Raw genomic sequence first — 49894 nt, forward strand, 5'->3', positions numbered from 1 at the left:
ATGGGCGGGGGGATTACCCCCTCAGCGCCAGCGCGTGGGTAAAAGCCACCAGGCCGCCCTTGGCTGCGGCGTACGCTTCGCTATGCGGCTCCGATTGCCAGGCGCGGGTGGAGGCGATGTTGATGATCGCGCCGCCTTCTGGCGCCTGCCTGAGCGCGGGCAGCGCCTGCTTGCTGCACAGGAAGGCGCCGTGCAGGCTGGACAGCCGGCTGTTCCACGTGTCCCAGTCCAGTTGCGGCAGTGCTGCGATATGCGGATCGGGCACGCCGGCATTGTTGACCAGGCCATCGATGCGCCCGAAGCGCTTGAGCGCCGCCTCGATCAGGCGCGTGGCCTGCGCTTGGCGCGCGGCATCGCAGCGGACGAAAGCGCTGCGGCGGGGCAGCGCCCATTCCTGCAGGCAGGCCTTGCCGGCATCGGCATCCAGATCGCCAATCACCACGCTGCCGCCCGCGCCCAGCACCGCCTGCGCAATGCTGCGGCCGATGCCTTGCGCGCCACCGGTGATCACCACCACGCGGTCCTGCAGCGGCGACGGGTTCCATGCGGAAATTGCGGGGATCAAGGCCATGGTAGGCGGCACGTGGGTGAGAGTGGCGGCACTGTAGCGTGCGGGCTGTCGTCGTCGCAGCAAAAGGGCGCGCATGTGAGCACTCAGCGCATGTGCCGACGCACGCGCTCGACGTCATCCACCTTGAACCTGACGGATGCGGGTTGATCTGAGCAGGTGCACGGGCGATAGGCGTTGCGCAAGGTCCCGGTGCCGCCAGTGCTGCCGCGCGGGCCCTCGATCACACGATCACACGATCACATGATTGCCCGATGCCACGCGTGTGCAGGGCGGCCGGCGGCGTGCGTCACTCGACTAGGTCGACGCCGAGCACGTGATCCGCACGCAGCTGAAGAGCTTCTATGGCGTTTTGTGCCGACGCGCTAGGAGCGCAGATGAGCGAGAGCCGCGTTCGCCTTGCCGTCCCGCGCGCTTGGGGCAGCACTCAGTGCTTTGCACCGTTGAGCACGCGCGCGAAGCCATCGCTACCCAGGCGTTCGAGCGTCTGGATATTGCGTTCGACAATCACATCCGGATCCGGGAACGCCGCCACTGCACGCTCGACGCTGTCTTCGCGCAACAGATGCAAGGTGGGGAAGGGCGAGCGGTTGGTGAAGTTGGCCACATCGTCCAGCGCCGCGCCTGCGAACTGGTAATCCGGATGGAAGCTGGCCACCTGCAACACGCCTTGCAGGTCCAGCGCTTCCACCGCCGCATCGGCATTGTCGAGAAAGTCGTTGTAGTCCAGGAAGTCGGTGAGCACGTCCGGGTGCACGATCAGCGTGGTGTCGATCTGTTGGGCCGGTGTATCGCGTAGCAGCACCAGTTCCTCGGCCAGCTGTTCCAGCAGGGCTTCGGGCGTGCTGGCATCGCTGAGCACCAGCCGCACCTGCTCCTTGACGTACACCGCCTTGGCGAACGGGCACAGGTTCAATCCGATCACCGCGCGTTCGATCCATTTGCGGGTGTCGGCGATCGGATCGGAGGTTGCGGGCGTGGTGGTCATCGTGGCGGCAGCGGGATGGCGCGCCAGTGTATGCGATCGCTATGCGGCGGGCCGCGCTTGGTGCGTGCAGCAGCGGGCGCTAGCGGGCAACGTCACGACGCTGGCAGCGGTAGGTTCCTTCAAAACCGCACGCAGACCAGCTTGCGCTCACGCACCCCGGCCGTGCGGCGTAGCACACAGCTGCGCCTGCAAGAACGCGATGGATGCCTGCGCTACGGCGCCGGCCAGCGGCGTCTTGTGCGGCGACCCGATCGCATGCGCGCCGGTGTCGAAGGCCAGCGCCTGCCTGTGCGCCGGCGCAGTGCCCAGCGCTGCGAACATCTGCAGCATCGCCGGCACCGAGGCAATGCCGTCTTCGCGGCCATCGGCAGCGCGGTAATAGCCTACAAGCACCGGGCAGCGCACGCGTGGCCACGGCGGGTCGGCGGCCACGCGCTCAAACAGGTCACGCAAGGCGCGGAATCCATCTGGATGGATCGTTTCCGACCAGAACGCGCGCGCGGCAGGCGTGCGCGTGCGCGGGTCGATCAGCGGGGCCTGTGCGGCGCAGAGCTGTTCGAGCAATGCCGGATCGGCAGGCCGGATGCCGGGCGACCAAGCGACCACACCGGCCACCGCGTCCGGGCGCTGCGTCGCCAGCCACAAACCCAGTGTGGCGCCCATCGACGAGCCGACGATCGCAACCCGCTCGCCCATGCGTTGCGCCTGGGCCAGTGCTTCAAGCGCCGAGGCCTGCAACACCGCCGGGGTGAGCCCCTGCATCGCATCGGCGGCGGCGAGCCCGTGCCCGGGCCAGCGATGCACGTAGCCGTTGGCGGTCAGCGCATCGGCCATCTGTTCCGGTAGCGTGCCTGCTTCGCCCGGGCTGGCGCTGAAGCCGTGCAGGTACAGCACCACCAGTGGCGTGCTGGCGTGTGCGGCATGGTGCCAGTAGACGCGTGCGGCGTTGCCCGGCTTGAGCTCAGGGGCGTGCATGGCTGGCGTGCTGGGCGAGCAATGCCAGCAACTCGTGCGCATTGATCGGCTTGGGCAGATAGCCGGCCACGCCCGCCGCGCTGGCGTCGCGCATCGAATCGGTCCGCGTGTCGGCGGTCAGCACGATGATCGGCGGCAGCGCCGACATCGCATCGCGCGCTTCGCGCAGCGCATCCCAGCCGGAGGTACCGGGCATGTGCAGGTCCAGGAACACCAGGTCCGGCGCTGCCTCGCGGATGCGCTGCACCGCATCGGTACCATCCACCTGGAAGCTCACCCGATGCCCGGCGCGGGTCAGCAGATTGCCGATCACCAGACGATTGGTATCCATGTCTTCAAAGACCAGGCAATGCAGGGAGGGTACGTTCTGTGCGTGCTGGGCCAGCGCATCGCGCAGTGCGAGCGTAGTGCTGCCGGCCGCGGCGCCGGGCAGTTCGAAGATCCAGCGAAAGATGCTGCCACCGGCGGGGTTGTCGCTCACGGTGAGGCTGCCACCCATCGCATCGGAGACGGACAGCGCGATGTACAGGCCCAGGCCCACGCCGCCTTCGACGCGACTGAAGCCGGTACTGAGCTGAGTGAACGGGGTGAAGATGTAGGCCTTCTGATCGTCGGGTACGCCGATACCGGTGTCGGTGACGGTCACCGCGATGCTCCAGCGCTCCTGCACCTGGGTCGCGTCGATCAGCAGATCCACCGTGCCGCCGGCCGGGGTGAACTTGATCGCGTTGATCACCAGGTTGCTGATCACCTGTTCGATGCGGCCTTCGTCGCCCATTACGTGCGGTGCTTGCGGGCTATCGACACGCACATCGAGCGTGACGCCCTTGCTGGACGCCGCGGTGGCGCAGACCGCTTTCACCGTGGTGACCACGTCCAGCAGGTTCAACGGCTTGCGATGCAGCTGCAGGCGTCCGCCATTGATGCTGGCCACGTCCAGCACCTCGTTGACACGATGGCGCAGTGCGGTCGCATTGACGGTCACCGATTGCAGCAACTCGCGTTGCTGCGCCGGCATTTGCTCGGTCTCGATCAACTGGGCGCAGTTGATCACCGCATTCAGCGGGGTGCGCAATTCGTGGCTCATGGTGCTGATGAAACGGCTCTGCGCATCGCGCGAGGCCAGCGCCTGCAGTGCCACTTCCTGCATCGCAAGCACGATCCGCGCCACCAGCAACGGCAGCACGATGATCAGCGCCACGGCATAGACGAAATATGCCGGACGCGACAGCCAGTAGCCTGACGGTGCGGTCAACAGCATCAGCACGAAGGTGCTGAGCAACACCGGAAATATCGCGCGTTGCCCGTAACGCGCCACCGCAGCGATGGTGATGAACGGCAAAAATGCGTTCAACGACATCAGCAGGATGAAGGCCAGGTAGGTCTGGATGCCGATGAACAGCAGGTTCATCGCAAAGCCCATCGCATCGAGCCATTCGCTGGGCGGAATGATCCGGCGGCGCACCAGCAGCATCCACACCACCGACAGCACCCACAGGCTCAGCGCAGTGGGAAAGACATGGTGCGCGTCGGCCACCAGCACCGGTTGCGGCCCGTACAGCCAGCCCAGGCACCACGCGGTGACGATGCTCTGCACGATCACGCGGCCGACGCAGGCGCGATATTCCAGGAACGACTCGAACAGCCGCACCAGTCTGTCGTTACGCAATTGCCTGGCGGCCAGGATCAGGCCGGGCGCTGCGCGATTGGGAGTGCTACGCATGAGGGTCCGCATCGTCGGAAGGGAGGGTACGCCGGTACTGCTTGACCAGCAGGCCAGCCGCGTTCGCCACCGCGGTGAAACGCTGCGCAAGCGTCTCGCCCAGCGCACCGTGGCTTGCGGCATCGCGCAACTGGTCGCAGGCTTTCAGCAGTTGCTGCGAGCCGGTCAGCGAGATGGTGTTTTTCAACGAATGGATCTGCTGCAGCGCCTGCGCCTGCGGCGTGGCCGCATCGTCGAGCGTACAGGTGGCGATGGCCTGTTCGATCTCCACCAGGAAGGCATCGGCAAACGCCGCTGCCGCTACCGGGTCCAGGCCGGCCATGGTGTGCAGCGTCGAGCCGGCCTCGATGCGTGGTTGCGCATGGGCGGCGGCGTGCCGGGCATGTTCGCCCGCTGCGTTGGCCGGCCCGTGCATGCGCAGGCGGTGCAACAGGCTGGCGAACAGGCCGCGCATGCTCGCAGGCTAGGCCAGTGCGGCCAGGTGAGGGGCGCAACCGCCCCGCGTGCGGCGCGCAGGCCGCAGGCGCCACTTCGGCTCACACGGCTGCACTGCACGCACGGGCGGTGCCGTCCCGATCGGCGCGATCACCCCGCCGCACTCAATCGCGGAAGTTGTCGAACTGCAGCGGCAGTTCGAAGTCGGCCTTTTTGAGCAGCGCGATCGCGTCCTGCAGATCGTCGCGCTTCTTGCCGGTGACGCGCAGCTTGTCGCCATTGATCTGCGCTTCGACCTTGAGCTTGGCTTCCTTCAACTTGGCCACCAGCTGCTTGGCCTGCTTCTGCTCGATGCCTTGCTTGACGGTCACTTTCTGCCGCGCGCCGGCCAGGTTGGTTTCCATGTCGCCAAATTCCAGGCAGCGGATGTCGATGCCGCGCGCCAGCAGCCGCGCGCGCAGGATGTCGGTCATCTGCTTGATCTGGAAATCGCTGGGCGCGGACTGGTTGATCACCTTGCCGTCTTCCAGCTCGAACCTGGCTTGGACGCCCTTGAAGTCGAACCGTGTGTCCAGCTCGCGGTTGGCCTGATCCACCGCATTGGTCAGTTCGTGCTTGTCCACTTCGGACACAACGTCGAAGGAAGGCATGCAAAGCTCCTGCAATTGAAAACAGCCGCCATTCTAGGCCATCGTGCCGCGCCGGCCGTCATGCGGACATTGGCGGGCATGACAGCGCCGCGGCGATAATGCGCGCATGCCCACCACCCGCTCCCCGCTTCCCGCCATCGCCTGGATGGTGGCCGCCGTGGCCTGTTTCTCGCTGATGGATGCGGGAATGAAGCTGCTCTCGGCGCATTACCCGCCGCTGCAGGTCACCTTGTTGCGCGGCGCCGCCTCGTTGCCGTTCGTGCTGGTGTGGGTGTTCGCCACTGCCGGGCCGCGCGCGATCGTGCCGGTACGCTGGGGCCTGCATCTGCTGCGCGGGGTGCTGGGCATGGTGATGATCGGCTGCTTCGTCTTCGGCATCAAACGCATGCCGTTGTCCACCGCCTACACGCTGTATTTCGTGGCGCCGCTGCTGGTGGCCGCGCTGTCGGTGCCATTGCTGGGCGAGCATGTCGGCCCGCGCCGCTGGACCGCCATTGGCATTGGCTTGGTCGGGGTGATCGTGGTGCTGCGCCCGGGCGTGGACGGGCTGATCTCGTTGCCGGGGCTGATGGTGTTGCTGGCCGCCACCGCCTATGCCGTCGCGGCGATCACCGTGAGCCTTCTCACCCGCACCGACACCCCGCAGGCCATGGTGGTGTGGTTCTTGCTGTTCATGGCCATCGGCGCCGGGTTGCTGGCCATCCCCGGCTGGGTGCCGCTACAGGCCGGGCACGCCGGGCTGATTGCCGGCATGGGCCTGGCTGGTGCGCTGGGCCAGGTTGCGCTGACCCAGGCCTTCATGCGCGGCGAGGCCTCGATGATCGCCCCGCTGGAATACACCGGCCTGGTCTGGGTGATCGGCTGGGACTGGCTGCTGTGGCAGACCCTGCCCGACAACTGGACCTGGACCGGGGCCGGCATCATCGTCGCCAGCGGGCTGTATTTGTTGCGCCGGGAGCGGATACGCCAGGCTGACAGGCCGTTGCCGCTTGAGCGGCCGTGATTCGGGATTCGGCATTCGGGATTGGCAACAGCGGGGCCGCCGTGGCCCTTTCGAATCCCCAATCCCCAATCCCGACTCCCGGCAACAAACATTGACTGGTAGGCTTCACGACCACCCAACCGGCCACGCGCGGTGATCCAGTTTCAGCGCCTGCACAAGTCCTATTCCGTCGACGGTCGCCAGATCGTGGCGCTGCACCCGCTCGATCTGCGGATCGGCCCCGGTGAGGTGTTCGGCATCATCGGCCATTCCGGCGCCGGCAAATCCACGCTGATCCGGCTGATCAACCGGCTGGAAGAGCCCAGTGGCGGCCGTCTGCTGATCGGCGACGAGGACGTTACCGAGCTGGACAGCCAGGGCCTGCGTGGCTTGCGCCGCCGTATCGGCATGATCTTCCAGCACTTCAACCTGCTGTCCTCGCGCACTGTGGCCGGCAATGTCGCCTTCCCGCTGGAACTGGCCGGCACGCCGCGTGCCGAGATCGATGCGCGCGTGGCCGAGCTGCTGGCCCGGGTCGGGCTGCAGGAACACGCCAACAAGTATCCGGCGCAACTATCGGGCGGGCAGAAGCAGCGCGTGGGCATTGCGCGCGCGCTGGCCACCCGGCCGCAGATCCTGCTGTGCGACGAAGCCACCAGCGCGCTGGACCCGCAGACCACCGCCTCGGTGCTGCAGCTGCTGGCGCAGATCAACCGCGAGCTGGGCCTGACCATCGTGCTGATCACCCATGAGATGGATGTGATCCGCCGTGTCTGCGACCGCGTCGCGGTGCTGGACGCCGGCAAGCTGGTGGAAACCGGCCCGGTCACCGAGGTGTTCCTGCATCCCAAACACGTCACGACCCGGCGCTTCGTGTCCGAAGCCGAGCATGTGGACGAAGCGGAGCTGCATCGCGATTTCGCCGCAGTCGGCGGGCGCATCGTGCGGCTGACCTTCCTGGGCAATGGCACCTACGAACCTGTCCTGGGCCGTATCGCCCGCGAAACCGGGGTGGACTACAACATCCTGTCCGGGCGGGTGGATCGCATCAAGGACACGCCCTACGGCCAGCTCATCGTCGCCCTGACCGGCGGCGACCAAAACGCAGCACGCGCCGGTTTCGTCGCCGCCGGCGTGCAGGTGGAGGATCTGCGCGTATGACCCCGATCGTTGCCGCCGCCGGCGGTTTCTTCCGCAATCTTGATGCCGCCAAGTGGGGCGATATCGGCCAGGCCACCCTCGACACCTTGCTGATGCTGGCCGGCGCGTTGCCACTGACATTGCTGATCGGGCTGCCGCTGGGCGTTGCGCTGTTCCTGTGCGGGGCGCCGCAGTTGCGCCGCCGCCCGGTGCTGTACGGCGCGCTCGCGGCGCTGATCAACCTGTTGCGCTCGGTGCCCTTCATCATTTTGATGATCGCAATGATCCCGTTCACGCTGATGCTGATGGGCACCTCGCTCGGCGTGCGCGGCGCAATCCTGCCGCTGGTGGTTGGCGCCGCGCCGTTCTACGCACGCCTGGTGGAAACCGCGCTGCGCGAGGTCGACCGCGGCATCATCGAGGCCAGCCAGGCAATGGGCGCCACCACCCGACAGCTGGTGCTGCGGGTGCTGTTGCCCGAAGCGCGCCCCGGCCTGATCGCCGGCGCCACCGTGACCACCATCGCGCTGATCGGCTTCACCGCGATGGGCGGTGCGATCGGTTCCGGCGGCCTGGGCGATGTGGCCTACCGCGAGGGCTACCTGCGCTCGCACTCGGACGTGGCACTGATCACGGTCATCGCCTTGCTGGTGCTGGTGCAGGTGCTGCAGATGCTGGGCGACCGCCTGGTGGCGCATTACAGCCGGCGCTGAGTCGGTGCGCGGCCGTTGGGCGGGTCGGGCGGCCAACAGCCGCATCGCGCCGCCCGCATCGCGCCGCCCGCATCGCGCCGCGCCGCGCCGATGCATCGCCGTCGCACGCAGGCTCTGCTAGGTTGAGTGCCTGCGGCAGGTCCGCATTCCTCCTCCCACGGATTCCTCCATGAGCACATTCGCGTTTCGTTCCTTCCTGGCAGCCGCCACACTGGCGTTGGCCTCCTGTGGCGGCGGCACTGGCAGCAGCGGCGGCGACACCCTGACCGTGGCCGCCACGGCGGTGCCGCATGCCGAAATCCTGGAGGTGGTCGAACCGCTGCTGGCCAAGCAGGGCGTCAAGCTCGATGTGCGGGTGTTCAACGACTACGTGCAGCCCAACGACCAGGTCGTGCAGAAGCAGATCGACGTCAACTACTTCCAGACCGAGCCCTATCTGGATGCGTACAACCGCGACCGCAAGAGCCAGCTGGTCACCGTCGTCGGCGTGCATATCGAGCCGTTCGGTGCCTATTCGCGCCGCTTCAAGGCGCTGTCCGAACTGCCCACCGGTGCCGACGTGGTGATCCCCAACGACCCGAGCAACAACAGCCGCGCGTTGATCCTGCTCGACAAGGCCGGGGTGATCAAACTCAAGGACCCGAGCAACGCGCTGTCCAGCCAGCGCGACATCGTCGAGAACCCCAAGCACCTCAAATTCCGTGAACTCGATTCGGCCATGCTGCCGCGCGTACTGGACCAGGTCGATCTGGCGCTGATCAACACCAACTACGCGCTCGACGCCGGGCTCAATCCCACCCGCGATGCGCTGGCGATCGAAAGCAAGGATTCGCCGTACGTCAACTTCCTGGTGGCCCGCGCCGACAACAAGGACGATGCGCGCGTGCAGAAACTGGCCAAAGCACTGACCAGCCCGGAAGTGAAAGCCTTCATCGAGCAGAAGTACAAGGGCGCGGTGCTGCCGGCGTTTTGAGTGCAGGCGGCGCCTTGGCATCGAGGCGTCCTCACCACGACTTGTAGTTAGAAGATGCCATTGGCCGTCATGACCAGGTTGATGGCATTTTCCTCGCCATTGCGATCGCTCATACTGGGGTGAAGCTTGGCGCCCACAATATTGAAGGAGGGCTGCAGCGCCAGCAGATCTCTCTCGATTTCGAAGCTGCCCAGCTCGTCTTGGTTGGAGATCATGCCCCCTACCAGGAATATTTCGGGTTCTTGCACGCCTTCTTCCTGCATATCGTCCCGGATTTCGGAAAGCGCATCCTGTGCATCCTGTATTCCGGAATAATGCAGCAGGCCCAGGATGTCGTGGCCGCGAGGATTCTTCCCTTTCGCACAAATGCAGACGCATGAAGACAAGCCGTGCGTGCCGATCGAATCAAATCCATCGTGCGCGAGATTGATGACGGCACATTCGTCCATCTCCACATCCATTGTCCGGCTGGCTTGGATATCGCCTGCGGACCGGACTGCGCAGACATGGGGTGTTTGGAACAGCGTGGCGTATTGTCGTTCCAGATCGTGAAATGGCTGGATCTGCTCCCGCGTAAAGCCGTCCGGGATGGCGAATGCGTCGCTGCGACATGGGCGTGCATGGCTGCCGGCCCGTGCGCCATCGCAATCGCCCGCGGTGTCGGCAACACGCTTTCTGGGTCGTTGGCGTGACAACCCCTGGCAGTCGGGATGGGGCGCAGGCCATGCCGTAATCCCGTCGGCTGGATCGGCCGAAGGCGGCGGCTCCGCAGTGTAGGCGGTGCTGGTGGATGTGTCGGGTCTGATGGAAGCCGGCTTCATGGAATCAGGATCGTCGGCGATACACGTATCGATCCTCGCATCGTCCCTGCATGAAGGCGCGCCCGCTGCCGAACCGATGGGTCTGGAAAACGAAGTGTTCTGCATCGAAGAAAACCGATCCGCAGGACCTTTTTTCGAGCATGGGATTTTGATCGTTTGGAGGCGCGCGCCGGTACCGAGGTCAACAGTCCCACCCATCCAGTTTCAGCTCGCCAGGCGGGGGTTCCGTCCTTGCTAAACGGCGTGCAGATCGCCGCTCTGCGTTAACGTGGCAACGATGTCTGTATGGTCGTTGCAGATTTTCGGCAGGATGCGCTCGATCCTTTCAGCGCTTCTCAAGCTGCCACGCCCCCCAGTCGAGCGCGTGCGCTGCGCCGCGGATGGGAATCGATGGGCCGAACACGCGCCGCTGCACCTCCGCGTAGTAGCGTCATCGGCCATCTTTCTCTGGCACTCACTCAATGCCTTTGCTGCTCGCCATCCCGCTGGCCGTCATCATTGCCCTGGCGGTGTTCGTGGTGGTGTTCCCGTTGTCGCTGCTGCAGCGGTTTCGCATGGGGACTTCACGTCGTCAGGCGCGTGGCTGGCTGCTGATGATCAACCTGGTGTCGGCGGGTATCTCCAGCGTGCTGTTTGCGATCTTCAGCTTGATCGCCGCGGCGTTCTGGCCCGGCGCGATCAGCCACGCCGCATTCGGCTGGGCCTGCGGGTTGGCGCTCGGGGCGTTGGCGCTGCGCCTGACCCGCTTCGAACGCACCACGCAAGGGCTGTTTTACCGGCCCAACCTGTGGCTGGTGTTGGCCTTGACCGCGTTGGTCGTGGTGCGGGTGATCGCCGGGTTGGTGCAGGGCTGGCGTAGCGCCTGGCAGGGTGTCGCCTGGCCAACCGAAGGGTGGCTCAGTCATGCCAGCCTGCTCGGCGCTGCCGGCGTCTTGCTCGGTTACGCGCTCGCCTATGCCACCTTGCTGTGGTGGCGCTGGCGCAGCGCCCGTCTGCGCGGCAGCGTGTATTGGCGGTGAGTGCGTTTGAGAGTGCATCAGGTGATCGTGTTCGACGCATGCAGGTGCATGGAGTCACAGATGCATGAGACGCGCTGAAGCAAAGCCGGTACACCTAGGCACGTCACTATGCGCATGCGCACGTGGAGGGCTGGCACAGCACCTCAGAGCTCGGTCTTAACGGATCGCAATTTCCGCATCTGGCACTACGCACAAAAAACGGGCCTTTCGGCCCGTTTTTGTTCAACCAAAGCCCTGACGGGCAGCGGTGTGTTTAGAAGCGCGCACCGATGCCGAAGCCAACGGTCCACGGATCCAGTTCCAGCTCGCTGCCGGTGCCCTGGCCACCCACGCGCAGTTCCGGACGCGAACGCATGTAGCGGGCGTCGGCACGTGCGAACCAGGTGGAGTTGATGTTCATATCCACACCAACGGTGCCGATGACGCCCTTGGCGGTGCTCAGGCCCACGTGATCGCCGGTGGTCGACGCTGCGTCGATCTTCTCGTTGCTGAAGTTCGACTCGTAGTAGCCCACGCCCACGAACGGACGGAACACGTTGTCGGCTTCGCCGAAGTGGTACTGACCGCTGATGGCGATCGGCTGCTGCTCGACGGTACCGACCTTGCCCACGCCATCGGCGTTGACACGGTGATTGAACTTGTCGGCTGCACCCCACAGTTCGACGGCCCAGTTGTCGTTGATGTAGTAGCTGGCGCTCAGCGTCGGTGCCGGGCCGCCATCGACGTCAAGGCCGGGAGCCGGGTTGTTCTTGGGGTTCAGCAGCGCCACGCCACCGACCACGGCCCAATGCTTGCCGGAGGCGGTATCGCCGCCGGTGGACAGCGTGCTGGAAGAAGTCGAGGAGGTGTCGCCGGTATAGGTGGTGTCCTGCGCGAACGCGGACGGTGCAATCGCAAGTGCAGATACAGCAGCCAGGCTAAGGATGGAAATGGAACGCATGAGGGTCTCCTCGTATTGTTGTTAGGCCCGTGGAGTGGGCCGCGCCAAAACTATTCCTAAAAATCTGAATCCACGCCCACCTAGGGCCCGCTAAAATTTCGTTTGTTCATGAATTGCCCCAAGAAGGCCGCCGTTACGTCATGCAGTCTGAAAAAGACATTCACGCAGATGCGATTGCCGTGACGGAAAAACACGTCAGCCGAGGCTTGCCAGCGCACATTCACAGCGATTGCAGGGTGTTGCTGCTTGGTTCGATGCCCGGTGTCGCATCACTGGAAGCCGCGCGTTACTACGCACATCCACGCAATCGTTTCTGGCCGCTGATGCATGCCCTGTTGGGCATTGATACGGCCGCAAGCTATGCACTGCGCTTGCAAGCATTGCTCGACCATCGCGTGGGCCTGTGGGATGTCATCGGCCAATGCGAGCGGCGCGGCAGTCTGGATACGTCCATTGTGGCGGCGAGCATCGTGGTCAATCCGCTGCCCGCGTTGCTGGCTACGCTGCCGCAGCTGCGCATGGTGGCCTGCAATGGCACTGCGGCAGCACAGGCCTGGCGCCGGCATGTCCAGCCGCTGCTATCGGCGCAGCTGTGCGCGCTGCCAGTCGTCGCGTTGCCATCCACCAGCCCGGCCAATGCCGCCTGGTCGCTGCCGCGGCTGGCGGCAGCCTGGCAACCCCTGTGCGATGCGGTGCGCTAGCCGAGGTAAGACGACGCGGGGTCGGTATGGAATGCGAGCGTGGCAGCGAACCACGCCGCTGTCGCGGTGCCGCGCACTGATGGTTGATGCATGCTGCCCGCCTGCTGTCGACACCTGCGCTGCGCGCGTGGCGGCCAGTGGCCAGAAGTCATGCCAGCCTCCGGCACAGGCCTGTGTGCCAGAGGTACGGGCATGCTGCAGCCAGCCCACAACGGAGTGGCCAGATGGCAATCAAACACGCAATCACGATGGCAGCAACTGCGCTGTTCGGGCTGTTGAGCGGCGCAGGGGTGGCCGCCGCCAAGGACCAGGACCTGCACTGCGAGGTCAACAGCGATTACGACCTCACGCTCAACGCACGCAGCCTGATCCTGATCCGCGAATCAGGCACGCCGCAGCGGCTGGTGATGCGCCAGGGCGCTCTGTTCGTCGACGACCGCTGGGTGGCATTGAGCGCAGACGATCGCGCCCGCCTGATTGAGTTCGAGCGCCAGACCCGCGATGTGGTTCCACTGGCGCAGGCAGTCGGGCGCGAAGCGGCCGATATCGCAATCACCGCACTGGGTGAGGTGGCCGCCGGCTTCAGTCGCAGCCCGGACGCCACGCGCGCGCAGCTGGCAAACGTGCGCGAGAAGATCGATGTGCGCTTGAAGCAGAGCTTCAGCAAAAGCCAGCTGACCCCGATCGATATCGACGACGACATCGGCGCGCTGGTCGCCGAGCTGCTGCCGCAGCTGATCGGCGATGTGGTGGCCGGTGCGGTGCAGTCCGCAATCACCGGAAATGACGTGCAGCTGCGTTCGCTCGATGGCATGGAGGCGCGCGTCGAGCGCCTGGTCGAGCCACAGGCGCGTGCATTGCGGCCGCGCGCGCAGCAGTTGTGCCAGCGCCTGGAAGCGCTCGATGGGCTGGACAATGCGCTGGCGTATCGTTTGCCGTCGGGCGAGCCACTGCAACTGTTGCGGGTCGATCGACGCGCAGCAAAATGATCGGCGTGCACATGCATGCGGACGCTGCATCCTGCCTGGCGCGCGATTTTTTGCACGGCAATGGTTGGCGCTGCGGCCCGCAGCCGGCCACAATAGGGGTTTCCCCATTCTGTTGCCGGAGTTCCCCGTATGGCCGAAATCAAGGAAGCACTTGTCCCCGATATCGGTGACTACAGCGACGTCCCGGTAATCGAGGTGCTGGTGTCCGTCGGCGATACGGTCAGCAAGGACCAGAGCCTGGTCACGCTGGAATCGGACAAGGCCACCATGGAAGTGCCTTCGTCGGTGGCTGGCGTGGTCAAGGAGATCAAGGTCAGGGTCGGCGATTCGCTCTCGCAGGGCGCGCTGGTGGCGTTGATCGAAGTGGCTGATGCCGGCGCCGATGCCGCCAAGCCCGCCGCTGCCGCCGCGCCCGCCGCACCGGCCAAGGCTGCGCCCGCCGCCGCCCCGGCACCGGCTGCCAAGGCCGAATCTGCTGCGCCTGCGGCCTCCTCGGACGGCGGCGGCCTGATCGAAGCGCGTGTGCCCGATATCGGCGATTACACCGACATCCCGGTGATCGAAGTGCTGGTGGCCGTGGGCGATACCGTCGCCAAGGATCAGAGCCTGGTCACGCTGGAATCGGACAAGGCCACGATGGAAGTCCCGTCCTCGGCCGCCGGCGTGGTCAAGGAACTCAAGGTCAAGGTCGGCGACACGCTCTCGCAGGGCAATGTGGTGGCAATCATTGCAGCCGCCGACGGCGGCGCCGGTGCGGCGCAGTCGCCGGCCAAGCCCACCACCGACACCGCCGAAACCGCGGGCAAGGTCGAGCCGGTTGCCGTCCCGGCCGAGCCGGACAAGCTGGCCCAGCGCGAAATCGCGCAGGTGCAGGGTGCGCGTTCCGGTGCAGGTGCGCAGGCAGCGCAGGGTGGACAGCCCTCGGCCGGCAACCCGAGCAGCCCGCCGGTGACCTTCGACGCCGACAGCGTGCTGCCGTCCAAGGTGCCGTACGCCAGCCCGGTGGTGCGCGTGTTCGCACGCGAACTGGGCGTGGACCTGAACCAGCTCAAGGGCAGCGAAAAGGGCGGCCGCATCACGCGTGAAGACGTGCAGCGCTTTGTGAAGGCCGCACTCAGCGGTGGCGCACCTGCCGCAGCCGGTGCTGCGCCGGCCGGCGGTGGCAATGGCCTCAACCTGCTTGCCTGGCCGAAGGTGGACTTCAGCAAGTTCGGCGAAACCGAAACCCAGCCGCTGTCGCGCATCAAGAAGATTTCCGGTGCCAACCTGGCGCGCAACTGGGCCATGATTCCGCACGTCACCCAGTTCGAATCGGCCGACATCACCGACCTGGAAGCCCTGCGCGTGGCGCTCAACAAAGAGAACGAGAAGGCCGGCATCAAGCTGACCATGCTCGCGTTTCTGATCAAGGCCAGCGCCGCGGCGTTGAAGAAGTTCCCCGAGTTCAACGCCTCGCTGGATGCGGCCGGCGAGAACCTCACCCTGAAGAAGTATTTCCACATCGGGTTTGCGGCCGATACGCCCAATGGCCTGGTGGTGCCGGTGATCCGCGATGTCGACAAGAAGGGCGTGCTGCAGATTGCGCAGGAAAGCGGCGAGCTGGCCAAGAAGGCGCGCGACGGCAAGCTCGGCCCGGCCGACATGAGCGGCGGCTGCTTCTCGATCAGCTCGCTCGGCGGTATCGGCGGCACGGCGTTCACGCCGATCATCAATGCGCCGGAAGTGGCGATCCTGGGCGTGTCCAAGTCGGCGATGCAGCCGGTGTGGAACGGCAAGGAGTTCGCGCCGAAGCTGATGCTGCCGTTGTCGCTGAGCTACGACCACCGCGTCATCGACGGCGCCCTGGCAGCCCGTTTCACCACCTATCTCAGCCAGGTGCTGGCCGACATGCGTCGCGTCCTGCTGTGAGGGCCGCGCTGCTGACCATCGCCGCGCTCGGCGTGCTGCCGTGGACAACCGCGGCCGCACGCGAATGCGAGAGCACGCTCGGCCGCGGCTGGCCGCCGGCCGTGGGCAACTACGGCACTGCCGTCACCACGCTGCTGGATGGTGGCACCAAGCCGGCCTTGTCGTTGCTGACGCTGCCCACACGTGGCGTGGAGAGCGCCGTGTCGTTGGTGCCGGGCAAGGAGGGCGCCGACTGGACCCTGCGGCATAGCCGCGCCGACGAGCGCGTCTACAGCTGGGTCAGCCAGACCGACCGCGGCAGCGTGCAGTTCCGCACCGAGCAGACCCCGGAAACGGTCGAGATCCCGATTCCGGCGGCCCTGGCCAAGCGCCTGGTCAGCAACTGGACCAACACGCTGGCCCAGCTCGCACCGAACGGACGCACCGCGCCGGTGAGCGAGGGCGAAGTGCTCTCGTTCCAGGTCGATGGCGTGCGCTACAGCGGCGCTCGCCCCAGCTGCGGCGCCGGCGAGCTGCTGCTGAAGCAGGCCGCGCTGCTGATCGAAGCCAGCGAAGGCAAGGAAAAGAAAAGAAGCGCGACAAGCGCTGGACCCAAATCGAATCGTCGCTGGATGAACTCCAGCAGACGCTTGCCGGCACGGCCGGTTGAGCTACAGGAGAAGCAAATGGCGGTCATTGAAATCAAGGTTCCCGACATCGGCGATTACAGCGATGTCCCCGTCATCGAAGTGCTGGTCGCCGTTGGCGACAGCGTGGCCAAGGACCAGGGCCTGGTCACGCTGGAATCGGACAAGGCCACGCTGGAAGTGCCGTCCTCGGCCGCCGGTGTGGTCAAGGAACTCAAGGTCAAGGTCGGCGACACCCTCTCCGAAGGCGCGCTCGTACTGCTGCTCGAAACCGAAGGCGAGGCCGCTGCGCCAGCCAAGGCCGAGACCAAAGCCGCCCCGGCCGCTGCAGCGCCTACCGCCGCCCCGGGCAGCAAGTCGCCGGTAACGCCGTCGCACCGCGCCCCGGCCGAACCGGCGCCGTCCAAGCCGGCACTGGCCAGCGGCAAGCCGGCCGACATCGAATGCAAGATGGTGGTGCTCGGCGCCGGCCCCGGTGGCTACACGGCAGCGTTCCGCGCGGCCGATCTGGGCCTGGACACGGTGCTGATCGAGCGCTACGCCAGCCTGGGCGGTGTCTGCCTCAACGTCGGCTGCATCCCGTCCAAGGCGCTGCTGCATGCCGCCGCGGTGATCGATGAAGTGGCCCATGCCGGCGACTTCGGCGTGGACTTCGGTCAGCCCAGGATCACCCTGGACAAGCTGCGCGAGTACAAGGAAAAAGTGGTCGGCAAGCTCACCGGCGGCCTGGCCAGCATGGCCAAGCAGCGCAAGGTGCGCACCGTGACCGGCGTGGCCAGCTTCGTCTCGCCCAACGAGCTGGAAATCGTCGGCGACGACGGCAAGACCCAGCTGCTGCGCTTCGAGCACTGCATCATCGCCGCCGGCTCGCAGGCGGTGAAGCTGCCCAACTTCCCGTGGGACGACAAGCGCGTGATGGACTCCACCGACGCGCTGGAGCTGCACGACATTCCCAAGACCCTGCTGGTGGTCGGAGGCGGCATCATCGGCCTGGAAATGGCCACCGTGTACAGCGCGCTCGGCAGCAAGGTCACCGTGGTCGAGTTCATGGACCAGCTGATGCCGGGCGCCGACAAGGACCTGGTCAAGCCGCTGGCCGACCGCCTGAAAAAGCAGGGCGTCGAGGTTCATCTCAAGACCAAGGCCACCGACGTCAAGGCCGACAAGAGCGGCATCACGGTGTCCTTCGAGGCGGCTGTCGAAGGCGAAAAGCCCGGTCTGCAGGCCACCGCGTACGACCGCGTGCTGGTCGCCGTGGGCCGTAGCCCGAACGGCAAGAAGATCGGCGCGGAAAAGGCCGGCGTCACCATCACCGAGCGCGGCTTCATTCCGGTCGATCGGCAGATGCGCACCAACGTGCCGCACATCTTCGCCATCGGCGACATCGTCGGCAACCCGATGCTGGCGCACAAGGCCACTCACGAAGGCAAGCTGGCCGCCGAAGTGGCTGCCGGCGAGAAAAAGGAATGGGTGGCGCGGGTGATCCCGTCGGTGGCTTACACCAACCCGGAAATCGCCTGGGTCGGCGTCACCGAAACCGAAGCCAAGGCCAAGGGCCTGAAGGTCGGCGTGGCCAAGTTCCCGTGGGCCGCCAGCGGCCGCGCGATCGGCATCGGCCGTACGGAAGGCTTCACCAAGCTGATCTTCGATGAACAGACCCATCGCGTGATCGGCGGCGCCATCGTCGGCGTGCATGCCGGCGACCTGCTGGCCGAAATCGGCCTGGCGATCGAGATGGGAGCCGAAGCCGAAGACATCGGCCACACCATCCACGCGCATCCGACCCTGAGCGAGTCGGTCGGCATGGCCGCCGAGGTCTACGATGGCACCATCACCGATCTGTACATCCCCAAGAAGAAGTGACCTCGCTCCGCACGACCGTGCCGCCACGGGTGTTACGGTCGCCGCGGTAATGACGCGACGCAGGGAGGTCGCCGTGGGGCAGGGCAATCTGTGTCCCGAACTGCAGGCGCTGCTGCAGCGCGAACTGGCCAGCGGCAACCGTGTCGCCGAGCCGCCACGGCGGACCGACTGGCCACACCCTGGCTCGGTGTTCGTCTCGCTCAAGCGCGACTTGCGCAGCGACGTGGCGTCGCTGCCGGCGACGGTGCAGCACGCGATCTGTACCGATCCGCACTACGGTTGGCACGACGAGTGCTACTGCAGCACGCACCAGCATCTGTTGGTAGCGGGTGCGACCAAGCCGCCCTGAGCGTGTGTCTGCTGCTGCCATCTGGCTGCCGCCGCGTCGGTGCCACGCACCCGTTAAACGACAGAACCCCGCATCGCTGCGGGGTTCTGCATGAAGCTGCTTTTCGGGTCCCGGATTCCGGGTCCCGAAGAATCAGAACGCGAACGTCACGCCCGCCACCGGGCCCTTGAATTCCTGCTTCAGGCCGACCAGGCCGTCGCTGCCCTCGCGGTCCACGTCCAGCTTGAACCAGTCGTAGCCGGCGAAGATGCCGAAGTTCTTGGTGAAGCGGTATTCGGCAATTGCGTTGGCGCGGCTCAGGTCGCCGTCGTAGTCGCCGAAATCGCCCCAGCTGGTGTTGAGGTACTGGCCCTGCACATTGAACAGCCAATGTTCGCTCGGACGTGCGGTGAAGCGGATACCCACCACCGGCGCGGCGCCATCTTCACTTTCGTCCAGCACGTCACCGGAGAATACGCTACCCAGGTCGGCATACGCGTTTGCCTCGACCTTGGCGTACTCGGCACCGATCTGCAGGCCCAGGCTGAATTCCGGAGAATCGATCACCGAGTAGTCGTACACCAGGGTGGCGACCTGGTACTTCAGCTCGCCCTTGATGAAGCTACCGGACGGCACGGTGACACCACCGGCGCTCAGATCCTGGCTCAGGGTCTCGCGGCGATCCTTGTCGTACTTGAAGTAATCGAAGATCAGGCGCTGACGGGTGCTGATACGGAACACGCCATCCACGCGCGGCTCCCATTCCTTGCCGCCCAGCTTGAAGTCTTCGTTGACCGAGACGTTGTTGCCAGCCAGCAGCGTGTTGCCGCGCAGGGTGTTGTCGTTGTCGACATTCATCGCGCCAAGGCGGAGCTGGAAGCGGTCATCTGTGTCTTCGGCGTGTGCGGGCGCGACATAGGCGACGGCCAGCACGCACGGGATCGCCAGTGCGAGGAGGTGTTTCATGGGAGCTCCGAATTCTTAGAATGGTCAGGCGGTTCGGCCTGTGCAGCGCATGGTCGATAAGTGCGCGTCTTTCAAAAGTGAAGAAGCTGTCCAATCAGTGTGAAGGCAGCCATAGCAATCGGACAAAACGGTCCGCGTTGCGCTAACGCTTTGGTCGGGTCACGGATGGGTGTCGCGTCGCTGCCAAGGCCGTCTGCAGGCCATGCGAGCCAAGGACTCGATTGGACCGTCGATGGGAAGGTCGCAGGGTGCGACAAGTGCGTACCAAAGCAGGAGCCCCGGTTTCCCAGGGCTCCTAGACGCGGCCTGCGGCGGTACCTTTCGACGAGGATGTGCAGGCCTCGCAAGTTCTGACCGCCGGTTTGTGGCAAAGTTCCCACCCGCCGCGGCGGCCGCCATGTGGTGCATCGCAGCAAGCGATGACCTCTGCCGGTTGTCTCGCAATTTGTCCCATTGCTATACTTTCGCGGCTCGACGAGGCGCAACTGCGCTTCCCACTCATTCACACGTAAGGTAACCGTAGTGCTGAACTCCGTTGACGCGGGTCGGCGGTTGATGCTGCGCGCTGCGGTATATCCGCTTGCTGCCGTAGCTATAACCAGTCTGGGGTTGCTGTTGGTCGGTCCCCGTTACGCTGCAGGTCTGGCATTGACCGGGTTTGCGACGGTGCTGGGCGGTTGGGTTGCGGCACGTACCGCGCTAGGTGGCGGTATCCAGGCAGCGGGCATCGCCATGGTGCGGCTGATTCTGGCGATGGTGCTGAAGTGGGTGTTGGTTTTCGTGGCGCTGGCGCTCGGCTTCGGCCTGTGGCTGCTGCCTCCTCTGGCTTTGTTGGCGGGTATCGCCATCGGGCTGATTTTTCAGGTTCTGGCTCTGGCCAGGCGTTGATTCGAACTTAAAGGGCTCCGGACACATGGCGGGCGAGGCAGCAACACCTACCTCCTATATCCAGCATCACTTGCAGAACCTGATCTTTCCGGTTCGCGATGGTGGCGGCACGTTTTGGACCATCCACCTCGACACCCTGATCATGGCGGTGTTGATGGGTCTGGTCATGGTCCTGGCGTTCTGGACGGCGACCCGCAATGCCACGGCCGGCGTGCCGGGCAAGTGGCAGGCATTTGTGGAAATCTGTCTGGAGTTCGTCGATCGCCAGGCCAAGGACACCTACCACGGCAGCAGCAAGCTGGTGACGCCGATCGCGATCACCATCTTCTTCTGGATCCTGTTGATGAACCTCATCAAGATGATCCCGGCCGATTTCATCGCCATCCCGCTGGGCTGGGCCGGCGTGCACGCCTGGAAGCCGGTGCCGACCGCCGACGTCAACGCCACCTTGGGCATGTCGATCAGCGTGTTCTTCCTGATGATCGTGTTCTCGCTGCGCTCCAAGGGCGTGGGCGGCATGACCAAGGAATTCCTGACGGCGCCGTTCGGCAAGTGGATGATGCCGTTCAACCTGCTCTTGAACATCGTCGAATGGCTGAGCAAGCCGATTTCGCTGGCGATGCGACTGTTCGGCAACATGTTCGGCGGCGAGATCGTCTTCCTGCTGATCTGGGTGCTGGGCGGTGCGGGCATTGCCGGCATGGTCGCTGGCGGCGCATTCGGCCTGGGCTGGATGCTGTTCCACCTGCTGGTGATTCCGCTGCAGGCCTTCATTTTCATGATGCTGTCGATCGTGTATCTGAGCCTGGCCGAAGACAGTCACTGAGTTTGCGTCACCCTTCATCTGCTTCATTCCGCTTCATCCATCACCCTTAGAAACTTTCGTTCGGAGATCACCATGTACCTCGCCGTCCTGACCAACCTCGCTCAAGTCCAGAGCTCCACCGTCCTCGCCGTCGGCATCATGATCGGCCTGGCCGCGCTGGGTGCCGGCCTCGGTCTGGCCATCATGGCTGGCAAGTTCCTGGAATCGGCTGCGCGCCAGCCGGAGCTGATCCCGGTGCTGCAGGTTCGTATGTTCATCACCGCCGGCCTGATCGACGCCGCGTTCATCATCAGCGTCGCTGTCGGCCTGCTGTTCGCCTTCGCCAACCCGCTGGCCCAGGTGTTCATCGAGCGTCTGTCGCAGGCTGCCGGCTGATCCAGCGGTAGCAGGATGTGGATGCCGCCCTCGGCGGTTGCATCCGCGGATGAAGGTCAGAAAGCGCCGCCGCGCGGTGGCGCTTTCACCCCTAAACAGCGATTGAGCGACCCATGGATATCACCCTTACCATCTTTGCCCAGGCGCTGGCCTTCGCCGGTCTGATCTGGATCGTCGCGACCAAAATCTGGCCGCGGCTGCTGCAGGCGATCGAAGAGCGTCAGCAAAAGATTGCTGAAGGTCTGGCTGCGGCCGACCGTAGTCAGAAGGATCTGGCGCAGGCGCAGGAAAAGGTCAATGAAGCACTGAAGGACGCACGCACCAAGGCCAACGAGATCATCGATCAGGCCCATGCGCGCGCCAACCAGATCATCGAAGCGGCCAAGCTGGAGGCAATTGCCGAAGCCAACCGTCAGAAGGATCTGGCGCAGACCGAAATCGACGCTTCCGCCACGCGTGCCCGCGAGGAGCTGCGCAAGCAGGTCTCGGTGCTGGCCGTCAGCGGTGCAGAAAAGCTGCTCAAGCGCGAAATCGATGCCAACGCCCACAAGGCGCTGCTCGACGAGCTGGCGGCGGAGATTTAAGCGATGAGTCAGGCCCTCACCCTTGCCCGTCCCTACGGCCGTGCCGCGTTTGCGATCGCGCGTGAGGGCGGCAACTTCGCGCCCTGGTCCGACGCGCTGGCGTTTTCGGCGCAGGTGGCCGGCGACCCGCGCGTGGCCGCATTGCTGCTCAACCCGGCTTTGCGCCAGGAACAGGCAGTGACGCTGCTGGCCCCGCCGCAGGCGGGCGAGGACTATCTGCGTTTCCTCGGCGTGCTGGCCGATGCGCAGCGGCTGTCGCTGCTGCCGGAAGTGGCAGGCTTGTACGAACACCTGCGTGCCGAGGCCGAGCATGTCGTCAAGGCGACGGTGACCTCGGCTGCTGCAATGAGCCAGACCGAACTCGACACGATCGCTGCTGCGCTGAAGAAGCGCTTCGGCCGCGACGTGGACATCACCACCGCAGTCGATGCGTCGCTGATCGGCGGCGCGGTGATCGACACCGGCGACGTGGTCATCGACGGCTCGCTGAAGGGCAAGCTTGCGCGTCTGCAAAGCTCGCTCGCCCACTGAATTCACATAAACGCACGGCCCTCGCGGCCGGCACCTAGGACTGAACGATGGCAACCACGCTCAACCCCTCCGAAATCAGCGACCTCATCAAGACCCGCATCGAGGCGGTCAAGCTGTCCGCAGAGTCGCGCAACGAAGGCTCCGTGACCAGCGTGTCCGACGGCATCGTGCGCATCTTCGGCCTGGCCGACGTGATGCAGGGCGAAATGATCGAACTGCCGAACAACACCTTCGCGCTGGCACTGAACCTGGAGCGCGATTCGGTCGGCGCCGTGGTGCTGGGCGACTACGAAAGCCTGCGCGAAGGCGACGTGGCCAAGACCACCGGCCGCATCCTGGAAGTGCCGGTGGGCCCGGAGCTGCTGGGTCGCGTGGTCAACGCACTGGGCGAGCCGATCGACGGCAAGGGCCCGCTGGGCGCCACCCAGACCGCCCCGGTGGAGCGCGTTGCGCCCGGCGTGATCTGGCGTAAGTCGGTCGACCAGCCGGTGCAGACCGGTTACAAGTCGGTCGATGCGATGATTCCGATCGGCCGTGGCCAGCGCGAGCTGGTCATCGGCGACCGTCAGACCGGCAAGACCGCGCTGGCGATCGATGCGGTGATCAACCAGAAGGGCACCGGCATCAAGTGCGTGTACGTGGCGATCGGCCAGAAGGCCTCGACCGTGGCCAACATCGTGCGCAAGCTGGAAGAAAACGGCGCGCTGGCGCACACCGTGGTGGTGGCTGCGACCGCGTCCGAATCGGCCGCGATGCAGTACATCAGCCCCTACGCCGGCTGCACCATGGGTGAGTACTTCATGGACCGCGGCGAAGACGCGTTGATCGTGTACGACGATCTGTCCAAGCAGGCCGTGGCCTATCGTCAGATCTCGCTGCTGCTCAAGCGCCCGCCGGGCCGCGAAGCCTACCCGGGCGACGTGTTCTATCTGCACTCCCGTTTGCTGGAGCGCGCTGCGCGCGTGTCCGAGGAATACGTGGAGAAGTTCACCAACGGTGCGGTGACCGGCAAGACTGGTTCGCTGACCGCGCTGCCGATCATCGAAACGCAGGCCGGCGACGTGTCCGCGTTCGTGCCGACCAACGTGATTTCGATCACCGACGGCCAGATCTTCCTGGAAACCGACCTGTTCAATGCCGGTATCCGTCCGGCCGTCAACGCCGGTATCTCGGTGTCGCGCGTCGGTGGTGCAGCGCAGACCAAGATCATCAAGAAGCTGTCCGGCGGCATCCGTATCTCGCTGGCGCAGTACCGCGAGCTGGCGGCGTTCGCGCAGTTCGCCTCGGACCTGGACGAAGCCACCCGCAAGCAGCTCGAGCGCGGTCAGCGCGTCACCGAGCTGATGAAGCAGAAGCAGTACGCGCCGATGTCCATCGCCAACCAGGCGCTGTCGATCTATGCCGTCAACGAGGGTTACCTCGATGACGTGCCGGTCAACAAGCTGCTGGCGTTCGAAGAAGGCCTGCACGCGCACTTCGCCAACACCCAGGGCGAGCTGGTCTCCAAGATCAACAGCACCGGCGGTTGGGACAACGACATCGAAGCCAGCTTCAAGAAGGGCATCGAAGAGTTCAAGACCACGGGCAGCTGGTAAGGGCGCCGGGATTCGAGATTGGGCATTCGGGATTCGTAAAGGCGGTGATCTGAGGGCTTGACCGCTCTTGATCACCACGTTGGATCTCCAGATTCAGTATTTCGGGATTTGCAGGTGAGGTGACGTCGGGGGCTTTGGCCAATCCCGAATCACCAATCCCGAATCCCACGAGCGAAGCGAGCGAGCAATGGCAGGCGGACGCGAAATCAAAACCAAGATCAAGAGCGTGCAGAACACCCGCAAGGTGACGCGCGCGCTCGAAATGGTCTCGGCCTCCAAGATCCGCAAGGCGCAAGAGCGCATGAAGACCTCGCGTCCGTATGCGCAGGCAATGAAGCAGGTGATCGGGCATCTGGCGCAGGCCAGCACCGATTTCCAGCATCCGTTCCTGATCGAGCGCGAGCAGGTCAAGCGGGTCGGTTACATCGTGATCTCGTCCGACCGCGGCCTGGCCGGCGGTCTGAACAACAACCTGTTCCGCAAGATGCTGGGCGAAGTACGCCCGTGGCAGGAGCAGGGTGCCGAGATCGACGTGGTGACCATCGGCCAGAAGGCCTCGGCGTTCTTCCGTCGCATCAAGGTCAACATGGTCGGCAGCGTGACCCATCTGGGCGACAGCCCGCAGGTGGAGCAGCTGATCGGCGTGATCAAGGTGATGATCGATGCCTTCATCGAAGGCAAGGTGGACCGCGTGTATCTGGTCTACAACCGCTTCGTGAACACCATGACGCAGAAGGCCAGCTTCGATCAGCTGCTGCCGCTGCCGGCCGCCGAGCACAAGGTGGCGCATCACGATTGGGATTACCTGTACGAACCCGATGCCGCCAGCGTGCTGGAGCACGTGATGACGCGTTACATCGAGTCGCTGGTGTACCAGGCCGTGCTGGAAAACGTGGCCTCCGAACATGCCGCGCGCATGGTGGCGATGAAGGCCGCCAGCGACAACGCCAACAAGATGATCGGCACCTTGCAACTGGTCTACAACAAGGCACGTCAGGCGGCGATCACCCAGGAAATTTCGGAAATCGTCAGCGGCGCAGCGGCCGTATAAGTACCGCCGGGATTGGGGTTCGGGATTGGTTGGAGCGCAGCGAATTGCACTCTTGCGTATCCCCAATCACGAATCCCAAATCACAAAATTCCACGAGATGGCATCGGCCACTCGGACAGAACAAAGCTAACCGGAGCAGCAAAATGAGTCAGGGCAAGATCGTTCAGATCATCGGCGCGGTCGTCGACGTCGAATTCCCGCGCAATGAAGTGCCGAAGGTGTATCACGCGCTGAAGGTCGACGGCACCGAAATCACCCTGGAAGTGCAGCAGCAGCTCGGCGACGGCGTCGTGCGCACGATTGCGCTCGGCTCCACCGACGGCCTGAAGCGCAACCTGGTCGCCACCAACACCGAACGCGCCATCTCGGTGCCGGTCGGCGCCGGTACGCTGGGCCGCATCATGGACGTGCTGGGTCGCCCGATCGACGAAGCCGGCGACGTGCAGGCCTCGGACTATTGGGAAATCCATCGCGGCGCACCGTCGTATGAAGACCAGTCGTCCAGCACCGAACTGCTGGAAACCGGCATCAAGGTCATCGACCTGATGTGCCCGTTCGCCAAGGGCGGCAAGGTCGGCCTGTTCGGCGGCGCCGGCGTCGGCAAGACCGTCAACATGATGGAACTGATCAACAACATCGCCAAGGCGCACAGCGGCTTGTCCGTGTTCGCCGGGGTGGGCGAGCGTACCCGCGAGGGCAACGACTTCTACCACGAGATGAAGGACTCCAACGTCCTGGACAAGGTGGCGATGGTGTACGGCCAGATGAACGAGCCGCCGGGCAACCGTCTGCGCGTGGCGCTGACCGGCCTGACCATGGCCGAGTACTTCCGCGACGAGAAGGACGCCAGCGGCAAGGGCAAGGACGTGCTGCTGTTCGTCGACAACATCTACCGCTACACGCTGGCCGGTACCGAAGTGTCCGCGCTGCTCGGCCGTATGCCGTCGGCCGTGGGCTACCAGCCGACCCTGGCCGAAGAGATGGGCGTGCTGCAGGAACGCATCACCTCGACCAAGAGCGGTTCGATCACCTCGATCCAGGCCGTGTACGTGCCCGCGGACGACCTGACCGACCCGTCGCCGGCGACCACCTTCGCCCACTTGGACTCGACCGTCACGCTGAGCCGTAACATTGCCTCGCTGGGTATCTACCCGGCGGTGGATCCGCTGGACTCCACCAGCCGCCAGATGGACCCGCTGGTGATCGGCCACGAGCATTACGACACCGCCCAGCGCGTGCAGCAGACCTTGCAGAAGTACAAGGAACTGAAGGACATCATCGCCATCCTGGGCATGGACGAGCTGAGCGAAGAAGACAAGCAGTCGGTGTCGCGCGCACGCAAGATCGAGCGCTTCTTCAGCCAGCCCTTCCACGTGGCCGAAGTGTTCACCGGCTCCCCGGGCAAGTACGTCTCGCTGAAGGACACCATCCGCGGCTTCAAGGCAATCTGCGACGGCGAATACGACCACCTGCCGGAGCAGGCGTTCTACATGGTCGGCAGCATCGAAGAAGCCGTCGAGAAAGCCAACAAGATGAGCGCCAAGGCGTAAGAGCCGGGATTCGGCATTCGGGATTCGGGATTAGGTACGGCGGTAATTGGGGAGCGGAAACGAGGTAAGTGACCACAGTGAAAGCTGCGGTTGCGAATCCCGAATCCCGAATCCCCAATCCCCGCCTCACAGAGTGAGGCAAAATGAGCACTATCCGTTGCGACATCGTCAGCGCCGAGAAGGAAATCTTCCACGGTGAGGCGACGCTGGTCGTGGCCACCGGCGAGCTGGGCGAGCTGGGCATTGCGCCCAAGCACGCGCCGCTGATCACGCGCCTGAAGCCGGGCAAGGTGGTGGTGACCACCGCCAATGGCGAACAGCTGGACTTCGCCATTTCCGGCGGCATCCTGGAAGTGCAGCCGCAGGTGGTGACCATTCTAGTCGACACCGCGGTGCGTGCGCAGGACATCGACGAGGCGGCCGTGCGCAAGGTCAAGGAAGAGGCCGAGCGGCTGCTGGCCAACCGTGGCAACACGGTGGACGTGGCCGAGGCACAGCGTCAGCTGGCCGAAGCGTCAGTGCAGTTGCAGGCGCTGGAGCGCTTGCGTCGCAACCTCAAGCACTAAGCGGTGGCCTGCCCGCCTCCAGGGTGGGTGTGCACGTCCGACAGCTGCAAGTTCATCTCAGATCAGAAGTTCGAAACGCCGGCCATCGTGTCGGCGTTTTCGTTTTTGGAGCGCCGCGTGCGGCTGCGCGAATCCGCCACAGCGCGCGGCAGGCACACTGCGTGCCTTGGCGCATCGCGGCACGGCAGCGGTGCATGGCAACGTTATCCCGGCACGTTGAGGAAGGTGGCATGACCCGTTCGATCGATGGCATTCGCGCTTACATGGTGAGCGGCCTGTTGGCCGCCGGACTGCTGGGGTGCGCATTGCCGGCGCGCAGCCAGCCGCCGCTGGATCTGTTGATGGACCGCGTCGTGCAGCGCAATGCCATTGGCGACGCGGTAGCGCTAAGCAAGTGGGACAGCGGCAAGCCGGTGCTGGATCAGGCGCGCGAGGCGGCTGTGCTGCAAAGCGTGCGCGATCAGGCGCCGGCGCATGGGCTGGATGCCGACGACGCGGCGCGTTTCTTTGGCGCGCAAATCGAGGCCAACAAGTCGGTGCAGTACGCGCTGCTCAACCGTTGGCACGAGCGCGGACGCGCGCCTAATACCGCACGTCCGGACCTCGCCGCGCTGCGCGCTCGCCTGGATCAACTGCAGGGCGAACTGCTCGATGCGCTGGCCGATGTGGCCTCCGCGCGCAGCGCGCCCGACTGCCCGGCCAGCACCGCGCGCGCCGCTGCGCATTACGCAGAGCAGTGGCAGCTGGATGCGCTGCATCGCGCGGCGCTGGTGCGTGGCCTGGGCGATTTTTGCCACTGATCTGATGCGGTGGAATCGGTCTGGGATGAACCACTCGCCGTCATGCGCTTTAGAGCGGCCGACGAACCCTGCGCGCGTTCGCCTGGCGGTGGGTGCAGCGGTTTTGTCGGCCGCACCTCGGTGGATGCGGTCAGCGGTCCAGATCGAACGCTGAGCGTGTCCAGGGTGGAGTGCCCTAGTCGCTCGCGGGACGCGGCCTAACCCGTCCTGAGGGGAGCGCTGGCGGCGTCCCTGCCGTCAACTGTCACGCAATCGGCGAGGACGCTGCACTAGAGAGGTTGCTGGCAGCCTGGTCGAACGCCAGGCACACCGGCCAACGCGACTGGTCCATGCTCGCTCACCGTCGCGGCATGGATGCCGCGGAAGAGACGTACGTACGTGCGATCGATCAGCTCAAGAAGATGCAGTTGCTCGGCTGCGCTACGCCTGCGCGCAAGCAGCGCCATATCGCCACACGGCCGAGCAATCGCTCACCGCCTGCGCATGCATCGATCAGCGATACACCACATGCCGGCCCAGGAAGAACGACACGATCGCCAGGCCGCCTTCGACCAGCGGTTTCGCCAGCCATGCCTGACGCAGCCCGAGTAGGTCCACCGTGGTCGAGAGCAGCCAGGTGCTGATCAGCGTGAGCGTCAGCCACATCACCGCGAAGCGGCGGAAGCGTCGCCAACCCAGCCGCGCGTCGCCTTGCTGGGCGAAGGTGTAGCGGCCGTTGAGCCAGAAGCCGAGCATGGCGCCGCCGATGCGTCCAAGCAGGTTGGCGGGCACCGCAGGCATGCCCGCGGCGGTGGCGGCGATGAAGATGCCGCAATCGACGGCCAGCTGCAGGGCGCCAATGATCATGAACTGGCTGCCTTGGCGGAACAGACTCATGCGTGCGGGGCAAAGGAAAGGGGCGCCCATCCTAGCGGCAGCGCGACGCAAACGTTGTTAGCGCGGGCGAACGCTGCATTCGGGCAACGACGCGACGGGGCGCAGCGACTAGAATTTGGACATCTCCATGCCTGGAATGTCTTGATGACCCTGCCCCTGCACGTTGTGATCCTGGCCGCGGGCGAAGGCAAGCGCATGCGCTCCTCACTGCCCAAGGTGCTGCAGCCGCTGGCGGGCCAGCCGATGCTGGCGCACGTGATCGCCACAGCGCGGCAGCTGCAGCCGGCGGCGATCCATATCGTGTACGGGCATGGCGGCGATCAGGTGCAGGCCGCCTTCCCCGATCAAGGCGATCTGCAGTGGGCCCAGCAGCGCGAGCAGTTGGGCACCGGACATGCCGTGCAGCAGGCAATGCCTGCGATTCCCGATGCGGCAACCGTGCTGGTGTTGTATGGCGATGTGCCGTTGATCCGCAGCGAGAGCCTGCTGCAGCTGCTGCATGCGCCGGGCCGCATGGCGGTGCTGGTCGCCGAACTGGCCAATCCCACCGGCTATGGACGCATCCTGCGCGATGCGGAGGGCAAGGTGGCCGCCATCGTCGAGCAGAAGGATGCCAATGACGAGCAGCGCCGCATTCGCACCATCAATACCGGCATCCTCACCGCTGAATCCACCGCACTGCGCCGTTGGCTGGCTGGCTTGTCCAACGACAATGCGCAAGGCGAGTTCTATCTCACCGACGTGTTCGCCAGCGCCGCCGCCGATTTCACGCCGGCCGACATGGTGCACGTGGCCGACCCGCAGGACGTGGAGGGTGCCAACGACCCGTGGCAACTCGCCCAGCTTGAGCGTGCCTGGCAGCTGCGCGCCGCGCGCACGCTTTGCCTGCAGGGCGTGCGTATGGCCGACCCGGCGCGTGTGGAGCAGCGTGGCAGCGTGCAGGTGGGCCGCGATGTGCAGCTGGATATCGATGTGGTCCTGGAAGGCAATGTGACCCTGGGCGATGATGTGGTGATCGGCCCGTTCGTGCGCTTGCGCGACGTCACGCTCGGTGCCGGCACCCAGGTGAGTGCGCACAGCGATCTGGAAGGCGTGATCACCGAAGGCGCGGTACAGATCGGCCCGTTCGCGCGCCTGCGCCCCGGCACCGTGTTGGCCGATGGCGTGCATATCGGCAATTTCGTGGAGACCAAAAAGGTCACCATGGGCGTCGGCAGCAAGGCCAACCATCTGACCTATCTGGGCGATGCGGTGATCGGCAGCAAGGTCAACATCGGTGCCGGCACCATCACCTGCAACTATGACGGGGTGAACAAGTCGCAGACCACCATCGGCGATGGCGCCTTTGTCGGCTCCAATAGCGCATTGGTGGCACCGATCGAGATTGGCGCCAATTCCACCATCGGTGCCGGCTCGGTGATCACGAGCGATGCGCCTGCGGGTCAGCTCAGTGTGACGCGTGCGCGGCAGACCGTGGTCGAAGGCTGGAAGCGGCCGACCAAGAAATCGCCGTAGCGCTGCGACTGTTCTCTGCGCGGTGGCCGTCCGCGCCGTGCGTGCGCATCGCAGCCAGCGGCAGGAATACGCAGAGCGTGTTGCCTGAGTAATGCGGTGTGTTCAAGCCGCCAATGGCAACAGCAAGGTCACGCACAGTCCGCCGTGTTCGCGGTTATGCAGCGAGATGCGGCCGCCGTGCGCTTCGGCGATCTCGCGGGTGAGGGCAAGGCCAAGACCTGTGCCATTGCGCTTGGTCGAATAGAACGGCATCAGTGCGTTGTGCAGTACCGCTTCGTTCATGCCGTTGCCGCGGTCGAGCACCTCGATGCGTAGCCATTGGGGAACGCGCGTGACCCGCAGCGCCACGTCGCTGTTGGGTGGTTGCGCTTCGCTGCAGGCCTCGTGGGCATTTTTCAGCAGATTGAGCAGCGCCTGCTCGATCTGCGCTGCATCGATCCGGCTGGAGACATCGGTGAGCGTGCCCTGCACCTGGAACGGAATCTGTTGCTGCAAGCGCTGCAGAAACGGCGCCCATTCGATGGTCTGCAGCTGCGGTTGCGGCAATTTGGCAAAGCGCGCATAGCCGCAGATAAAGCCTTCCAGGTGACGCGCGCGCTCTTCGATGGTCTCGAACACCGTCCCCAGGCGATCGGTGCGTTCGCGGCGCAGCAGTTCGGCACCCGAATGCGCCAGCGAGGCGATCGGTGCCAGCGAATTGTTCAATTCGTGGCTGATCACGCGGATGACTTTCTTCCAGGTCTGCACTTCCTGGCGGCGTAACTCGGTGGTCAAGGTGCGGATCAATAGCAGCTCGTGTCCGCGCCCGTTGATATGAAAGCTACGCCGCGACAGGTGATAGATCTGCTCGTCTTCTTCGTCGTCGCCATCTTCGCGCACCGCGAACAGGCAGTCTCCGCCGCGTGCCAATGCCTCGCGCAATTCGGCCGGCATGCGGCCGAGCACATCGTCCAGATGCTGGCCTTCCAGCTTGCGCCCGTCATACAGCAGTTTGCGTGCGGCGTTGTTGGAAAACCCGATCCGCCGCAGGCCATCGCCGCCGGCGACCACCAGCAGCATGGCCACCGGCGTGTTCTGCAGCATGGTGTCGAGCATCAGCTCGCGCTGTACCAGATGGCTACGCTGCGCACGCAGCACATCGCCAAGCTCGGCATGCGCCTGCACCAGTTGCGCCAGTTCGTCGTTGCCGCGCCAATACACGCCGAAGTTGTATTCGCCATCGCGGTAGCTGCTGGTGGTGCCCGCCAGCGCACGAAATAGCGAGCGCATCGGCGCGGTGGCGCGGGTGAGGCTGAACCACATCGCCGCCAGCAGCACGACGACCGAAATCGCCGCCACCTGCCAGCCGCGGTCCAGCCAGTACGCCATGAACCACGGCAATGCAGCTGCCAGCGCGAGCACCGGCAGCAAGCGTAAAAACAGCGAGAACGTGAAAGAACGGTTCCGCATACGAAAGTTCATTCCGAGGTGATGCCGTAGCGGTCCATGCGCCGATACAGCGCCTGGCGGCTCAACCCCAGCTCGGCGGCGGCTTGTGCGATCACACCTTGCGCGCGTGCCAGCGCCTGTTCGATACGCGCGCGATCCGGCTCGCCTGCAGCCGGCGCCACCGGCCGTGGGGCGGGTGCACGTGGCAGATTCAGATCGCCCGCTTCGATGCGTGCACCCTGCGCGAGCAAGGCGGCGCGTTGCAGCACATTGCGCAGCTCGCGTACGTTGCCGGGCCAGGCATGCCGTTGCAATGCATCGCGCGCCTGCGCGGACAGCGGCCTTTCGCCGGCAAGGAAGTGCTCGGCCAGCGGGCCGATATCGCCGGGGCGTTCGGCCAGTGCAGGCAGTGCGATTTCCACCGTGTTGAGCCGGTAATACAGATCCTCGCGAAAACTGCCGTCGCGGATCATCGCCGGAAGATCGGCATTGGTGGCGCTGATCACGCGCACCTTGGCGTGGCGTTCGCGGTTGGACCCCAGCCGCTCGTAACGGCCGGTTTCCAGCACGCGCAGCAACTTCATCTGCCCCGCCAACGGCAGGTTGCCGATCTCGTCGAGAAACAGCGTGCCGCCGTCGGCCGCTTCGAACTTGCCTTCGCGCGCCTTGTTGGCGCCGGTGTAGGCGCCGGCTTCGGCACCGAATAATTCGGCTTCGATCAATTCGCCTGGCAAGGCGCCGCAGTTGAGTGCAATGAACGGGCCGTGTTTGGTGGCCGAATTGGCCTGGATGATCTCGGCAATCTTTTCCTTGCCGCTGCCGTTGGGGCCGGTGATCAGCACCGGCAAGTCCGAGCGTGCGACCTGACAGGCCAGCGCGATCGCGCGCTCGCTGGCAGGGTCGGCGAACACCGCGCCGCGCAGGTCGTAGCGCTGGGTCAGCTGCTCGCGGCCGCGCCGTTCGCGTTCGCGCCGACGTTCCAGCTCGCGGCGTGCTTCGGACAGTTCCAGCAGGTTGTTGACCGTGGTCAGCAGCTTGGTGTCGTCCCAGGGTTTGGCGATGTAGTCGGCCGCGCCGGCCTTGACCAGGCCCACCGCGCTGCCCAGATGCGTCCAGGCGGTGAGCAGGATCACGGGCAGGTCCGGATGACGCTGACGCAGTTGGGCAAACAGCGCCTCGCCTTCTTCGCCGGAAGTGGTATCGGCGGTGAAGTTCATGTCCTGGATCACCAGATCGAACGCCTGCTCGTCCAGCAGCGCCAGCCCGGCCTGCGGCGAATGCGCATGCCGCGCCTCGATGTCGTGCAACGAAAACAGCACCTCCAGCGCAGTGGCCACGGCCGTGTTGTCGTCGATGATCAGGATCTGGGACATGGCGGATCAGGTTGGATGGGATGCCATCGTAGCGGCTAGCTGCCCGCTACGGCGCGGTGGGCGTAGCTCAGTACGCGGGTGATGATCCACTGCCCCGAATGCAGGTGCCAGATCATCAGGAAGTCGGCCGCGCCTTCGCACTTGCCGGTCGCCCGATCGCAGAAGCGGTGCTGGCCTTGCGCGATCGCGCCGAAATCCCGAACCGGGTAGACCTTCAGGCTGCCGGGGATCAATTCTCGGGTGTAGTGCCCGCACGCGTACTTGCGGGTGTTCGCCAGCATGTCCTCGCGGTTCCATGTGACCCCGCCGGTGTCGTGATAGAACTCGACGTGCGGATCGAAATAGCTGGCATGCTTTTCCAGCTGCGCCGGGTCGGCGCAGCGGTTGAAGCTGTCGAAGACCTCCTGGTCCAGGGTGGCGATGGTGGCTTGGAGATCGGCAGCGGTGACCGGTGTCTCGGCCAGGGCCGGCAGGGAGAGCAGGGACAGGGCGGCGAACAGAAGGGCTCGGTTGTTCTTCATCGATGGTAGTCCAGGAAGTTTGTCGATGGCGATAATGCGTTTGCCTGCCTATGCGCTGCGGGTGGCGACCGCCGGCGGCACGGCGGCGGCGCGGCGTGCCGGCCAGAACACCGCCAGCTGGCCTAGCACCCACAGCAGCACTGCACCGATCGGCAGGTAGACCGCCGGCAGGCGCGGCAGTTCGTAGCGCGCCATCAACCACACGTTGATCGAGTACGCCATCAGCATGCCGAGCACGATGCCGAGCGAGGCGAGCAGGAAATTCTCGATCTGGAAGTAGCGCAGGATCTGCACGCGGGTGGCGCCCAGCGCGCGGCGGATACCGATCTGCTTGGTGCGCTGCTGCACCCAGAAGCTGGCCAGGCCCACGATGCCCAGCGCGGTGACCACCAGCAGCGCGACACAGACCGCGCCCAGCAACCAGATCATCGCGCGGTCGTTGCGGAAGTACTTGTCGCGGATCTCGGAATAGGTTTCCTGTTTCAGCACCAGTCGGCTGCTGTCCAGCTTCATCAGCGCGCTCACCGCCGCTTGCAGGACTTCCTGCCGCTGCGCCGGGTCGCCGACGCGTAGCAGGTACTGGCCATCGGTGTAGGGAGCGCGGATCGGCAGCAGCATCGAATAATTGATCTTGTCGATGCCGTTGACGTTGTTGGGGCGCACCAGGGTCTGCACGATGCCGACAATGCGCAGCGGGATATCGCCCGAATACACGGTCTTGCCCAGCGCGCTGTGATCGGGAAACAGTTTGTCGGCCGTCGCCTGGGTGACGATGAGCGACGATCCCTTCGCGCGCACGCTCTTGTCGTTGTCCGCCGTTTCCAGGCTGATGTATTCGTCCTTGTTGAAATCGCGCCCGGCCACCAGCTGCAACCCCATGATGCCCACGGCGCCTTCGCTGACCAGATATTGCGCGGCATTGAGGGTGGAGCGCTCCTGATCCGGGGTCAACGTCAGGCCGGTGTTAGAGGAGGAGTTCACGAAAGGAACCTGGTTGGTGATGATCGCGCCGCGCACGCCGGGAATGCCGCGCAGTGCCGCCAGATCCTCGCGGGTGCGCGCATCGGCGTTGACCTGGGTGCCGATGCCGCCCAGGCGGATGCTGACCAGTTCCGATTCGGCGAGGCCGCTGATGCGCTGCAAGGTCTCGATGCGGTTGCCGATCAGAAACAGCGCGTTGCAAACGATCGCGCAGGCCAGGGCGATCTCGAGCACGATCAGTGCCGATGCCGTCTTGTGGCGGCGCAGCGTGGAAACGATAGGACGGATGTCCATGGGCAATAACCTTCGATGAGGGACCGTGCCCGCCGCGCCGCGGCGGGCGTGAGGGTCAGGACGATTTGAGCTGCAGCGCCGGTGCGACCTGGATGGCGCGCCACGATGGCAGCAGGCCGGCCATGACGCTGGCGACCAGCGCCAGCACGAATGTCAGCAGCAGCATCTTCGGATCCAGGTGAGCGAGCTTGGCGTAGGGCACCGGCTGCTGGCGGACCGCCCACAGTCCCAGCCACGCCAGTCCCAGTCCGGCGATGCCGCCGGCCAACCCCACCGTCCCGGCTTCCACCAGGCATTGCGCGAAGATGGCACCGCGCGATGCGCCCAGGGCGCGGCGTACGCCAATCTCGCCGCTGCGGCGCAGGAACTTTGCCAGCAACAGGCCCACGGTATTGAGCAGTCAGACCAGCAGGAAGCCCATCGCCAGCCAGAGCTGCAGGCGCACGTCGCTCGGCACCACCTTGTTGTGGTCCAGCCATTCCATCACGTTGCGCATGCGGACGTTGTTGGGGCGTTCGAAGCGTCCGGCGGCGCGTTGCTGGTTGGAGTAGTTATCCAGATAGGCCTTGTAGTCGCCGACCTGCGAGGCACTGTCCAGCTCCACCCAGTACTGCACCCAGGTGCAGGGCGCGTTGAGCGCGGTGGTATCGCCGGTTTCGACTTCGCCGAAGCAGTTGGTGCTGCCGTAGTGATCCATCTTCAGATCCATCGCCGCCGAGAAAGGCAGATAGAGCTGTTCGTCGGAGCCGTAGCTGTCGGTGAGGTCGTAGAAGCGCGGATTGACCTGCCAGGTGTCGAGCACGCCGACGATGCGGAAGGTGTTCTTGTTCAAGCGTAGTTCGCGGCCCACGCTGTTGCCGCCGTCGAACAGTTTGTCGTTGAGCGTCCTGGTAATGACCACGACACGTTCGTGGCGGTCGTCGCTGTTGTGCGACCAAGCCTGTCCATACAGGAAGGGCGGCTCGAACATCGGAAAGAAATCGGCCGAGGTGTAGCGCGCTTCCGACTTGAAGGCGCTCAGCCCGCTCTTTTCCGGTTCGATCGCCAGGTTGCCGCCGGTCATCATGGCCTGCCGCTTGCCGCGTTTCTCACGCAGCAATGCCTCGGCATCGAAGCGGGTCACTTGATCGTCCGGTTCTTCGCCTGGCTGAAAACCGGCCTTCGGCTGCGGGTCGACCAATACATTGAACAACCGATCGCTCTTCTGCGGAATCGGGTCGCCCGACAACACATAGAACACCGTCAGCGTGGTCATGCTGGCGCCAATGCCAAGCGCGATGGCCAGCACCATCAGTGCGGTAAGCACCTTGTTGCGGCGGAAGCTGCGCACCGCCAGAGTGAAGTAATAGCCGAACATGGGTGGGCTCCTTAGTCGGCCAGGGTTGCAACGGCCGCAGGCGTGCGCATCAGGCTGGGATTGCGTTCCAGGTCGGTGGCTTGGCCGTCGACGATATGCACGTTGCGCTGCGCGCGTGCGGCCAGTTCCGGGTCGTGGGTGACCATGACGATGGTGGTGCCCTGGCTGTTGATCTCTTCCAGCAGTTCCATCACCCCGCGCGCCATTTGCGAGTCGAGGTTGCCGGTGGGTTCGTCGGCCAGCAGCAGACGTGGACTACCGGCCAGCGCGCGCGCAATCGCAGCACGCTGCTGCTGGCCACCAGACAGTTCGGTGGGGTAATGCTTCAGGCGCGAGCCCAGGCCGACCTTGGTCAGTGCCTCTTCGATGCGCTGCTTGCGATCGGCTGCCGCCATGCCGCGATAGCGCAGCGGCACATCGACGTTGTCGAACAGGTTGAGGTCGGGAATCAGGTTGAAGCCCTGGAAGATGAAACCGATCTTCCGGTTGCGCAGGCGCGAACGCGCATCGTCGGACAGATGGCTGACGTCTTCGCCGTCGAGCAAATACTGCCCGCTGGTGAAGGTTTCCAGCAGCCCGGCCAGGTTGAGGAAGGTGGTCTTGCCCGAGCCGGAGGGGCCGGTGACCGCGACGAACTCGCCTTCGCGCACATGCAGGTCCAGCGACCGCAGCGCATGCGTTTCCACCTGTTCGGTGCGGAAGACCTTGGAGACCGCTTGCATCTTGAGCATTGCCGATTCCTTTGCGAAGAGAGTGTGCGAGAAGTGGGAACGATCGAATCAGTGGACGGTGACGCGGGGCGCGTCGCCGAAGTTGTCTGCGCCGGAGACCACCACGCGGTCGCCGACCTGTAGCCCGGAGAGCACCTGCACTTCGCCCAGGCTGCTGACGCCCATGTGCACGGGGCGGCGCACCGCCGTGGTGCCATCCATCACATAGGCATAGCTGCCGCCGGATTGTTCGACGAACGGGCCGCGTTCGACCTTGAGCACGTTGCGGCGCGTGTCCATCAGCACGCGTGCGCTCATGCGCTGGCTCTGGCGCAGGCCCGGCGGCTGCTTGTCGGTGAAGCGGATGCGCGCGGTGACTTCGCCGTTGACCACTTCCGGCGACACCGCCGAGACGGCGCCCGCGAACGGTTCGCCGCTGCCGCTGGTGAGCTGGGCCGGCATGCCGATCGCCAGATCGCGCGCGAAACTCTCCGGCACCTTGATCTCCACTTCGAACTTGGACAGATCCACCACGCCCAGAATCGGCGCGTTCGCAGCGACCTGGGTGTGCTGCACGGCCTGCACCTGGCCGACCTGGCCATCGAAGGGCGAACGCAGCGTGAGCGCGTCCACCTGGCGCTGCACTTCGGCCACCACTGCGCGTTGGCGGTCCGCCAGCAGGCGCTTGTTGCGCGAATCCAGGTCCGCGCCCTGACTCTTCAACGCGGCATCGCGCTGGGCATGCTGCAGGTCGATATCGGTCTTCTTCAAGGTGTCCTGCGCCTTGGCCAGTTCCACCTGCGGCACGGCGCCTCCGTCGTAGCCGCGCTGGTAGCGCTCCAGGTCGCGCGCGGCGGCCTGCTTGTCGATCCGGGCCTGGTCGGTGAGCTTGCTGGCGTTGGCACGCGCCAGGGTGGCATCCAGGGCCGCGCGGCTGGACTCGGCTTCCAGCCCGGCCAGGGTGGCCTGTTCCTGCGCCAGCTTGCTGCGCAACTCGGGGCTGTCGATGCGCGCCAGTTCCTGGCCCTGCTTGACCACGTCGCCGGCCACCACGCTCAGCGTCACCGTGCCGGCCGAGATGGCGTACAGCACCGGGCTGTTGGCAGCGATCACGCGGCCGTCGGCGGCGATGTCGCGCACCAGGTCGCCCTGGGTGACGGTGGCGATGCGCACCCGGCTGGCGTCGAACGAGCGGCTGCCGGCGCTCCACGCAGTCACGGCCCAGCCGATGCCGGCCAGCACTGCCACCGCGGCGAGGCCGGGCCACAGCCAACGGCGCCACGGCGCGCGCTGGGCGGGTGTACGGAGAACCTGGTCCTGGGCAGAAGTGTCGCGAATCATGATCGGCTGGCTCGGTGGCGTCACTGCGATAAAGCAGGACCTGTGCCAACGTTCAAGTCGTTGAAAGAGATGGGTTTTATGGCGTGATGGCCAGTGTCCGCAGTGTCCGCGGACACTGGTGGCGGACACGCGGTCCGGGCACGGTCATGCAGCGGACAAGAGCGGACACGCTAAAATGTCCGACTTCTTTTGCGAGAGCTGTCCTATGTGCGGCATTGTCGGAGCGATCGCCGGGCGCGATGTGGTCCCGGTCCTGATCGAGGGACTCAAGCGCCTGGAATACCGCGGCTACGATTCCTCCGGCATTGCAGTGCTCGACGGCGCGCAGGTGCGCCGGGTGCGTCGCACCGGGCGGGTGGCCGAGATGGCGCAGGCCGCGCAGGCCGAACAGCTCGGCGCCACCCTGGGCATCGGCCATACGCGCTGGGCCACCCATGGCGGGGTGACCGAGGCCAACGCGCACCCGCACATCAGCGCCGGCGTGGCGCTGGTGCATAACGGCATCATCGAAAACCACGAAGCGCAGCGCGAAAAACTGCGCGCGCTCGGCTACACCTTCGAGTCGCAGACCGACACCGAGGTCATCGCGCATCTGATCCATCACCATCTGGGCAGCGCCGGCGACCTGCTCACCGCGCTGCAGCGCACCGTCAAGGAACTGACCGGTGCCTATGCGCTGGCGGTGATGAGCCAGGCCGAACCGGAACGCTTCGTCTGCGCGCGCATGGGCTGCCCGTTGCTGATCGGGGTAGGCGAGGGCGAGAACTTCGTCGCCTCCGATGTCTCGGCCATCGTGCAGGCCACACGCCAGGTGATCTTTCTCGAAGAAGGCGATACCGCCGAACTGCGCCGCGATGGCGTGCGCATCTTCGACGGCAACGATGCGCCGGTGGAGCGCCCGCTGCACCTGTCGGACGTATCGCTGGCCTCGCTGGAACTGGGCCCGTTCCGCCATTTCATGCAGAAGGAAATCCACGAGCAGCCGCGCGCCTTGGCCGACACCATCGAGGCGGCGATCGATGCCAAGGGTTTCCCGGCATCGCTGTTCGGCGCCAACGCAGAAGCGGTGCTGCGCGACATCGAAGGCGTGCAGATCCTGGCCTGCGGCACCAGCTACTACGCCGGCATGACCGCCCGTTACTGGATCGAAGCCATTGCCGGGCTGCCATGCAGCGTGGAGATCGCCAGCGAATATCGCTACCGCGCCGCCTATGCCAACCCGAAGCATCTGATCGTGACCATCTCCCAGTCCGGCGAAACGCTGGACACGATGGAAGCGCTGAAATACGCCAAATCGCTCGGGCATTTGCACACGCTGTCGATCTGCAACGTGCCGGAAAGTGCGATCCCGCGCGCCAGCGAATTGGTCTGTTATACACGTGCCGGCGCCGAGATCGGCGTGGCCTCGACCAAGGCCTTTACCACCCAGCTGGCGGTGTTGTTCCAGCTCACCATGGTGCTGGGAAAGTTGCAGTGCCGCGTCAGTGACGCCGAAGAAGCCGAGTATCTGGAGCAGCTGCGCTTTTTGCCCGGCAGCGTGCAGCATGCATTGAATCTGGAACCGCAGATCATGGCCTGGGCCGAACGATTCTCGTCGAAGGAGAATGCGCTGTTCCTCGGTCGCGGCCTGCATTACCCGATTGCATTGGAGGGCGCGCTCAAGCTCAAGGAAATCTCCTATGTCCACGCCGAAGCGTACCCGGCCGGCGAGTTGAAGCACGGCCCGCTGGCGCTGGTGGATGCGGCGATGCCGGTGGTGGTGATCGCACCGAACGACCGCCTGCTGGAGAAGGTCAAGTCCAACATGCAGGAAGTGCGCGCACGCGGCGGCGAGCTGTTCGTGTTTGCCGACCAGGACAGCCACTTCAGCGACTCCGAAGGTGTGCATGTCATCCGCACCCCACGCCATGCCGGCGCGCTGTCGCCGGTGATCCACACCATCCCGGTGCAGCTGCTGGCTTACCACACCGCCCTGGCACGCGGCACCGATGTGGACAAGCCGCGCAATCTGGCCAAGTCGGTGACGGTGGAATAAGCGCTGCCGCGGTGTCGTCTGCGCGCACTGCCAGTTGCGTGCAGTCGGTGCATGCACGCAGTGCATGTTCGGCTCTGTCGCTGATAGGCGGCAGGATGACGATTGCGCGCGACGTCGTGCTCGCCGCGCTAACGCGCAACGTGCGAGGTGCAGCTCCTCGCGAAGCGGTCGCCGACAACTCTGCCTTTGCACGTGGCGCATGCCGCTTCCAGGAAGCGAGCGTATCCGTCCGTCAAACGCGCGGCAGCACTGCCAGCGGCCGTCCTTAGCGCTCCACCACAGCCTCTGCCAACGCAGTGGCCCAAGTTATGCATAAGCTCCTGGCGAGGGTCCACACCACGCAGGAGGACGTATGCACGAGTCTTTCAAACAGGGGGCGCCGGCCGAATTGTGGCAGGCGTTGGTGCGCGAGGCGGGGCAGCGGATTGCACGTCCGCTGGACGAATCGCGCGAGCACTATCTGGTGTTCGTGTTGCTGCGCTTCCAGCGCGATGCGCATCTGCTTTCGCGCACACAGGCGCTGGCATGGCTGCATGCGCAGGACCAGATCGGTAGCGTGCGGGCCGACGCGCTGCGCGATGTGGGCGACGGCTGCCTGTTGATTGCAGGCCTGTTTCCCGGCGTGGCGCAACGCCGGCGCCTCAGTGTGGATTACTTCATCGACCTGGGCAGGGGCGCGTATTCCGAAGTGGCCGATACCCGCTGCAGCGATGCAGGTCTGTTCGCGCAACTGGCCCAGAGCTATCGCGAGCTGGTGCGCGTATTGGCCGCATTGCGCACGCCACGCGATTGGCAACCAGGCCCAGGCGGAATCTTGCATGCCTAAGCAGTGAGCATGTAAGGGGCGGTCCCCACACATGCGTGGGGACCGCCCCGACTGCGATGGCTGCCGTGTGCGGGCACACTATCCCTGCAGGACGATCGGCCGGGTGCGTTGTGCCATTACCCGTCGATCAGCGTCCTGCAGGTTGGAAGCCGTCGTGTGCGAGCGGTGACGCATTGGTCGCGCTGCATGGGGGACATGCAGCGCGGCGTACTTATCCATAGGGACAGGGATTCATGAAGACGTGTATCGCGGCGGTGCTATTGGCACTGCCGGGGCTTGCCGTTGCGCAAGACGTGCCGCTGGGCTATGCCGGCCAGGGCGGAATGACGCTGCAGGAGATCGACCCTGCCATTTATGCGTATCACTACGACCACGGATTCGTGGGCGAAGATGCGATGGGCTGGGATCCTGCGCTGCAGTTCGCCTGGTCGCGCATCGCAGCCGCCAAGGTCTGTGCACAGCAATCGCCCTCCGATGCATTGATCGGCAAGCTGGTGGAACAGTACGGCAAGGATGCCGTCGTGCATCAGATCAACGGTATTGGCTTCCATGAAGCACAGATGCGGGCGGCTGGCACATTCTGTACCCCTGCGCGCATGACCGAGGCCACTGCCGTGGCGCCTGCGTTTGCAAGCGGGGATTTCTCCGCGGCAACTGCGTATGCGGCTGCTGCAGTTGCAGGCACTGTGGCAGTTGCCGCAACAGATCCGCAACCAAGTCTGCAGTCCGATGCAGGCGCTGTCATGACCCCCTCGGCAGATTGGGCCTTGCAACTCCCCTTGCATTCCAGCATGCGCGTAGGCTCGAACGGCTTGCCCAACGGCGACGAGATGTTACGTGTCGTCCGCCGCGGACATACCGGGATGGTCGTCGGCTTGCAAATCGCGACCAGCCTGTTTGCGCGCGGTGTTGCGGTCTCTGCCTTCGGAAAGGATCAGCTGAAAGGCGAAAAGATGGAAGGCCTGGGGAATCCTGGCTATCAATTGCAGCGCGATGCGGTCAACGCGCATTTGAAGACCTACTTCACCGGGCATCCGGGGGCCGTGCCGGTAGATCCGTTTCCGTTGCAGGTGCTGATGTCGGACTGGCTGCTGGTCTATCAGAGCCTGGCCGATACCAAGTCGCCTTACGAACTGCGCTACGCAGTGACGATCGGTGGAGAACGCAGCGGCTTTTTGAAGCGCAAGGCGAGCCCGGTCAGTCTGGACTGTGCGCCGACACCGCGCACTGCCTCGCTGGAGGAATGGGAAGCCAACGATTACGCATTGGTCAAGCAAGCAGCACAGGCCTACAGCGACGAATGCGCAGCGAAATTCGCCGAGCAGTTGCCGCAGTGGTTCCCTGACAGAGCGGCTGTTGCGACGTCCAACTGACGGATCAGCCCTGTTGGCGCCGGATATCCGTCGCCCGACGTGATTCGAAAGAACGCGTAATGCAGGCGTAAACCCGAAGGGGCGCCGATCCATCGATCGGTGCCCCTTCTGTGTGACTATTGCACGAAGATCAACCGACGCTACGCGCCTGGCTACGTTGTTGCTCGTGCTGATCTTGAACCTGCGTCTGCGTCTGCGCTTCCTGCCGCACCGCATTGCTGCTTTGCTCCAGCAGACGTTCCGCAGCGGTTGCCTTTTCGGTGTAGATCCGCTGATGCGCCGGGTCGGTTGGCTGACCCTGCACGGCAAACAGTCCGTTGCCATCCTTGCTTTGCGCCACCATGTCGATGCGCTGCATGCCGCTGACCTTGGCTTCGAAGGTCATGTGGCCGGCCGCGTTTACCAACTGCTGCCGATTGGCGAAGGCATTGGGACCGAGCTGTTCCAGCTTGTTGACCGCCTGATTGAACAGCGGGTGGTCGGGGTTGGTTTTCTCCGAGAGCAGTGGCGTCTTTTCCGCCTGCTTCAATGCAGCCTGCGTATCGCGGCCCACCACGCCATCGTCCTGCAGCCCATGCGCACGCTGGAATGCCTTGACCGCGTCGCTGGTCCGTTGGCCATAGGCACCGTCAGCCTTGAGTTCGTTGCCGCCTGCGTCCTTGTAACCCAGTTGCTGCAGCGTCTGCTGCAATGTGCGCACTTCTGCACCGCGCGCATTGTCGCGCAGGACACTCGGCGCATCTGCGGCGGCGTGTGCCTGGCTGGGTTTGTGCTCGGACGCTGGGTGGGATTGCTGCTTGTTCTGGTTGCGCTCCTGCAGCAGGTCGCGCGCCTCAGACAGCGGGTCGCTCGCATACAGCTTGACGCCCTTGGCGTGCTTGCGCTCGAGGTAGGAATCCAGCGAACTGAGCTCAACACCCTCGCCGCCACGGGATTGGCTGATCTTGAGCTGGCCATCCTTGGGGTCGCGCACCACCATCGTGATGTGGTCGATGCCCTTGTAACGCCCCTTGTCCCAACTCTGCGGGCCATTGTCCTCGCCGATGATCATGCCTTCTTTGAGGTTCTGGGCGGTCACGTCCTTGCCTTGGATCAGCACGCCGGAGCGCAGCTCGGCCTTGCGCAGCAGTTCGGACGCGCTGTCGAAACCAGGGCTGAACTTTTCGTCCTTGGTGAAGATGGCCTTGCCGGCGCCCTTGTTGATCTCGTCCATGGTCGCGTTCTGCATCTCGACCACCCAGCCAGAACAATCGACCCTGCCTTTGTCGGGATCTTTCGCGCCCAGGCCGTATTTGACGTGGTCGTATTTATTGGTGAGGTCGTAGGCCGCGTGAAGCGCGATGCCGTGCGCTGCGGGTTTTTCCGGCTGGGCAGGCGCGGCGTGCGCTGGCGCAGCGTGCGACGGTGCCTGCTGCGTGGCCGAAATGGGCTCGATGCCTTTTTCGGGAATACGGATACGGTCCATCTTCGTATCCCAGTACTGCACAAACGTCTGCGCCATATCCTTGTCGGACATGCGCCGGAACGTTGCCGAATCCACGCCGGTCAACGACTTCAGCTCTTTCTCGCCGACATTGTTGAGAATATTGGCGCGTGTGCTTTCCAGGCCAAAAGATCCCGTGGCGATCGCGGTCTGCAGAGAGCGGTAGCCACCGGCGCCTTGCTGGTGGGCCAGGTACATATCCAGGCCATCGGGCTCCGGCTTGCCCGACAGGTAGGGCCGCCCATCGCGTTCGTGCCGATTGACCAGGCTCGTCCGGTTATCCAGATACAGTCGCGCTGCTGCGTCGGTGTTGACCACCGCGTCCAGCTCGCGTCCGGCGATACCGTACTGCTGGGCGGTTGGCGGAGTGAACTGGAACAGTCCTTTCGCACCACCGGGGCCGCGGCTGGCCAACTCGTCGAAGGCGCCGCCAGTCTCTACGTGGGCAAAACGCAGGAAGTCGTCACGCGGAATATTCCGCTCGGCCGCTTCGCGTTCGATGATGTCGAGCACTTGGGCTCGTGAGTAGTTCGTCGGCATCGCTCAAGGTCCTTGATTGAGTGCTGCAGCCACGCGGCTGCAGCGGTACGCCGCCCGAACCAATTCCTTTGGTCCTGTATCAAGGGGTCGGCAAATACGATTTGCTGGCCGCATCGTAGCGATATTCAACCGTCGCGTCACCCCCGCTCGTCGGCGGATCGGCAGAGACGGTTACCCGCAACGCGGGCAGGCCGGGCTGCTTCACGAACGCAAGCGTGCTGCTGTTCTTGACGCAGGCAATCTTCCCGGGCGCATCTTCGCCACAGTTGGCGCTGTTGTCCTCACCCGCGGGAATGTTGCCGATATAGGTCCAATGCTTGTCGTTGACGTTATCGGTTTCTTTCGGGTTGAACACGAGTGCGTCGTAGGAAAGGATGCGCACACCCGACTGCAGGCTCCACGTCGGCACGGCCAGCACCAGCCTGCTGTCGTCGGTGACAAAGGTCTGTGGTTGACGCGTGGTGTCGACGGTGTTGCCCTGTTCCATGCCGCCGAATTCGCCGATGTAGGGCTCTGCGCCAAGCAGCTTCCACGGCGTTTTGCTCCCCGGTTCGCTGGTCACGAAGGTGGCATGGGCCAGCGTCACCTTGGTGCCGGGCGCAGGAGAGTGGTCTTGGCTTTCTGCGCCGAAGCGCTCGGGCGTTTCCCAGGCGAAGCCGGTGTAATACCGCGTACCACCGAGTTCGAACTGAAAGCCGTACCAATAATGAATCCAGCTGCCATTGGCGACCTCGTACGAGGTTGCGCCATCGCCGTCCACGTTGCTGATGAAATACAGCACGCTGTCGGCCCGCGGCGGCTGCAGTTGCTGGGTCGATCCCTGGGTTGCGTCCTGCATGGGAGATGCATCCTTTTCTGACGGGTTTGTAGGAGTGCCGGCCGCAGCTGCGGCCGTCTTCGGAGCGGTGGCGTCCGGTGTCGCCTGTGTGCAGGCGGCGATCGTTGCTAACGCAAGGACCAGTGAAATCTTCCTGACGAGCATTGGGTGCATCCATTGCGGAGGGCGGCGAAAGTCTACTCCAGCCCGCCGTTGTGTCCAGTCGTTGCACCGGCCCTGGCAGTTACCGCGCGTGGTTGCGGGGCGGGGCTTCGAAGCAAGGGACGCGTCGCGTTCGGCCTGGGCATCCGCTGGTTGCCATTCCCGTCCCCGCTGACGCGCCAGCTTGCCGCTGAGCGTTGGACTTACGCCAACGGCGTATTGGAAATGATCTCCACCCAGTAACCATCCGGGTCCTTGATGAAGGCCAGGTGCTTCATGCGGCCGTCTTCCAGGCGTTTTTGGTATGGCACGTTGAGGCTGTCGAAACGTGCGCAGGCGGCATGGATATCCGGCACCGAGATACAGAGATGGCCGAAGCCGCGCGGCTCGCTGTTGCCGTCGTGATAGACCGGGCCATCCTGGGTTTCGGTGCCATGGTTATGGGTGAGTTCGAGCACGCCGGGGATACCTGCCATCCACAGGCGACGCTGGGCGTCGTCATCGGGAATGGCGGCGCCTTCGGGTAGCAGCGCGAGAAAATACAGGCTGAATCTTGCGTCGGCAAAATCGCGTGCGTCGAGCAGGCGGAAGCCCAGGACACGCGTGTAGAAATCCAGTGACTGCGTTGCATCCTTGACGCGCAGCATGGTGTGGTTGAACACGAAGCCGTGCGTTTCGGCGGGCGCGGCACTGGCGCCTGGCACGTGTTGCAGATCGTTCAAAGGCATGGCGGTCTCCTGGTGTGGATTGTGAGTGTGCGGCGTGTTGCACGGATGGGCGATGTTAGCCAGGGCAGGGTTGTCGGCGTGTCATGGCCGACTGGCAGCGGGTGGAATGCGCGAGCGTTAATGGAGAGGGCCAACCGCGGTACCACCTGCCTCAAAACCAAACGCGCACTCCGGCAACAAAGCGGCTGTCGCGCGCAGGGGCATCGTCCATCGCCGCGCGCTGTGCGCTATCGCCGAAGCTGCGGCTGTGTACCCAGCCGATGTACGGGGCGAAGCGGCGGGTGATCTCGTAGCGCAGGCGCAAGCCAAGTTCGACCTGTTCCAGGCCGCTGCCAATGCCGCGGCGGTCGTCGTCGGTAAGCGCGATGTCGGCCTCCGCACGCGGCTGCAGGATCAGCCGGTTGGTCAGCAGTACCTCGTATTCGCCTTCCAGCCGCAGCGCCGCGCGGCTGCCATTCCCCACATACAGCGTGGCTTCGGTTTCGAACTTGTAGGGCGCCAGTCCTTGCACGCCGAAGGCCGCCCAGCTGCGATGTTCGCCTGCGCCGATGTCCTGGCGCGCGCCGACAAGCACATCCCACCACGGCGAAATGGCATGGCCATAGAACGCTTCCAGCGAGGCGGATTCGGTGCGCCCGTCGTGCCGTTCGCCCTCGCTGCGCAGCCAGAGCCGGTCGATGTCGCCGCCGATCCATGCGCGTGATTCCCAGGCCTGGCCGCTACCGCGATCAGTGTTGGAAGCCTCCAGCCGATCGAGCAGGACATAATGGTTGATACCTGCCGAGTGCATCGTATGCGTGTGCAATGGTGCGAATGCAGCGGCGATGTCGTCCGCCGTGGGTGGGGGGATGGGGGTGCTTGGGCGACTGCGTGTCTCGGTGGGTGATGCAGGAGCTTGTGCAGCGTGTGTCGGCGGCGCGTGGTGCATCTTGGAGTGATCCATCCAGGCGTGATCCATCGCCTGGTGGTGGATGGCTGCATCGTCCATGGATCCATGCTTCATCGGTTCATGGTCCATGGCATTGGTGCCCATCTCAGCGTGCGACATGTGAGCGTGGTCCATGGGTGCGGCCTGAGATGATGCAGGGGTCTCATGTGCGCCATCGGTCACTTGCAGCGCATGCTCCTGCATGTCCTGCGGTACCTCCTCCATCGCATCGTGCCGATGCTCCTGCGCAACCGCAGATGCGCTCGCCAAGAACGCAGCCGCGAACCAGGCCTGCATGCAAAAGCGGCTCATGCTTCCACCCGCACTTCGCGCATCATGCCCGCTTCCATGTGGTACAGCAGATGGCAGTGATACGCCCAGCGGCCGAGCGCATCGGCACGCACGCGGTAGGTGCGACGGGTGCCGGGCGGCATGTCGATGGTGTGCTTGCGTACCTGGAAGTTGCCGTGCGCATCTTCCAGGTCGCTCCACATGCCATGTAGATGGATCGGGTGCTGCATCATGGTGTCGTTGACCAGCACGATGCGCAGGCGCTCGCCGTATTGCAGACGCAAGGGTTGCGCGGAAGCGAATGCGATGCCATCGAAGGACCATGCGAATTTTTCCATATGCCCGGTCAGATGCAGCTCGATGTCACGGCCCGGTTCGCGCCCATCCGGGTCGTCGAACACGCTATGCAGATCGGCGTAGCACAGCACGCGGCGGCCGTTGTCGCGCAGGCCCACGCCGGGGTCGTCCAGGCGCGGTGCGGTGGCATTGCTGCGCATGTCGATCAGCTGGTTGCCGGTTTCGCTGGCAGAGTGGTGCGGCGCCTTGTCGTGTGCCTTGGCATCGTCATGCGAGTGCGTGGTGTGCATCCCATGCGCCGCCAGCATCCCGGGCGCGCCGTGCATTGCGGGCAGCGCGTGATCCATGCCATCGCCATGCCCCATGTCCTGCATGGTCAGGATGGCGCGCGGATCCAGCGCAGGAATCGGCGCCTGCAAACCATGCTGCACTGCCAGCGTGCCGCAGGCGAAGCCGGTGCGGCCCATGTCCTGCGCGAATAACGTAAATGCATCCTGGCCGAGCGGCTCGACAATCACGTCGAAGGTTTCGGCCGCGGCAATGCGCAGTTCGTCCACGCTGACCGGATGCACGTACTGCCCGTCGGTGGCCACCACGGTCATGCGCAGGCCGGGGATACGGATGTCGAAGTAGGTCATCGACGAGCCATTGATGAAACGCAGCAGCACCTTCTCGCCGGGTTTGAACAAGCCGGTCCAGTTGCCGGCCGGCGCCACGCCGTTGAGCAGGTAGGTGTAGGTGTTGGCGTTGACATCGGACAGGTCGGTCGGGGTCATGCGCATGCGCCCCCACATGCCGCGGTCGGCCAGGGTGGCGCGCAGGCCGTCGTCGCGCGCATCGCGGAGAAAATCGCCGACGGTGCGCTGTGCGTAGTTGTCGTGGCTGGGCATCTGCTTGAGCCGGCGGAACAGGGCGGCCGGATCCAGATCGGTCCAGTCCGAGAGCAGCACCAAATGTTCGCGATCGTGCCGGTACGGCGGCGGCGTCAGCGGGTCGATGACGATGGCGCCATACAGGCCGGACTGCTCCTGAAACATCGAATGGCTGTGGTACCAGTAGGTGCCGGACTGGCGCAGCGCAAAGCGGTAGTGATACTCCTGGCCCGGCGCGATGCCGTCGAAACTCATGCCCGGCACACCGTCCATGTTGGCCGGCAGCAACAGGCCATGCCAATGCACCGACGTGGGTTGGTCGGTCAGCGCGTTGCGCACGCGCACGCTCACCGTGTCGCCCTCGCGCCAGCGCAGGGTGGGTGCCGGCAGGCTCTGGTTGACGGTGATTGCAGAGCGGAGGCGCCCGGTGAAGTTGACCGGCAGGCGGCCGATCTGCAGCGACTGGCTGCTTCCGCGCAGCACCGGCGTGTTCGCCTGGGCCGCGGCGCGCGCATCGTTGCGCCACAGGCCGCTGGCGGCGATACCGCCCAGGGCCAGGCCCTGGACGAAGCGGCGCCGGCTCAGGCCGCTGGCGGTTGAGCCGTGGGAAAACGAGGGATCGAAAGACATGACAACTCCTGCGCGCTCCATCGGCAAGAGATGGGCGCAGCGCACAACGTAAGAGATCCCGCGCAAGCACGCGCAGGGCCGAGGACGGCCAAGGCAGGGCCGTCGGCGCTCAGGCGATGGGAGGTCGTACCGGTTGGTCGGGCAGCGGGCTGCTGCGCCCCTCGGTCAAGGTGGCCGGCAACGCCGGGCGGTCGAGCAGGCCCGCGGGTACGGCAGGCAAGGTCAACAAGGCGAGGCTGCAGTGCTGCAGGCAGTCGCAGCTGCCCAGTTTGCAGCAGTCGGGCGCGTGCGCATGCGTGGCCTTATCGTGCACCTGCATGGCAATCGGCCGAGGCATCGCCTCATGGCACGGCAGGGCCGCCGGCTGATCCGTCTGCGTGGTCGCGGCAGTGCCTGCCACGGGCACGGCGGGCATCGCGCCCGACGCCATCGCCGGCATGGC

General features: G+C 64.8%; 45 protein-coding genes and 3 pseudogenes. 25 read left to right on the plus strand and 23 right to left on the minus strand.

Features of this window, described 5'->3' with window-relative positions; translation table 11 throughout:
- Positions 1-22: 22 nt before the first annotated feature.
- The 6 genes and pseudogenes from J7367_RS18150 to J7367_RS18175 form a co-directional block, all read right to left on the minus strand.
- A pseudogene (locus tag J7367_RS18150) lies at positions 23-571 on the minus strand (SDR family NAD(P)-dependent oxidoreductase); the annotation flags it as partial.
- 424 nt (positions 572-995) lie between these two features.
- A complete protein-coding gene (locus J7367_RS18155) occupies positions 996-1556 on the minus strand; it encodes a DUF1415 domain-containing protein (protein WP_057658984.1) in 561 nt (186 codons plus the stop codon).
- Between the two features lie 147 nt (positions 1557-1703).
- Positions 1704-2531, minus strand: a complete 828-nt coding sequence (locus J7367_RS18160) for an alpha/beta hydrolase (RefSeq protein WP_057658982.1) — start codon at positions 2529-2531, stop codon at positions 1704-1706.
- The gene (locus tag J7367_RS18165) at positions 2518-4254 is read right to left on the minus strand and encodes an ATP-binding protein (protein WP_057658980.1); all 1737 of its coding nucleotides are present in this window, start codon (positions 4252-4254) and stop codon (positions 2518-2520) included. Before J7367_RS18165 ends, J7367_RS18160 begins: the two co-directional genes overlap by 14 nt.
- The gene (locus tag J7367_RS18170; protein ID WP_057658978.1) at positions 4247-4708 is read right to left on the minus strand and encodes a hypothetical protein; all 462 of its coding nucleotides are present in this window, start codon (positions 4706-4708) and stop codon (positions 4247-4249) included. The genes J7367_RS18165 and J7367_RS18170 overlap by 8 nt, the downstream gene beginning before the upstream one ends.
- 145 nt (positions 4709-4853) lie before the next feature.
- Complete coding sequence (locus tag J7367_RS18175) at positions 4854-5339, minus strand: YajQ family cyclic di-GMP-binding protein (protein WP_057658976.1); 486 nt, start codon at positions 5337-5339, stop codon at positions 4854-4856.
- Positions 5340-5445: 106 nt separating this feature from the next.
- Between J7367_RS18175 and J7367_RS18180 the strand changes: the two genes are divergently transcribed.
- From J7367_RS18180 to J7367_RS18195, 4 genes are all read left to right on the plus strand, one after another.
- Positions 5446-6342: a DMT family transporter gene (locus J7367_RS18180; RefSeq protein WP_057658974.1), complete on the plus strand. Its 897-nt coding sequence runs from the start codon at positions 5446-5448 to the stop codon at positions 6340-6342.
- 132 nt (positions 6343-6474) lie between these two features.
- Positions 6475-7482 carry a methionine ABC transporter ATP-binding protein gene (locus tag J7367_RS18185; RefSeq protein WP_057658971.1) on the plus strand — a complete coding sequence of 336 codons (1008 nt, stop codon included), beginning with the start codon at positions 6475-6477 and terminating at the stop codon, positions 7480-7482.
- Positions 7479-8174 carry a methionine ABC transporter permease gene (locus J7367_RS18190; RefSeq protein WP_057658970.1) on the plus strand — a complete coding sequence of 232 codons (696 nt, stop codon included), beginning with the start codon at positions 7479-7481 and terminating at the stop codon, positions 8172-8174. Before J7367_RS18185 ends, J7367_RS18190 begins: the two co-directional genes overlap by 4 nt.
- A 169-nt stretch (positions 8175-8343) precedes the next feature.
- Positions 8344-9147, plus strand: a complete 804-nt coding sequence (locus J7367_RS18195; protein ID WP_057658969.1) for a MetQ/NlpA family ABC transporter substrate-binding protein — start codon at positions 8344-8346, stop codon at positions 9145-9147.
- A gap of 47 nt (positions 9148-9194) precedes the next feature.
- Here J7367_RS18195 and xopAK read toward each other — a convergent pair whose 3' ends face one another.
- Positions 9195-9968, minus strand: a complete 774-nt coding sequence (gene xopAK, locus J7367_RS22350; protein WP_244667824.1) for a XopAK family type III secretion system effector — start codon at positions 9966-9968, stop codon at positions 9195-9197.
- A gap of 461 nt (positions 9969-10429) precedes the next feature.
- Between xopAK and J7367_RS18205 the strand changes: the two genes are divergently transcribed.
- Positions 10430-10987 carry a hypothetical protein gene (locus J7367_RS18205; RefSeq protein WP_057658964.1) on the plus strand — a complete coding sequence of 186 codons (558 nt, stop codon included), beginning with the start codon at positions 10430-10432 and terminating at the stop codon, positions 10985-10987.
- A 253-nt stretch (positions 10988-11240) separates the two neighbouring features.
- Here J7367_RS18205 and J7367_RS18210 read toward each other — a convergent pair whose 3' ends face one another.
- Positions 11241-11927 carry an OmpW family outer membrane protein gene (locus J7367_RS18210; protein WP_022560027.1) on the minus strand — a complete coding sequence of 229 codons (687 nt, stop codon included), beginning with the start codon at positions 11925-11927 and terminating at the stop codon, positions 11241-11243.
- A 140-nt stretch (positions 11928-12067) separates the two neighbouring features.
- Between J7367_RS18210 and J7367_RS18215 the strand changes: the two genes are divergently transcribed.
- From J7367_RS18215 to J7367_RS18240, 6 genes and pseudogenes are all read left to right on the plus strand, one after another.
- The gene (locus tag J7367_RS18215; protein WP_057658962.1) at positions 12068-12628 is read left to right on the plus strand and encodes a DNA-deoxyinosine glycosylase; all 561 of its coding nucleotides are present in this window, start codon (positions 12068-12070) and stop codon (positions 12626-12628) included.
- Positions 12629-12852: 224 nt separating this feature from the next.
- Entirely contained in the window at positions 12853-13617 is a 765-nt protein-coding gene (locus tag J7367_RS18220; RefSeq protein ID WP_007962078.1) for a DUF2884 family protein, read from the plus strand.
- A 129-nt stretch (positions 13618-13746) separates the two neighbouring features.
- On the plus strand, positions 13747-15525 hold the full coding sequence (locus J7367_RS18225; protein WP_057658960.1) for a dihydrolipoyllysine-residue acetyltransferase: 1779 nt from the start codon (positions 13747-13749) through the stop codon (positions 15523-15525).
- Positions 15522-16174 (plus strand): annotated as a pseudogene (locus J7367_RS18230) (hypothetical protein). The gene J7367_RS18225 and the pseudogene J7367_RS18230 overlap by 4 nt, the downstream one beginning before the upstream one ends.
- 16 nt (positions 16175-16190) lie before the next feature.
- Positions 16191-18014 carry a dihydrolipoyl dehydrogenase gene (gene lpdA, locus J7367_RS18235; protein ID WP_057658958.1) on the plus strand — a complete coding sequence of 608 codons (1824 nt, stop codon included), beginning with the start codon at positions 16191-16193 and terminating at the stop codon, positions 18012-18014.
- 49 nt (positions 18015-18063) lie between these two features.
- Positions 18064-18363, plus strand: coding sequence for a hypothetical protein (locus J7367_RS18240; RefSeq protein ID WP_022560021.1), 300 nt, complete (start codon positions 18064-18066; stop codon positions 18361-18363).
- 132 nt (positions 18364-18495) lie between these two features.
- Here the strand turns inward: J7367_RS18240 and J7367_RS18245 are convergent, their stop codons facing one another.
- Positions 18496-19308 (minus strand): hypothetical protein, encoded by an 813-nt coding sequence (locus tag J7367_RS18245; protein WP_007963092.1) that lies wholly within the window; start codon positions 19306-19308, stop codon positions 18496-18498.
- A gap of 522 nt (positions 19309-19830) precedes the next feature.
- Between J7367_RS18245 and J7367_RS18250 the strand changes: the two genes are divergently transcribed.
- The 10 genes from J7367_RS18250 (at position 19831) to J7367_RS18295 (ending at position 28074) form a co-directional block, all read left to right on the plus strand.
- Entirely contained in the window at positions 19831-20196 is a 366-nt protein-coding gene (locus tag J7367_RS18250; RefSeq protein WP_081027460.1) for a hypothetical protein, read from the plus strand.
- Positions 20197-20221: 25 nt separating this feature from the next.
- The gene (atpB, locus tag J7367_RS18255) at positions 20222-21022 is read left to right on the plus strand and encodes a F0F1 ATP synthase subunit A (RefSeq protein ID WP_057658954.1); all 801 of its coding nucleotides are present in this window, start codon (positions 20222-20224) and stop codon (positions 21020-21022) included.
- Between the two features lie 72 nt (positions 21023-21094).
- Positions 21095-21397, plus strand: coding sequence for a F0F1 ATP synthase subunit C (gene atpE, locus J7367_RS18260; RefSeq protein ID WP_002814105.1), 303 nt, complete (start codon positions 21095-21097; stop codon positions 21395-21397).
- Positions 21398-21510: 113 nt separating this feature from the next.
- Entirely contained in the window at positions 21511-21981 is a 471-nt protein-coding gene (locus J7367_RS18265; RefSeq protein WP_057658952.1) for a F0F1 ATP synthase subunit B, read from the plus strand.
- Positions 21982-21984: 3 nt separating this feature from the next.
- Positions 21985-22512, plus strand: coding sequence for a F0F1 ATP synthase subunit delta (locus tag J7367_RS18270; RefSeq protein WP_007963088.1), 528 nt, complete (start codon positions 21985-21987; stop codon positions 22510-22512).
- Positions 22513-22559: 47 nt separating this feature from the next.
- Positions 22560-24107, plus strand: a complete 1548-nt coding sequence (gene atpA / locus J7367_RS18275) for a F0F1 ATP synthase subunit alpha (protein ID WP_003484004.1) — start codon at positions 22560-22562, stop codon at positions 24105-24107.
- Between the two features lie 187 nt (positions 24108-24294).
- On the plus strand, positions 24295-25158 hold the full coding sequence (atpG, locus tag J7367_RS18280; RefSeq protein ID WP_007963084.1) for a F0F1 ATP synthase subunit gamma: 864 nt from the start codon (positions 24295-24297) through the stop codon (positions 25156-25158).
- 143 nt (positions 25159-25301) lie between these two features.
- On the plus strand, positions 25302-26708 hold the full coding sequence (gene atpD, locus J7367_RS18285) for a F0F1 ATP synthase subunit beta (protein WP_057658950.1): 1407 nt from the start codon (positions 25302-25304) through the stop codon (positions 26706-26708).
- A gap of 143 nt (positions 26709-26851) precedes the next feature.
- Positions 26852-27274 carry a F0F1 ATP synthase subunit epsilon gene (locus J7367_RS18290; protein ID WP_057658948.1) on the plus strand — a complete coding sequence of 141 codons (423 nt, stop codon included), beginning with the start codon at positions 26852-26854 and terminating at the stop codon, positions 27272-27274.
- Between the two features lie 230 nt (positions 27275-27504).
- Positions 27505-28074, plus strand: coding sequence for a chorismate mutase (locus J7367_RS18295; RefSeq protein WP_007963079.1), 570 nt, complete (start codon positions 27505-27507; stop codon positions 28072-28074).
- A gap of 492 nt (positions 28075-28566) precedes the next feature.
- Here J7367_RS18295 and J7367_RS18300 read toward each other — a convergent pair whose 3' ends face one another.
- On the minus strand, positions 28567-28950 hold the full coding sequence (locus J7367_RS18300; RefSeq protein WP_033480990.1) for a GtrA family protein: 384 nt from the start codon (positions 28948-28950) through the stop codon (positions 28567-28569).
- 144 nt (positions 28951-29094) lie between these two features.
- Between J7367_RS18300 and glmU the strand changes: the two genes are divergently transcribed.
- On the plus strand, positions 29095-30465 hold the full coding sequence (gene glmU, locus J7367_RS18305; RefSeq protein ID WP_057658946.1) for a bifunctional UDP-N-acetylglucosamine diphosphorylase/glucosamine-1-phosphate N-acetyltransferase GlmU: 1371 nt from the start codon (positions 29095-29097) through the stop codon (positions 30463-30465).
- Positions 30466-30567: 102 nt separating this feature from the next.
- Here the strand turns inward: glmU and J7367_RS18310 are convergent, their stop codons facing one another.
- The 7 genes and pseudogenes from J7367_RS18310 to J7367_RS18340 all read right to left on the minus strand — a co-directional run bounded on the left by J7367_RS18310 (position 30568) and on the right by J7367_RS18340 (position 38470).
- Complete coding sequence (locus J7367_RS18310; RefSeq protein ID WP_057658944.1) at positions 30568-31914, minus strand: HAMP domain-containing sensor histidine kinase; 1347 nt, start codon at positions 31912-31914, stop codon at positions 30568-30570.
- Between the two features lie 8 nt (positions 31915-31922).
- A complete protein-coding gene (locus tag J7367_RS18315; protein WP_057658942.1) occupies positions 31923-33266 on the minus strand; it encodes a sigma-54 dependent transcriptional regulator in 1344 nt (447 codons plus the stop codon).
- Between the two features lie 35 nt (positions 33267-33301).
- The gene (locus J7367_RS18320) at positions 33302-33787 is read right to left on the minus strand and encodes a nuclear transport factor 2 family protein (RefSeq protein WP_003484023.1); all 486 of its coding nucleotides are present in this window, start codon (positions 33785-33787) and stop codon (positions 33302-33304) included.
- A gap of 48 nt (positions 33788-33835) precedes the next feature.
- Positions 33836-35062 (minus strand): FtsX-like permease family protein, encoded by a 1227-nt coding sequence (locus J7367_RS18325; RefSeq protein WP_007963069.1) that lies wholly within the window; start codon positions 35060-35062, stop codon positions 33836-33838.
- A 55-nt stretch (positions 35063-35117) separates the two neighbouring features.
- A pseudogene (locus tag J7367_RS18330) lies at positions 35118-36419 on the minus strand (ABC transporter permease).
- An 11-nt stretch (positions 36420-36430) separates the two neighbouring features.
- On the minus strand, positions 36431-37150 hold the full coding sequence (locus J7367_RS18335; RefSeq protein WP_057658941.1) for an ABC transporter ATP-binding protein: 720 nt from the start codon (positions 37148-37150) through the stop codon (positions 36431-36433).
- A gap of 48 nt (positions 37151-37198) precedes the next feature.
- On the minus strand, positions 37199-38470 hold the full coding sequence (locus J7367_RS18340) for an efflux RND transporter periplasmic adaptor subunit (RefSeq protein WP_057658938.1): 1272 nt from the start codon (positions 38468-38470) through the stop codon (positions 37199-37201).
- Positions 38471-38675: 205 nt separating this feature from the next.
- Here J7367_RS18340 and glmS point away from each other — a divergent pair, with 205 nt between their 5' ends.
- The 3 genes from glmS to J7367_RS18355 all read left to right on the plus strand — a co-directional run bounded on the left by glmS (position 38676) and on the right by J7367_RS18355 (position 42704).
- Positions 38676-40505, plus strand: coding sequence for a glutamine--fructose-6-phosphate transaminase (isomerizing) (gene glmS / locus J7367_RS18345; protein ID WP_057658936.1), 1830 nt, complete (start codon positions 38676-38678; stop codon positions 40503-40505).
- A 352-nt stretch (positions 40506-40857) separates the two neighbouring features.
- Positions 40858-41331, plus strand: a complete 474-nt coding sequence (locus J7367_RS18350) for a hypothetical protein (protein ID WP_003484033.1) — start codon at positions 40858-40860, stop codon at positions 41329-41331.
- A gap of 233 nt (positions 41332-41564) precedes the next feature.
- Positions 41565-42704, plus strand: coding sequence for a hypothetical protein (locus J7367_RS18355; protein WP_057658934.1), 1140 nt, complete (start codon positions 41565-41567; stop codon positions 42702-42704).
- A 130-nt stretch (positions 42705-42834) separates the two neighbouring features.
- Here the strand turns inward: J7367_RS18355 and J7367_RS18360 are convergent, their stop codons facing one another.
- The 6 genes from J7367_RS18360 to J7367_RS18385 all read right to left on the minus strand — a co-directional run.
- A complete protein-coding gene (locus J7367_RS18360; RefSeq protein ID WP_057658932.1) occupies positions 42835-44700 on the minus strand; it encodes an XVIPCD domain-containing protein in 1866 nt (621 codons plus the stop codon).
- A 106-nt stretch (positions 44701-44806) separates the two neighbouring features.
- Positions 44807-45565, minus strand: coding sequence for a hypothetical protein (locus tag J7367_RS18365; protein ID WP_022560009.1), 759 nt, complete (start codon positions 45563-45565; stop codon positions 44807-44809).
- Positions 45566-45909: 344 nt separating this feature from the next.
- The gene (gene gloA, locus J7367_RS18370) at positions 45910-46434 is read right to left on the minus strand and encodes a lactoylglutathione lyase (protein ID WP_007970404.1); all 525 of its coding nucleotides are present in this window, start codon (positions 46432-46434) and stop codon (positions 45910-45912) included.
- A gap of 151 nt (positions 46435-46585) precedes the next feature.
- Positions 46586-47674 carry a copper resistance protein B gene (locus J7367_RS18375; protein WP_057658930.1) on the minus strand — a complete coding sequence of 363 codons (1089 nt, stop codon included), beginning with the start codon at positions 47672-47674 and terminating at the stop codon, positions 46586-46588.
- Positions 47671-49473, minus strand: coding sequence for a copper resistance system multicopper oxidase (locus J7367_RS18380; protein ID WP_057658926.1), 1803 nt, complete (start codon positions 49471-49473; stop codon positions 47671-47673). Before J7367_RS18380 ends, J7367_RS18375 begins: the two co-directional genes overlap by 4 nt.
- A gap of 88 nt (positions 49474-49561) precedes the next feature.
- Positions 49562-49894, minus strand: a 333-nt coding sequence (locus tag J7367_RS18385; RefSeq protein WP_209028966.1) for a CopL family metal-binding regulatory protein, incomplete at its 5' end; no start/stop codon positions are given.

The sequence above is a fragment of the Xanthomonas sp. D-36-1 genome (assembly GCF_017746155.1).
GTDB lineage: Bacteria > Pseudomonadota > Gammaproteobacteria > Xanthomonadales > Xanthomonadaceae > Xanthomonas > Xanthomonas cissicola.

What these genes read in the sequence shown, in the direction of transcription:
- J7367_RS18155 (WP_057658984.1), bottom strand. Translation starts at nt 1,556, where the DNA reads ATGACCACCACGCCCGCAACCTCCGATCCGATCGCCGACACCCGCAAA.
- J7367_RS18160 (WP_057658982.1), bottom strand. Translation starts at nt 2,531, where the DNA reads ATGCACGCCCCTGAGCTCAAGCCGGGCAACGCCGCACGCGTCTACTGG.
- J7367_RS18165 (WP_057658980.1), bottom strand. Translation starts at nt 4,254, where the DNA reads ATGCGTAGCACTCCCAATCGCGCAGCGCCCGGCCTGATCCTGGCCGCC.
- J7367_RS18170 (WP_057658978.1), bottom strand. Translation starts at nt 4,708, where the DNA reads ATGCGCGGCCTGTTCGCCAGCCTGTTGCACCGCCTGCGCATGCACGGG.
- J7367_RS18175 (WP_057658976.1), bottom strand. Translation starts at nt 5,339, where the DNA reads ATGCCTTCCTTCGACGTTGTGTCCGAAGTGGACAAGCACGAACTGACC.
- J7367_RS18180 (WP_057658974.1), top strand. Translation starts at nt 5,446, where the DNA reads ATGCCCACCACCCGCTCCCCGCTTCCCGCCATCGCCTGGATGGTGGCC.
- J7367_RS18190 (WP_057658970.1), top strand. Translation starts at nt 7,479, where the DNA reads ATGACCCCGATCGTTGCCGCCGCCGGCGGTTTCTTCCGCAATCTTGAT.
- J7367_RS18195 (WP_057658969.1), top strand. Translation starts at nt 8,344, where the DNA reads ATGAGCACATTCGCGTTTCGTTCCTTCCTGGCAGCCGCCACACTGGCG.
- xopAK (WP_244667824.1), bottom strand. Translation starts at nt 9,968, where the DNA reads ATGAAGCCGGCTTCCATCAGACCCGACACATCCACCAGCACCGCCTAC.
- J7367_RS18205 (WP_057658964.1), top strand. Translation starts at nt 10,430, where the DNA reads ATGCCTTTGCTGCTCGCCATCCCGCTGGCCGTCATCATTGCCCTGGCG.
- J7367_RS18210 (WP_022560027.1), bottom strand. Translation starts at nt 11,927, where the DNA reads ATGCGTTCCATTTCCATCCTTAGCCTGGCTGCTGTATCTGCACTTGCG.
- J7367_RS18215 (WP_057658962.1), top strand. Translation starts at nt 12,068, where the DNA reads ATGCAGTCTGAAAAAGACATTCACGCAGATGCGATTGCCGTGACGGAA.
- J7367_RS18220 (WP_007962078.1), top strand. Translation starts at nt 12,853, where the DNA reads ATGGCAATCAAACACGCAATCACGATGGCAGCAACTGCGCTGTTCGGG.
- J7367_RS18225 (WP_057658960.1), top strand. Translation starts at nt 13,747, where the DNA reads ATGGCCGAAATCAAGGAAGCACTTGTCCCCGATATCGGTGACTACAGC.
- lpdA (WP_057658958.1), top strand. Translation starts at nt 16,191, where the DNA reads ATGGCGGTCATTGAAATCAAGGTTCCCGACATCGGCGATTACAGCGAT.
- J7367_RS18240 (WP_022560021.1), top strand. Translation starts at nt 18,064, where the DNA reads ATGACGCGACGCAGGGAGGTCGCCGTGGGGCAGGGCAATCTGTGTCCC.
- J7367_RS18245 (WP_007963092.1), bottom strand. Translation starts at nt 19,308, where the DNA reads ATGAAACACCTCCTCGCACTGGCGATCCCGTGCGTGCTGGCCGTCGCC.
- atpB (WP_057658954.1), top strand. Translation starts at nt 20,222, where the DNA reads ATGGCGGGCGAGGCAGCAACACCTACCTCCTATATCCAGCATCACTTG.
- atpE (WP_002814105.1), top strand. Translation starts at nt 21,095, where the DNA reads ATGTACCTCGCCGTCCTGACCAACCTCGCTCAAGTCCAGAGCTCCACC.
- J7367_RS18265 (WP_057658952.1), top strand. Translation starts at nt 21,511, where the DNA reads ATGGATATCACCCTTACCATCTTTGCCCAGGCGCTGGCCTTCGCCGGT.
- J7367_RS18270 (WP_007963088.1), top strand. Translation starts at nt 21,985, where the DNA reads ATGAGTCAGGCCCTCACCCTTGCCCGTCCCTACGGCCGTGCCGCGTTT.
- atpA (WP_003484004.1), top strand. Translation starts at nt 22,560, where the DNA reads ATGGCAACCACGCTCAACCCCTCCGAAATCAGCGACCTCATCAAGACC.
- atpG (WP_007963084.1), top strand. Translation starts at nt 24,295, where the DNA reads ATGGCAGGCGGACGCGAAATCAAAACCAAGATCAAGAGCGTGCAGAAC.
- atpD (WP_057658950.1), top strand. Translation starts at nt 25,302, where the DNA reads ATGAGTCAGGGCAAGATCGTTCAGATCATCGGCGCGGTCGTCGACGTC.
- J7367_RS18290 (WP_057658948.1), top strand. Translation starts at nt 26,852, where the DNA reads ATGAGCACTATCCGTTGCGACATCGTCAGCGCCGAGAAGGAAATCTTC.
- J7367_RS18295 (WP_007963079.1), top strand. Translation starts at nt 27,505, where the DNA reads ATGACCCGTTCGATCGATGGCATTCGCGCTTACATGGTGAGCGGCCTG.
- J7367_RS18300 (WP_033480990.1), bottom strand. Translation starts at nt 28,950, where the DNA reads ATGAGTCTGTTCCGCCAAGGCAGCCAGTTCATGATCATTGGCGCCCTG.
- glmU (WP_057658946.1), top strand. Translation starts at nt 29,095, where the DNA reads ATGACCCTGCCCCTGCACGTTGTGATCCTGGCCGCGGGCGAAGGCAAG.
- J7367_RS18310 (WP_057658944.1), bottom strand. Translation starts at nt 31,914, where the DNA reads ATGCGGAACCGTTCTTTCACGTTCTCGCTGTTTTTACGCTTGCTGCCG.
- J7367_RS18315 (WP_057658942.1), bottom strand. Translation starts at nt 33,266, where the DNA reads ATGTCCCAGATCCTGATCATCGACGACAACACGGCCGTGGCCACTGCG.
- J7367_RS18320 (WP_003484023.1), bottom strand. Translation starts at nt 33,787, where the DNA reads ATGAAGAACAACCGAGCCCTTCTGTTCGCCGCCCTGTCCCTGCTCTCC.
- J7367_RS18325 (WP_007963069.1), bottom strand. Translation starts at nt 35,062, where the DNA reads ATGGACATCCGTCCTATCGTTTCCACGCTGCGCCGCCACAAGACGGCA.
- J7367_RS18335 (WP_057658941.1), bottom strand. Translation starts at nt 37,150, where the DNA reads ATGCTCAAGATGCAAGCGGTCTCCAAGGTCTTCCGCACCGAACAGGTG.
- J7367_RS18340 (WP_057658938.1), bottom strand. Translation starts at nt 38,470, where the DNA reads ATGATTCGCGACACTTCTGCCCAGGACCAGGTTCTCCGTACACCCGCC.
- glmS (WP_057658936.1), top strand. Translation starts at nt 38,676, where the DNA reads ATGTGCGGCATTGTCGGAGCGATCGCCGGGCGCGATGTGGTCCCGGTC.
- J7367_RS18350 (WP_003484033.1), top strand. Translation starts at nt 40,858, where the DNA reads ATGCACGAGTCTTTCAAACAGGGGGCGCCGGCCGAATTGTGGCAGGCG.
- J7367_RS18355 (WP_057658934.1), top strand. Translation starts at nt 41,565, where the DNA reads ATGAAGACGTGTATCGCGGCGGTGCTATTGGCACTGCCGGGGCTTGCC.
- J7367_RS18365 (WP_022560009.1), bottom strand. Translation starts at nt 45,565, where the DNA reads ATGCAGGACGCAACCCAGGGATCGACCCAGCAACTGCAGCCGCCGCGG.
- gloA (WP_007970404.1), bottom strand. Translation starts at nt 46,434, where the DNA reads ATGCCTTTGAACGATCTGCAACACGTGCCAGGCGCCAGTGCCGCGCCC.
- J7367_RS18375 (WP_057658930.1), bottom strand. Translation starts at nt 47,674, where the DNA reads ATGAGCCGCTTTTGCATGCAGGCCTGGTTCGCGGCTGCGTTCTTGGCG.
- J7367_RS18380 (WP_057658926.1), bottom strand. Translation starts at nt 49,473, where the DNA reads ATGGAGCGCGCAGGAGTTGTCATGTCTTTCGATCCCTCGTTTTCCCAC.